Here is a 46,813-nt window from a genome sequence, read left to right as displayed (position 1 = left end):
ACTTTCATCTTGGGGAGAATGAAAGAACTCAATCATTATTACATTGTAAAGATACAATTATTTTTTAATCCACCAAATAAAAAATACATTTTATCCAAAATAATTGCTTTTGATCTTATATTTTTAATTTTATTCTTACAAAATTCCTACAAATTATATTTAGCATCAAATCATCGCCTCAAAGCATGCTTACAAGATCTTATTTTGAAAACATATTTTGCTTTTGATATAATCCTTGGGGAATTTAACTCCCCAACAAGAGATTAAACCTTTTTTATTTACTTTAGTCTAATAGTAAAATGGTTTATAGAATAATTCTAATAACCTAAATCAACCTAGCCTTTGAATACTCAAAATGAACAAGAATTACTAATTGCTTTGCAATCTGATATAAATTCTTCCTTTAGAAAGCTTATCGCCTTGTATCAACAAAGACTGTATTGGCATATCCGAAATATGGTGAAAAACCATGATGATACAGATGATATATTACAAAATGTATATATTAAAGTATATAACAACATAAATAACTTTAAAGGAGATAGTAAATTATATTCATGGTTATATCGTATTGCTACAAATGAATCTATAACTTTTTTGAATAAAAAAGCGAAAAAATATAATATTACGAATGAAGAATTAAGCCAAAAATTGGTTCAAAATTTAGAAGCCGATATATATTATGACGGAAACCTGATACAATTAAAACTGCAAAAGGCTATTGCAACTTTACCTCGCAAACAACAGCAAGTATTTAATATGAAATATTTTCAAGAATTAAAGTATAAAGAAATATCAGAGATACTGCAAACCAGTGAGGGCGCTTTAAAAGCATCGTATCATATAGCAACAAAAAAAATTGAAGAGTTTTTGAAAAACAATTAAACCTTTTTACTCAAAATAAGTCTTAACTAATAGTGGAAAAAGATAATTTACATAAAAAAAGTAGCGGATTTAAAGTACCCGAAGGATATTTTGAAAACTTTGAGAGCCATCTTTTAACAAGATTACCTTTTAAAACGGAAACAAAAAATATTTCGACTACAAAAATAGGTTCTGGATTTAAAATTCCGGAAGAGTATTTTGCAAATCTTGAAAACAAGATATATCAAAAAATCAAAGAAGTTAAACCCAAAAGAAAAATGGTTTTTTTAATTACCAGAAAAAATATTATATACTTATCTGGTGTTGCTGCAATGATCGCAATTGTAATATCCCTGTCTACAATCACAAAATCCAAACTTAACTTTGGTGATATAACAATCACAGATGCTTATACCTACTTTAATGATGAAAATATAGAGCTTGACAATATCGAAATTGCCACATTACTTGAAAACGATGTTAGCTATGCAGATATGTTGGAAAAAGAAATAATAAACAACGATACAATTTTAGATTATTTGTCTACAGAAGATTTGGATGAAGAAATCATATTAATAGAATAAACCAAAAACATGAAAAAAATAATAGTACTTATTTGCCTGACTTTTATTTATAATGGGCTTTTTGCTCAAAATGGATCGAGAGAAAAAATAAAAGCTTTAAAAATTGCATATATAACAGAAAAATTAGACCTGTCAAGTAAAGAAGCCCAAAAATTCTGGCCTGTATATAATGACTATAAAGAAACCATTGAAAACCTAAAAAAGGAAGAGCGTAAATTAATGAAGGTTTTAAACGAAGTCAATGATAACTCTACAGATATAACAAACAAACGTAGCGAAGATTTTATAAATGAATATCTTAAAATAGAAGAGGAAAAATCAAAAACGAGAAAAAAATTGATTCTGGATTTAAAAAATGTTATCCCAAACAAAAAAATACTACAACTTATAAAGGCAGAAGGAGATTTTCATAAACGCATGCTGGATAAAATCAAAGGGCACAGAAAAAGACATTAAATAGAAAAATCATAGACAGATAAATAACGTACTCTTTTTTGAGTACACATAATATATATATAAAACCTTTTCTACTTAAAAACCAATCTGGCTATCCTGTTTTTACCTGCTGCAATTGCTACACTATCATTAATAAATCGTAAGGTATAAAATCCTTCGTTACTAATATTTTGCCATGTATTACCAAAATCATTCGAAATAGAAACCCCTGTAAAACCTATAGCTACCATTTCTTTGCCTCCTCCATTAGGCACATATCTTACACAACTCTTGTACCCTGCTCCAACACCATCAGATACTAATTCCCAGGTTGTTCCCCCATCATTAGTTACAGCTTTATTTTTTATATTACTTTCAGGCATGGTATAATCTCCTCCAAAAACCACCCCTTTTTTGTCATCATAAAAATCTATAGAATAAGCTCCTGTAGTTTCTTTTCCTTGAATAATGGGTGTATCAAAAACCTTCCATGTTTTTCCTCTGTCGGGAGAAAAAAATACTCTGGATTTTACCCCTCCGGAAACGATCCATGTTTTATCGCCTGTAATAGCAATATTACCATTACTAGCTGCAAAAGCTGCTTCTCCGGAAACAGTAGGAGGAAGATCTTTACAAGAAACCTTTTTCCATGTTTCTCCCCTATCTCTGGTTATAATTACAGACAAACAAGAATCTGTGGGATCCCCTATTGCAATACCTTCTTGCGGGTTCCAAAATGCAATGGCGTCATAAAACACCTTTTCATGAGCTTCTGTATATACTATTTTTTCTTTTTTATCTTTAATCCCAATTTTTCTTAATCTTGCAGGAGACCCTATTCCTAAACTAAAAAATGAACTATCCTTAAATACCACTGCCCGCTGTTCTGCAGCCCGGTTATTATCTTTAGCAACAGTATCTTTATCAAAATCAACAACAAACACCTCTTTTGTTGTAAGATCTAAAAAGCCATAACCTTTATTAAAACCAAACCCAATTAGAGTGTCCTTATATATATCTACAGCCCTTATACTAATAGAGTCTTCAAGTAGAATTTCAATTTCAACTTTAGAAAAATTATGGAAAAGAGTTTTATTTTCTGCAACACAAAAAATAAAAATTAAACACAAAAACAACAAAGCAATTATTCTCATCATCAATAATTATACTCAAATATAACAGTATTTCGTTACAAAGGTATACCTTTGCACACCTTAAAAAACAATACAATGCGTTTACACAGAAATCTTGTCTTTGCTGTAATAGATGGATTACATGAAATATTTAATGAAGGAGCTTATGCCGATAAAGTAGTTCAAAAATTACTAAAGCGTGATAAAAGATGGGGTTCCCGGGATCGCAGTTTTGTTGCCGAAACTTTGTATGAAATTGTACGATGGAAACGTTTGTACACCGAAATTGCTGAAGTGAAAGAACCTTTTTCCAGAGAAAATTTATGGAGATTGTTTGCTGTTTGGGCAACATTACGAGGTATTTCTTTGCCAGACTGGAAACAAATTGGTCCTACTCCTACCCGACGAATCAAAGGTCGTTTTGATGAACTAAGCAAGATTAGAAAATTTAAAGAGTCTATCCCCGATTGGATGGATCAATTAGGAGAACAGGAATTAGGTAAACTATGGGACAAAGAAATTAGCGCATTAAATGAACAAGCCCCTGTTATATTACGGGCAAATACTTTAAAAACTACACGAGATAAATTAAGAAGCCTTTTGGAAGATGAAAAAATAGATACAGAGTTTATTAAAGGATATCCGGATGCTCTTCAGCTTACAGAAAGAGCTAATGTGTTTACTACAGAAGCATTTAAAAACGGGCTTTTTGAAGTACAAGACGCTTCATCACAATTGGTAGCAAATTTTTTAGAAATACAACCGGGACAACGCGTTGTTGACACTTGTGCAGGAGCAGGTGGAAAAAGCCTTCATCTGGCAGCATTAATGGAAAACAAAGGGCAGGTTATAGCTATGGATATCTATGACAACAAACTTAAAGAATTAAAAAGAAGAGCTCGTAGAGACGGAGCTCACAATATCGAAACCAGAGTTATCGAAAATACAAAAGACATTAAAAAATTACACGGTAAAGCAGATCGTGTTCTTATCGATGCCCCATGTAGTGGTTTGGGAGTCTTGAGACGAAACCCTGATGCTAAATGGAAATTGCAGCCTGAATTTTTAGATAAAATCAGAAAAACACAAACCGAGATATTAGAAAGTTACTCTAAAATAGTAAAACCAGGAGGAAAATTAGTGTATGCAACCTGCTCTATATTACCATCAGAAAATCAAGATCAGGTAAAGAATTTTCTTTCTAAAGAAACAGGAAAAGAGTTTACTTTTATTAAAGACAAAAAAATACTTTCGCACCAATCGGGATATGATGGGTTTTATATGGCATTATTAGAAAGAAAATCATAACTGAAAAAGGCTTCTTTTATTACTAAATTTCAGAACAACCCTACAAAATATATTTTCAAAAATATGTCTCGTTTTGAAACTAGCCATCAAAAATAAAGCTCTCTATAAGGGATTAAAAATTCAATATTTCCATTTTTTCACTGAAAACAGGGTATATCAAAGTATTTAAACAATTTAGTTTTGAACCCCTTCAATCTTTTAAAATAATACTAGAAAGTGAAAATAATTAATCCTCAAATGATTATATGGCTGATAATCCAGTTACTAATCGTGTTGTTTACTATGTATTCTCAAGAAAAAGAAAGTTTAATAATCTTCTGGATGACTCTTCCTTTTCTAATACTTAACTGTATCGCAATCCTTATCATATTATTAGGAAAACCAAAAACCGGCAGCATCTTATTTTTAATAGGAAGCGTTCTTTTTATACCAATAGGTCTGATTGGAGCAATAGGAGCACGTAAAATACTAAATAAAATAAAAGAAAAAAAATTTTTAGAAACACTTTAATATGGAGCCAACAAAAGACTTCTTTTTAAACAAAAAATTAGCTGACCAATACCTATACGTGGGGATAACAGCCTTAGTATTAGGTTCAATTTTTTTAGTTTTAATTGGCAACGCAACATTACTTGGAATAGGAATCTTATTTACGATAATAGGAGTACTAAATCAAAGTTTAAAAATAGTAAAGCTTTACCCACAATATTTAGAAGTAAAACTAGGGGTAATAGCTTCAAAAAAGTTAATAAAACATGATCAAATCACAGGTTTTTCTGTTGAAAAAAAGACGATGATATTAAATTACAATAATGAAAAAAATAAACCTAAAAAAGTTAAATTTCACACTAAAGCTTTTAAAGAAGAAGATATTATAGAATTAGATCAAGAATTAAAACAAAAAACAGATTTAGAACCTATTCATACCTTCATTCAAACAGATATAGAACAATAGATCATTTGTTTTCTTTTTTACCTAAGCAACTTATCATAAAATATTAATTATTGTTTAAAATTCAGTGAATAACTATATTATTCAACACTAATTTTATGCTAAACTTTAGTTATAAAATAGTAAATTTGCGGCTTAATAAAACAATCCAAATAAACGAAGTATGATCCACTTCTTCGGAAACCGAAACGAGAAAGTATTTGCAGTTCAAACAAACAATGAAATCTCTCCTGAAAACATAAAAAAATTGATCTGGTTATTTGGCAACCAACCTCAACTATCTGTAGCGTCTATCGACGCTTTTTTTGTTGGTCCGCGCGCAGCAATGATTACCCCTTGGAGTACCAACGCTGTAGAAATAACTCAGAACATGGGAATAGAAGGAATTATAAGAATAGAAGAGTTTCTATCCGTTCCTAAAGATCATACCAGTTTTGATCCTATGCTTTCTCAAAAATATAATGGTTTAGATCAAGAAATATATACTATTCATATAAAGCCAGAGCCTATTATAGAAATTGAGGATATAGCCACTTACAACTCTAACGAAGGTCTTGCTCTTAATAATGAAGAAATTGAATATCTGGAAGGAGTTAGCAAAAAGATAGGAAGAAAACTAACCGATTCTGAAGTATTTGGCTTTTCACAGGTAAATTCTGAGCACTGTCGTCATAAAATATTTAATGGCACATTTGTAATTGATGGAGAGGAACAACCTACTTCGCTCTTTAAACTAATCAAAAAAACATCAGAGACAAATCCAAATGATATTGTTTCTGCTTATAAAGATAATGTAGCCTTTATAAAAGGACCAAAAGTTACGCAGTTTGCTCCAAAAACCGCAGACAAGCCTGATTTTTATCAAGAAACCGAATTTAACAGTGTGATTTCCCTTAAGGCAGAAACACATAATTTTCCAACAACAGTAGAGCCTTTTAATGGTGCTGCAACAGGATCTGGTGGAGAAATAAGAGACAGACTTGCCGGAGGAAAAGGGTCTTTGCCCCTTGCTGGTACTGCCGTGTACATGACCTCTTACTCGCGTTTAGAAAATAACCGCCCTTGGGAGCAAGCCATGAAAGAAAGAGATTGGCTGTATCAAACCCCAATGGATATTTTGATAAAAGCATCTAATGGAGCATCTGATTTTGGAAATAAATTTGGACAACCTTTAATCACTGGTTCTGTGCTTACCTTCGAACATGAAGAGTATTTTGACAGGCTCAATATAAAACCCCGAAAACTTGGTTTTGACAAAGTTATCATGCAAGCTGGCGGGATTGGATATGGTAAAGCCGAACAAGCAATTAAAGCAGTACCCGAAAAAGGAGATAAAATTGTAATCCTAGGAGGAGAAAACTATCGAATCGGTATGGGAGGCGCAGCAGTATCCTCTGCAGATACAGGAGAATTTAGCAGTGGTATCGAATTAAATGCCATACAACGCTCTAATCCGGAAATGCAAAAGCGTGCCGCTAATGCCATTCGTGGTATGGTAGAAAGTGAAGAAAACACCATAGTTTCTATACACGACCACGGTGCAGGAGGACATCTTAACTGTCTTTCTGAACTAGTAGAAGAGACAGGAGGAAAAATCGACCTAGATGCATTGCCTGTAGGAGATCCTACCCTGTCTGCTAAAGAAATTATTGGTAACGAGTCTCAAGAACGCATGGGATTGGTTATTGGGAAAAAATCTATCGACACCCTGCAACGTATTGCAGAACGCGAGCGCTCGCCTATGTATCAGGTTGGAGAAGTTACCGGGGACCATAGATTTACTTTTGAATCTAAAACCAAAGGAGATAAACCAATGGATTTAGCTTTAGAAGATATGTTTGGTAGCTCCCCAAAAACTATAATGACCGATAATACGGTAGATCGTAATTATGACAAAATTACATATACCCCAGATAATTTTAGCGATTACTTAAATCAAGTTCTGCAATTAGAAGCTGTTGCTTGTAAAGATTGGTTAACCAACAAAGTAGACCGTTGTGTTGGAGGAAAAGTAGCAAAACAACAATGTGCCGGTCCTCTGCAATTACCACTAAATAATTGTGGTGTAATGGCTTTAGATTATAATAGTAAAGAAGGTGTTGCCACTAGTATAGGGCACTCCCCTATCTCTGGTTTGATTGATCCGGAAGCCGGTAGTAAAAATTCAATTGCTGAAGCTTTAACCAATATCATCTGGGCTCCTCTCAAAGATGGATTATCCTCAGTTTCTTTATCTGCAAACTGGATGTGGCCATGCAAAAATGAAGGAGAAGATGCCAGGTTATATAAAGCTGTAAAAGCCATTTCAGAGTTTGCTATAGATTTAGGAATTAATGTGCCAACCGGTAAAGATTCTTTATCCATGAAGCAAAAATATGCAAACGAAGAAGTTATTTCTCCCGGTACGGTAGTTATTTCTGCAGCTGCTAATTGTAACGATATCACCAAAATTATCGAACCCGTTTTACAAAAAAATGGTGGCGATATCTATTATATCAATTTATCTAAAGATGAATTTAAACTTGGTGGCTCTTCTTTTGGTCAAATTGTAAATGCTATCGGAAACGAAGCTCCTACAATTATTGATAATGAATATTTTGTAACAGTATTCAATACTATCCAAAGACTAATTTCTTTAGGTTTTATTTCAGCTGGGCACGATATCAGTTCAGGTGGGCTAATAACCACATTACTCGAAATGTGTTTTGCCGATAATGACCTAGGTGCTGATTTAGATTTAACCTCGTTAAACGAATCCGATAGTATAAAATTATTATTCTCTGAAAATAGTGGAATTGTATTTCAATCTAATAATGGACAGATTTTCCCGATCCTATATGAAAATGGTATAAACTGTGTAAAAATAGGAACGATAAACTCTGAAGGGGTTTTAAGAATTAAAAACCAAGACACAAAGCTAAATCTAAACATAGCTTCTTTACGTGATACCTGGTATAAAACTTCTTTCTTATTAGATCAAAAGCAAACGGCAAATAATTTAGCAAAAGATCGGTTTGAAAATTATGCAAACCAACCCCTGCACTACTCTTTCCCGTCTCATTTTACAGGAAAGAAACCAGTAATAGACACCACAAAACCAAGACCAAAAGCAGCAATCATACGCGAAAAAGGAAGTAATTCTGAACGCGAAATGGCAAATGCAATGTACTTGGCCGGTTTTGATGTTAAAGACGTGCACATGACCGATTTGATTTCTGGTCGGGAAACATTGGAAGATATTCAGTTTATAGGAGCCGTAGGAGGTTTTTCTAACAGTGATGTTTTGGGATCTGCAAAAGGATGGGCGGGAGCTTTTTTATATAACGAAAAAGCAAATACCGCCTTAAAAAACTTCTTTGACAGAGAAGACACTTTGTCTGTAGGTATCTGCAACGGTTGTCAATTATTCATGGAACTTGAAGTTATCAATCCGGACCATAAAACACATGGCAAACTATTACATAATAGTTCCCGCAAACACGAAAGCAACTTTACTTCGGTACATATTCAGGAAAATAATTCTGTAATGCTATCTACATTAACAGGAAGTACACTTGGAGTTTGGATCTCTCATGGAGAAGGAAAATTTAATCTTCCCCTTTCTGAAGAAAACTACAATATTGTCGCCAAATACGGTTACGAGGATTACCCTGCCAATCCAAATGGATCAGACTATAACACCGCTATGATGACCGATAAAACGGGCAGACATCTGGTTATGATGCCACATATAGAGCGTTCTATTTTTCAATGGAACTGGGCTTACTATCCTCAAGAAAGAAATGATGAAGTATCGCCTTGGATCGAAGCTTTTGTAAATGCCAGAAAATGGTTGGAAAAAAAATAATGTATAGATAACAATAAAGCTCTTTTTTAATAATTGATATGCAAAAGGAGGGCTTTTCAATACTTTTAATTTCTTAATTAAAGATATTATACCGGTACACTTTGAACTTACTCAAAAATGAAAATCAACTATTTTTTGGTCATGCAAAGAAGAAAAGTTGAACACAAGCGGATAAGAAAATTTTATTTCGGTAAACTCAAAGTGTAAATGGTATAACTACAAAATTATGGTTACTATCTGTAAAAATATGATTAAAATCATATTTCTTAAAGTTAAACACTAATATATTTACTAAATAAAAGATAAAAAGATCTTTTTATAATAAATTAAATCACTATAACTATGTTATCTAAAAAACAAGCGAAAAATTTCTTCTTAGGAGGAACATTGGTTACTTTTTTGGCATTTATTGGATTAACCATTTATTCTTTTAGTGAAGACCAAGATCAATCCAACTACACTAATATAACAGAACAGGTAGTACGAGGTAAACATTTATGGGAAACCAATAATTGTATGGGATGCCATACTCTTTTGGGAGAAGGGGGATATTATGCCCCAGAATTAACCAAAGTTTTGGATCGAAGAGGTGAAGGATATGTAAAAGCCGTATTAATGACTCCCGTTCCCTGGGCTCCAAATGGAAGAAAAATGGTTGCTTATGGTTTTTCTAAAGAAGAAGCAGATGATTTAATAGCTTTTTTTGATTGGATAGACGATATCGACCTTAATGGTTTTGATACCATTATATCTCCACTAGCCAAAGAAGAAAACTAATTAACATAAAAAGCACATATAATTATGAAATATAAATCTCAAAAAGTAGCCTATTGGTTTTTTGCCCTATCTATGCTGCTATTAATTTTACAAATTACCTATGGGTTTATTATGGGCTTTGCCCGTATTGGTATGGATGGGTTGCATGACTTTATTCCTTTTAATACAGCCAGAGCTGTACACACCAACTTATTAGTAGTTTGGTTACTATCAGGCTTTATGGGAGCAGCATATTATATTATACCCGAAGAGGCTCAACAAGAACTTGTTAATGTAAAACTTGCCTATATTCAGTTAATTTCGCTTGCATTAGTAGGCGTTACTGCTATTATAGGGTATCATTTTAACTGGTGGGAAGGACGTAAATTTTTAGAAATCCCCAGGCAATTGGATTTTCTGGTAGTTGCCAATGTGCTTCTGTTTTTAGGGCTAATATTAGCTACGCTTTTTAAAGGAAAACGAAGAACAACCACAGCATTAGTACTCTCTATGGGATTGTTGTTTGCAGCATTGTTATACCTTCCGGGAATGTTACCATTTGATAGTCAGGTTACAGACTCATTCTTTCGCTGGTGGGTAGTTCATTTATGGGTAGAAGGTGTATGGGAACTAATTATGGGAGGTATTCTTTCTTTTTTATTAATCAAGCTTACAGGGGTTGACAGAGAAGTTATAGAAAAATGGCTCTATGTAATTGTGGGGTTAACTTTCTTATCTGGTATTTTAGGTACAGGTCATCACTATTATTATATTGGGGTAAATAAAATATGGTTGGTAGTAGGAGGAATATTTTCGGCACTAGAACCTCTTGCTTTTTTGGCAATGGCACTTTTTGCAGTAAACATGTATCGAAAAGGAGAAAAAAAGCACCCTAATACTATTGCCTTATTCTGGACTATAGGATCTGCAATTGTATCTTTTGTAGGAGCTGGATTATTAGGTTTTGCACATACCTTACCACAAACCAATTTATACACTCACGGCACTTTGGTTACTGCAATGCATGGACACCTTGCCTTTTGGGGAGCATACGCAATGATAGTATTTGCTATTATTAGCTATTCCCTTCCTAATTTAACAGGTCGAAAATTATATAACAGTGCAAGAGGCAGAGCTTCATTCTGGATTGCAAATATAGGTATGATTGGTATGACAGTAGCTTTTGGGGTTGCAGGAGTCGCTCAGGTATATTTAGAACGCAAATTTAAAATGGAGTTCATGGTAGTGCAAAAAGAAATTAGTGTTCATTTTGTAGTATTAATTCTTTGTGCAACCCTGTTTACGATAGGGATTGTGTTGTATATAATTGACTTTATAAAACATGGGCGTCCTGATAATGAAGCAATAAAAATCATTGAAGAGTAGCCTGATAGTAAGTTTGGAAATGTTATTTATCGGGCAAGCCCTAAAGGCATTCAGCGCAAACTTTTTTTATATTTCAAGGTAATCCCAGGAGGATTAGCCCCGCAATATGGATTAGATCAGGGTCTAAAAAGTAAGTAATACACATCTGCATTTATCTTTGCTTCAGGATATGTGGTTGATATTATAATTAAAGTGATAGTGATATAGTTAATATTTTGGTTGATTTCAATTGTCATAAACACTAGCTTTTTAGACCTTCTTTAAAAATCAATACCCTTTAAGCAGGCTCGCAAGACATGCTAAAAAAACATCTTGTATTTGCCGCAAGCTGTGAGGGATCAAAAAATAAAATTATGGATGATTTAACAGGTCGTAATTTTTTTCCCAACGGAAAAAAAATAGAAATACCTAATACAACTATCAAAAAAATTGCAAATGCTCCTTTTTATAAACCAATAGCAAAAGAAGTAGAGGTTTTTGAACATGCTTATAAAAATAAATTACCAATCCTGTTAAAAGGGCCTACAGGAACCGGAAAAACCAGATTTATCGAATATATAGCATATCAATTAGAAAAAAAGCTAATTACTATTTCTTGTCATGAAGAAACTTCATCTACAGATTTGATAGGGCGCTATATTATCAAAGGAGCAGAAACAATATGGATAGATGGCCCTTTGACAAAAGCTGTAAAAGAAGGTGCTATAATTTATCTGGATGAAATTGCTGAAGCCCGACCAGACGTAATTGTAGCAATTCATGCATTAACAGATCACAGAAGAGAGTTATTTGTAGACAAATTGGGGAAAACCATAAAAGCACATCAGGATTTTATGTTGGTTGCATCCTTTAATCCGGGATATCAAAAAGGCTTTAAAGAACTTAAACCATCTACCAGACAACGATTTATTGCAATATCATTTCAATATCCTTCTCCCGGGATCGAATCAGAAATCATAAAAAATGAAACAGGTATAGAAGAAGCTGTAGCAAAAAAACTGGTTAATATTGCTAATAAAATAAGAAATCTTACCGAATTAGGATTAACAGAAACGGTTTCTACACGTTTATTGGTTGATGCCGCAAAATTGATACACTCTGGATTGCCCAAACGTCTTTCTGTAAAAGTAGCCGTAGTAGAACCACTTACAGACGATCCTGAAATAACAAATGCTCTAGCCGATTTATGTGATTTAATGATATAAACCACCACCTATGTTTGAACCAGATGAATATCTATACAGTAAAATAGTTCACTTTTTTAAAAAACGAAAAAAAAAGGCTCAGGAAAAAAAACAATATATTGTTAAATTAGAAAACATAAAGCCCCGGTTAACAATTCTGGCCCGTGCAATCACAGGAGAAACCATAGAAATTTTTGAAGCAGAACGAGAAGGAGGATATAAAAACAATAATTATTTCTTGCCTGCTTATTTTTCAGGGTTTATGACTACCGAGGAAAATGTTTTGTTTTACCTCTTCAGAACTGTTTATTTATCTGTTCAGAAAAACCTAGGATTCAATTTTGTCCCTACCGACAAATATACATTAGAAGATGCCCAAAATAAATCCAGGGAAACATCGGTTCAAGTCTTAAAAGAAGCTCAAAAACAATTTCCATTTGTAGATAATATATATCATAAATTAAAAACGTATTTTGAAATAATCCCCCACAAAGAAAAACAAGTTGACTATACTTTTATATATGGAAAATGGATGTGCAATGAGATTCCGTCAGAGCCAAAACAGGTATTAAAGAATTTTTCGCAAAAAGCACAAGAAGCAATTCAAAATGAAATACAAACCATACTGAAAGCTAATGCAGTAGAAGAGATTGTAAATATAGAAATAGATAAAAAGGCTCAGGAAGATTATGTGCTTACCCATAATTTTGAAAAAGTAGAAACCGCAGAGGAGTACGAAAGCGGGTGGCGTGATTTTGATGGAGATGATGATTTAGAAGAGCACGCCAATGCACTAGATGAATTAACCATGAAACATACCGTTAGGGCAGATGACCCTACACACTCTATATATCAGGCTAATTTTATCGAAAATACTACCATTTCTGAAAGTATAGAAACCGATACCAAAGGGTATCACATAAGTTATGATGAATGGGATTTTTCTAAACGAATATACAAACCTGATTTTTGTAAAGTATATCCAAAAAATCAAACAGAAACGGATGTAGCATATTACAAAAAAACAATACATAATAATGCTTCAACATTAACAGGATTACGTAAAATGTTGGTCTCGGTAAACAATAAATACCAACAGCAACGAAGACAAGTTCAGGGAGAAGAATTTGATTTGGATATGATTACCGATTTATTTACCGATATATATTCTGGGCACACACCCTCAGACAAAATTTACTTATCCAAACGAAAAAAGGAAAAAGACATTTCTATTTTGATTTTGCTGGATATTAGTTTATCCAGTGATGGATATGCTGCCGGAAACAAAGTAATTGATGTAGAAAAGCAAGTATCTATAATTTTTGGGGAAATTCTGGAAGAGTTTACCGTTGATTTTTCTATACAATGTTTTTATTCCAAAACCAGAAACTATTCCACCTATATAACTCTAAAAGGATTTGATGAAGATTGGAGCAAAGCCAAATACAAAATAGGGGCCGTATCTCCTTGTGGTTACACACGCATTGGTGCTGCTCTTAGACATTCTGGGGTATTACTGGATCAACGAAACACAAAAAACAAGTGGGTAATTCTTATTTCTGATGGAAAACCTAATGATTTTGACAAATATGAAGGCAAATATGGGATCAATGATGTAAAGCAAGCACTTCGGGAATTAAACCAAAGACAGATAAACTCGTATGCATTGGCTATTGAAGCACAAGCAAAATATTACTTACCACAAATGTTTGGACAAAATCATTATCAAATCCTGACTACTCCTGCAGAGCTTTTGCAATCACTGGCAAAACTGTATGAAAAAATAAAACATCAAAATTAACCGGTTGCATCTGGCGGTTCCTTCTTATACCATTTTTGTGGTAATAATTTTAACAGGACAGGCTTTTGTAGCTTGTTCACAAGCATCCAGAATAGTATTATCTGCCGATTTTATAGTAAAAAAACCCTTTTTTTCGGTAGCATGTAGTAAAACAGACTTCCCGTCTTTTTTGGACATCTGAAATTGCTCTGGAGCTAATTCTACACAATAATTACATCCTATACATTTGTTGCGTTGTAACGTTACGACCACCATTTATTATTGATTCTTTACTATTTTATACAGCTTATCTGATAACCTAATCCTAAAATCCAAAGGAATGGTACACAAATCTCCTTTTTGCGCTTTTTTTAATGGCTCATCATTTACAAGCATTTCTGTAAGTTTAAATTCTTTAGAACCAGTAGTAGGACCTGTAATTAGTATTGTATCTCCAACAGATAAATCGTACGCTTCAATTTTAAATTCACCAATTTTATTTTTAGGAAAATAATGCTGCCCTTTCCCTATATATACTTTTTTTTGAGTGGCTTTAGAACCATCAACATCGCTCCATTCCCCTAGTTTTTGACCTAAATAATATCCACTCCAGAAACCCCGATTGTACACTTTTTTTAACTGATCCATCCAATCAAGAACCTTTTCTTTGGTATATGCCCCTTCATAATAAGCATCAATAGCATCTCTATAAGTTTTAATTACGGTGGCTACATATTCAGGAGCTCTGCCCCTGCCTTCAATTTTCAATACTTTAACACCAGTATCAATTACCTGATCTAAAAAATCCAGCGTACATAAGTCTTTTGGAGACATCAAATATTCATTGTCTACTTCTATTTCAAAACCAGAATCCTGATCGATCACAGTATATTTTTTTCTGCAATTTTGTTTACAAGCCCCCCGGTTGGCAGATGAGTTATGAGAGTGGAGACTTAAGTAACATTTTCCGGATACTGCCATACACAATGCACCATGACCAAAAATCTCGATTTCTACCAGATTACCAGATGGTCCTTTGATTTGATCTTTTTCAATTTGTTCTGTTATCCTTTTTACCTGTCGCAAACTAAGTTCCCGACTCATTACCATGGTATCTGCAAACATGGCATAAAAACGAACCGTTTCTATGTTGGTAATATTGATCTGTGTAGAAATATGAATTTCTATGCCTATCTGCCGGGCATACGCTATAACTGCTTGATCCATAGCTATAACTGCTGTTATATTGGCTTTTTTTGCTGCATTCAGCAATGTTTTTATGATAGATAAATCATGATCGTAGATAATTGTATTAAGAGTAAGATAGGTGCGGATATTTTTTTTTACACATCTTTTTGTTATTTCGGTTAAATCATCAATAGTAAAATTAATACTTGCGCGAGCACGCATGTTTAGTTGTTCTACCCCAAAATATATAGAATCTGCTCCATTATCTATTGCCGCCTGCAGAGATTCAAAATTACCTGCAGGAGCCATTAATTCTATTTTTCCTGATGTTGTCATAATATTAAACTTGAAATATTTGGTGCTTAAAAACCTGTTTTTTATAAAAAAAATCTATTCTGATAGCTATATTTTTTCAATTTTGATGCGCACGTCTACGGCCGTAATAGTACTTTTTGTTCCTATTAAAGGATTGATATCCATTTCTGTAATTTCTGGAGCTGCTTCTACCAAGGCAGACAAACGCTGTATAATTTCTATAAACTGAAGCTCGTTAACCCCATCTTTTCCCCGGCTTCCTTGTAGCAATTTATATCCTCGTAAAGAGCTAATCATTTTTTGAGCTTCGGCAGCAGATATGGGACTTAATCCGGCAGCTACATCGTTCAGTATTTCAATAAAAATACCACCTAAGCCACATAAAATAGTATGATTAAACCCAGGTTCTTTTTTTACCCCTACAAATAGTTCTAAACCTGATAGCATGGGTTGCACCATAACAGCTATAGCATCATTGATGCTCATTAATATATCAAAATTTTTGGAAACCTCTTCTACAGTATTGACATTAAGGATAACCCCTTGTATATCAGATTTATGCAAAGGACCTACAACTTTCATTACCAAAGGAAAAGGAATCTGTGATATTTTAGAAAGGAGATCTTCTTTAGAATTTTCAATGATTTCTACAGATCCGGAAATTCCCGAAGCATTTATAATCAGAGTAGCATCTTCAGGAGTTAAATATCCATTATTAGCTTTATCAATAATGGTTCGTATTTTTTTATTATCTATTTTGGGTAGTTTTACATCGTTTATTGAGGGAGAGGATGTTTTGTATACCTCAGCCAAAGCTTTTCCCAAAACAACCTCATCCGGAAAATTAATATTTCCTTTAGACAAAAACGTTTTTATTTCTTTTTGGGCATTAATCACAGAAGGAAGTACAGGAAATATAGGTTTAGAACAAATATCAAGTTTTACACTTAGTACGTTATATACATTTTCTACATCAAACAAGCCAGGGCTTCCAAAAACGACCACCATAGCATCTATAAAATCAAACTTATGCTCGCAATAATCAATGATAATTCCTAATTGTTCTGCAGTTCCTGTAGCAAGAAAATCAATAGGATTACTCACCGATGAACCGGGGTGCAAGTAAGTTTCTAATTTTTTAGCATCTTCCCCTTCGATAGCGGGGATTTGTAAACCTCCATTAGAAAGTACATCTGCAAGCATAACAGCAGAGCCTCCTGCATGTGTAATAATTGCAATATTTTTTCCTTTAAGCTTTTTATATTTAAAAATAGAAGCCACGCTTAGTAATTCTTCTCTGCTACTGCAATACACGATTCCTGCTTTTTTAAAGAGCGCCCTGACCGTCATATCCGAACTGGCAATAGCGCCTGTATGAGACAAGGCTGCCCTGCTTCCCTCAGTAGTACTTCCTGCCTTGATTGCTGCAATTTTTACCCCTTTATTAATTAATGACGAAGCGTGTTTAAGTAATTTTTTCGGGTTTTTAATCGTCTCCAGATACAACAATTTTATAGAAGAATCTTTATCAGGGTTATAATGGATATCCATATATTCTAACACATCCTCTACCCCTGTTTGCGCTCCGTTACCAACCGAGTATACATTGGCAAACTGAACTCCCAGTAACATTCCCGCTTCCATAATAAATACGGCAGTTGCTCCGGATCCTGAAATTAAATCACATCCTTTAGAGTTGTATTCTGGAATTGGTGTTGTAAAAACACCTTTATAATTTTTATGAAGCACTCCTATACAATTAGGGCCAATCAAACAACCATTTACACTATTGATAATCTCTACTATTTCTTTTTCAATACGAGCTCCCGTTTCATCGGTTTCTCCAAAACCAGCAGAAATAATAATAAAAGCTTTAGTGTTTTTTTGATTTGCCAAAACTTTAATTGTTTCCAGGCAATATTTTGCAGGGATAGCCAGTATTGCCAAATCTGTATCTGGAATATCATTAACATTGGCATACGAAGCAATTCCTTGTACTTGTTGTTCTTTTGGGTTAACAATTCTTAGTTCTCCTTTATAATTGCCATCTATACAGTTTTTTACAATTTTTCCTCCTGGTTTTCTAATTGTATTCGATCCTCCTATAATAACGATGCTTTTGGGATCTGTTAATTGCTCGTTTATCATCCTGCTATATTTATAAAACGGGTAAAAGTAGGATAGCGCCACAATTTATTTAATGATATAAATCATACTTGCTCAAGAAGATTATTTATTGTAGTGGCAACAAAAGAAATTGTACCGGGAATCTGGTCGTATATCCAAAGGGGGCAATACTTTTTAACACACTTATAAAAACAGAACCGGCAACTATCTACTAACTCCTATAAAAAGAAACAGAAGCTACTTTTTGAAAAAAAACCAATACAAGTACTATAAATTAAGCGTATCAAAATCTTTTAAAGAAATAACGGTACCTTTTCTTTTGATTTCTTCTACAAGATGGTCTATAGTTTTATCTCTAAAATCTCGTAATAATTTTTGTTTAAAAGGAGAGACTGTGGCATGAACAGGGCAAGGATTTTTATCATCACATTTTGACAATCCCAAAAAACATTGATCGAATTTATCTGTTCCATCTATACTTTTTATAATATCCCAAACCGATTTTTTTCTGTTTTTTTTATCCAAAAAAAAGCCGCCATTTGGTCCTTTGGTAGAAGACACAAGTTTGGCCGTAGCAAGTTGCCGTAATAATTTGGCCAAAAAAGGTTGAGGGGTTTCTAGTTCCTCTGCAATTTTTTTCGCTCCTATTTTTTTGGTTTCATCACTGTGTATTGCCAAATAAAGTAGAGATCGTATTGCATACTTGCAAGCGTTAGACAGCATAAATATCGTTTATAAGCACCAAATATAATAAAAAGATATTTTTATCCTTAATTAGAACAATATTCTATGGGAAAACCTTATTGCCCAGCAGTTTTAATTATCTATATTATGACTTAAGTCATATTTATTAACACTTGATCCTTATATGTTTGTAATTCAAGAAAAACAATAAGAAAGTGAATTTAAAGGAAAAAATAAAAAAAATAAAAGCCGAAAAAAATGCAGTGATACTGGCCCATTATTATCAAAGACCAGAAATACAAGAAATGGCTGATTATGTAGGAGATAGCTTAGGATTGTCCCAAAAAGCAGCAGAAACAGATGCAGATATCATTGTTTTTGCAGGCGTGCATTTTATGGCAGAAACTGCAAAAATATTAAACCCAAAAAAAATAGTAGTACTTCCGGATTTAAACGCAGGATGCTCACTTGCAGATTCTTGCCCGCCTTATTTATTTAAAAACTTTATAGAAAAACATCCGGATCATATCGTAATCACCTATGTAAATTGCAGTGCAGAGATCAAAGCTATGACAGATATTGTTTGTACCTCATCCAATGCGCTAAAAATTGTAGAATCCATACCAAAAGACAGGCCTATAATTTTTGCGCCAGATAAAAATTTAGGGAAATATATTATGAAACAAACTGGCAGAGAAATGCTATTATGGGATGGTAGCTGTATAGTTCATGAAGCATTTTGTATAGATAAACTTGTAGAACTGCATAAAAAATACCCTGATGCAATAATTATTGCCCACCCTGAATCTGAAGAGCATATTTTGAAAACAGCGTCATATATTGGTTCTACTTCCGGAATGATAAATTATGTAAAAAAATATCCTCAAAAAAAATTTATAGTAGCTACAGAAGCAGGGATTTTACATAAAATGCAACAAGAAGTCCCGCATACGGTGCTAATTCCTGCTCCTGCCGAAGAAGATAATACCTGCGCATGCAGCGAATGCAGCTACATGAAAATAAATACACTACAAAAACTATATGATTGCTTATATAAGGAAAGCCCGCAAATAGATATTGACCCTGCGATTAGAGAAAAAGCATTAATTCCTATTCAGCGCATGTTAGAACTTTCTAAATGATTATCCATGACAGATACAAATTATTTGATTATAGGTTCTGGTATAGCAGGATTAACATTTGCTGTAAAAATAGCAGAGCATTTTACAGACAAAACCATTACTATAGTCACCAAAGCAAATGAAGATGAATCTAATACCAAATATGCCCAGGGAGGGGTCGCAGTAGTATTAGATGTTAAAGAAGATTCTTTTCAAAAGCATATAGATGATACCTTATTGGCTGGTGATGGCTTATGTAATAGCAAAGTAGTAGAGTTGGTTATCAAGGAAGGTCCCCTGCGTTTAAAAGAATTGATAGATTGGGGGGCTAATTTTGATAGTAACGATCAAGGTAATTTGGATTTGGGTAAAGAAGGGGGGCACTCCGAATATCGAGTGGTGCACCATAAAGATATAACAGGATATGAAGTAGAAAGAGCCTTATTATATCGTGTTCATCAATTACCAAATGTAACGATTTTGACACATCATTTTGCAATAGACTTAATCACAGAACACCATTTAAAAGTCTCTAACCCTCATAACCTTTCTTGTTACGGAGCATACGTATTGGATCAAAAATCGGGAAAAATAAAAACTATAAAAGCAGATAGTACTCTACTCGCTTCTGGAGGTATAGGTCGTGTGTACGGGCATACTACAAATCCGGTGATTGCTACCGGCGATGGGATAGCAATGGCATATCGGGCCAAGGCCTTGATAAAAGATATGGAGTTTATTCAATTTCATCCTACTGCTCTATACGATACCAAAGAAGAATCCTCTTTTTTGATATCTGAAGCAGTAAGAGGTTTTGGAGCATATTTACGCAATAAACGAGGACGTAGATTTATGCTGGACTATGATGACAGAGCAGAACTAGCTTCAAGAGATATTGTATCGCAAAGCATATATAATGAGCTTAAAAAATCAGGAGACACCCATGTTTTTTTGGATTGTACCCATTTGGATATAGAAAATTTCAAATCTCATTTCCCCAATATCTATAAAAAATGTTTGACATATCATATCGATATAGAAAAAGACTGGATTCCTGTAGTTCCTGCTTCTCATTACTTATGTGGCGGTATTGTAGTGGATCCCAAAGGAAGGACATCCATCACAAATTTATACGCCTGTGGAGAATGTTCCAGAACAGGATTACACGGGGCCAACAGATTAGCATCAAACTCTTTGTTAGAAGCCTTGGTGTATGCACATAATATATACAAATACCACGTAAAACATCCTCCACAATCAACTAAAATAACTATTCCGCAATGGAATGATGAAGGAACAGTTATTTCTGAAAAACACATTTTAATACAAAACAATATCAAACAATTGCAAGCTTTGATGCGGGATTATGCAGGTATAGTAAGAAGCAATAATCGGCTAATAAAAGCAATAGATCATTTGAACCTTATTTATAATGAAGTAAATCAACTATATAGAAAATCAAAGGTTAATACTGATTTATGTGAATTAAGAAATATGATTAATGTAGCACATTTAATTATTCATCAATCGTTGGAGCGAAAAGAAAACCGGGGGGGATATTACAATATAGATAATGAGATCACTACGACTTCAATAAATACAGAACACTAAAAGCGCAATAAAAATGGATAAACTAATAAAAGATAGTATTAATAAAGGAATTACATATCATAAATATAACAAGCTGATAGAGAAGCTTGTTATTAAAGAACAAACAACCGGAAAGGAACAGACAGATGTCCGAATAAACTTTACCAGGCTGAATGCCAGCAGAATGAAAAGATTAGATAAAACTATTGTACTTACAGAAACAGAAATTAATGCTTTCAAAAAAACATCTGAAAAACAAACATGGCTGATTCTTATAGAAAGTTGGTGTGCAGATGGGGCACAAACAATTCCTGTTCTTAATAAAATAGCAGAGGCAGTACCTAGTATCGATTTAAAAATAGTACTTAGAGATGAGAATATCGAGCTCATGAATCAATTTTTAACCAATGGAACTCAATCTATACCGAAACTCATTATTACAAATCCGCACAATCAAGTCTTACATGTCTGGGGACCTCGGTCAAAAGCTGCAACAGAATTGGTAACAGCATACAAAAAAGAACATGGCGAAATAGATGATATAGCTAAAAAAAATCTTCAAATCTGGTACAATAAAGATAAAGGGAAATCAATAATAAAAGATTTATTAGAGCTACACTAACTGCCTATATAACCAATGCGAAAGTAGTAGGCTTTTCATATTTATTATTTTTTCACACAAACCATGGCAAGTCTTTAAGTGAAAAAACCTGAAAATGTAAAAGCTGGAAGTATAAAGTATACAGCAAGCCTAAAGGACTCCTCTATGAGTGATATCTATATCAAATCTGCACACACCTTTATTTTTCTTGCAGAATTAACAACATCAAAGCAAGCCCGAGAGGTATGCTCCCAAAAACATATTCCAAATTTAACACAAATAACTTATAATCAATACATTAACAAAAAATTAAAATTATAATTAATATTATTTTTTATAAAGAATGACAAATATCATATATCAATAGGCGTCAAATATGCATTTTTGTATAAAAGATAAAAAGGTCTTTTAATATTTAATAAAAATCATTACTACAATGGATACTAAATTTAAAAAGCTAAGTATACCGGCATTAGGTCTACTACTACTCTTAGGAATTTCTTCTTGTTTCAAAGAAAAGGGTGAAACAAAAAACTATTACAGTCCAGAAACTATTCCTGTTGATAGTGAAATGATTGCCGAATTAACATCTCCCCCAAATGTTCCTAAACCTACTGGAAAAAGGAAAGCAAAAAAGCTTATTGTAAACATGGAAATATTGGAAAAAGAAGGAGAAATGACCGATGGAGTAAAATATATATACTGGACCTTTGGCGGATCGGTTCCCGGAAGTTTTATACGAACCAAAATTGGTGATGAAGTAGAATTTCATTTAAAAAACCACCCTGATAACAAACTACCTCATAATATAGACCTGCATGCAGTTACAGGACCAGGAGGAGGTGCTACATCTTCTTTTATATCTCCCGGGCATGAGGCAAAATTTTCATTTAAAGTGATTAATCCCGGACTGTATGTATATCACTGTGCCACTGCGCCTGTGGGAATGCATATAGCAAACGGTATGTATGGGCTGATCCTGGTAGAACCAGAAGAAGGTTTGCCCGATGTAGACAAAGAGTACTACGTTATGCAAGGTGATTTTTATACCAAAGGAGAAAACGGTGATAGAGGATTACAGCCTTTTGATATGAAAAAAGCAGTAGATGAAGATGCGGATTACGTAGTTTTTAATGGTAAAGTAGGATCATTAACCGGGGATAATGCAATCACAGCCAATGTAGGAGAAACGGTACGTCTGTATGTTGGAAATGGAGGTCCCAACTTAGTATCCTCTTTTCATGTAATCGGCGAAATATTTGACACAGTACACGTTGAAGGAGGTGATTTTATTAATAAAAATGTACAAACTACCTTAATTCCCGCAGGTGGTGCTGCCATAGTAGAATTTAAAGTAGATGTCCCCGGAACTTTTATTCTGGTAGATCACTCTATTTTTAGAGCATTCAACAAAGGGGCTCTCGGGATGCTTAAAGTACAAGGAGAAGAAAATAAAACCATCTACTCAGGAAAACAAGAAGAAGGTATTTATCAACCAGAAGGAGGAGGAATCCAGGAAATGCCATCAGAAAAAGGTGTGGCAGATGCGAAAACCACTACTACTTTTAAAGAAAAAATGGAGTATGGTAAAGACAGGTATATGCAAACCTGCTTTGCTTGCCATCAAGCCGAAGGGCAAGGAATACCTAATGCCTTCCCCCCGTTGGCAAAATCTGATTACCTAAATGCTGATATAAACCGTGCCATCGATATTGTATTGCATGGAAAAACAGGTGAAATCACAGTAAACGGAGAAAAATATAATAGTGTAATGACCAAGCAAGATTTAACAGACGAAGAAGTAGCTAATGTTCTTACATATATATATAATAGTTGGGGAAATTCTAAAAAAGAAGTTACTCCGGAAATGGTAGCCAGCAGAAGAAATATTCACTAAACCAAAAAGAAACAAATGAACCCTTTATTAAAAACAATATCCCTTCTTATTCTTTGCTTTGCATTAACACATAATGTAGTTGCACAAAACCAGGATATGGTTATTGTTAAAGGGGGAGTATATATTCCTTTGTACGGGATAGATTCAACCGCAATAAAAATAGATTCCTTTTTAATGGATATCTATCCCGTATCTAATTCCATGTTTTCAATATTTCTACAAAAATATCCTGAATGGAAGCGAAATACAGTAAAAAGGTTATTTGCAGATAAAAACTATTTGATGTTATGGGAAACAAATGACAATCCGGGAAACCTGCTACTCCCCAATGCCCCGGTAACCAACGTTTCCTGGTTTGCTGCAAAAAAATATTGTGAATGTCTGGGCAAAAGACTACCAACCGTAGATGAATGGGAATATGCAGCTATGGCTGATGAACATACCGCAGATGCCAGAAAAAAAGAAACTTATAATCAATATATACTGGATTGGTATGAATCCCCAAAATCTTTTAATAATGTAATAGGATCAACATTCAAAAACTATTGGGGTATATACGATTTGCACGGATTGGTCTGGGAATGGACCATGGATTTTAATTCTGTGCTTATCTCGGGAGAATCTCGTAAAGATGTAGATAAAGACAGTAACCTGTTTTGTGGCAGTGCCGCAGTAGGTGCATCTGATTTGATGAACTATGCCGCATTTATGAGATATGCATTCAGAGGAAGTGTAAAAGCCCGGTATGCAATAAAAAATTTAGGGTTCAGATGCGCCAAAGATTTATAAACCGTGCACAAACAACGCTGTTAAATTACATAAAAATGAAAAATAAAATTGCACTACTATTAGTAGTAATACTGTCCTGTTCTTGTATGCAAGAAAAAAAGCAAGAAGAACCTATTGCCATAAAAACAGAAAAAAAGAATCAACCTATTTCTGAGCTATCGATCTATAACCTCCCATCGGTTTGGACAACACAACATAATAACGAAATCGAGCTTAAAGAGTTAAAAGGAAACGTTTTGGTAATGGTAATGATCTATACATCTTGCAAAGCTGCCTGCCCCAGGTTGGTTGCCGATATGAGAAGTATCGAAGCCCAAATACCCGAAACCAAAAAGAAAAATGTAAAACTAATCCTGGTAAGTATTGATCCGGAAACAGATACCCCAAAACGTTTAAAAAAATTCTCTGTAGAAAATGATATGGATTCAGATTCGTGGATATTTCTTAGAGGATCCAAAGAAGATACCCAAGAATTTGCAGCAGTATTAGCTGTAAACTATAAAAAAATATCCCCAATGGATTTTTCTCACTCTAATATCATAAGTGTTTTTGATCAAAAAGGAGAGTTGGTACACCAACAAGAAGGTTTGGGAGTAAATAACAAAGAAACAGTTGCAAAAATTATAGAACTAGCACATTAATGTATAAAAGAAGAAAAAAATGACTATCTCAGAACATAAAACAGTAGCAGAAATTGTAACCGAAAACATCAAAACCGCGCATATTTTTAAAAAATATGGTATTGATTTTTGTTGTGGTGGAGGTGTATCTGTCAAAAATGCTTGTATAGATAAAAATGTTGACTATAAGATTTTAGAAAAAGAATTATCCTCGGTTAATCTGGATATTAAAAATGCATACGATTATAATAGTTGGGATCTAAATTTTCTGATTCACCATATTGTTAACATTCATCATAAATATGTTGAAGAAAACATCCCATTATTGTTGCAATACACTAACAGGGTGGCAAAAGTTCATGGAGCTCATTATAGTGAAGTAGTAGCTATAGAAGCATTATTTGCTGAAGTTGCTCAGGAACTATCTTCCCACATGAAAAAAGAAGAAAATGTTCTTTTTCCGTATATAACAGAATTGATCAATGCCGAAAAGAACGACACTGCCCTACCACTATCTCATTTTGGAACTATCAAAAACCCTATACAGATGATGGAGTATGAACATGAAAATGCCGGAGATATTTTTAAAAAAATAGCACAATTAAGTAATAATTATACTCCGCCAGAAGGAGCTTGTAATACCTTTAAAGCATTATATTCAAAACTAGATGAATTTGAACAGGATTTGCACCATCATATACACTTAGAAAATAATATTCTTCATCCTAAAGCAATAAAATTAGAACAGAAAATGAAATCTTGATCCAAATACCATTCAACACAGGTCGAACTGAGATCAATAAACAAAAAAAGTTTTTAATTCAATATAAAGAGCTATCCTATTGCAAAAAGGTGGCTCTTTTTACCTTCTATAACAAAAAAAATAAAAAGAAATCTTCTTAACCATATAAAACAAAGAGGTCTGTACCAAAATATTCGCTTTATTTGTATTGGTTTCTATTTTACAGATGGTATATCTTAAAAAACATATCCATATTGCATTAGGATACTTCCTTATCATTGCCTTGTTAGGATTAATATTAAGGCTATTTACTGTTATGGTAATTCCTGCAAATTACAAATATATTGTACATGCACATTCTCATATCGCCTTATTGGGATGGGCATATACTGCATTAACCACATTGATTTACAAAATTTACCTGGCAAAAAAAGAAATTTCAAGAACTTATAAAATTATATTCTGTAGCACACAAGTAACCATAATCGGTATGCTTGTTACATTCCCTTTTACAGGATATGCCCTGTTTTCAATTATCTTTTCTACCTTATTCTTACTCACCTCCTATTGGTTTGTTTGGTTCTTTATTACCCATACTACCAAAAAACAAAAAAGTACCCTTTCGTACATCTATATTCGTACTTCTCTCTATTACATGGTATTATCCAGTATTGGTCCGTGGGCTTTGGGAGCTATTATGAATACTTTGGGAAATACTTCTATCTGGTATAAAATCGCTATCTATTTTTATCTTCATTTTCAATATAACGGTTGGTATACCATAGCTCTGTTTGGTGTGTTTTTTTATATACTCGAACAAAACAACCTTCTCATTTCCAAAATAAAATCAAAAAAATTATACTTCGCTCTACAAACAGGAATCTTATTTTCTTTCTTTTTATCTGTTTTATGGGCAGAACCTCATCCTGTTTTTTATATACTTGGGGGAGCCGGCGCTATATTTCAAATCATAGCATATTACATTGTAGTAAAAATTGGTTTAGAATATCAATTCATATTATATAAACATCTTACCTGTATAGAAAAAACACTTCTTAAAATAGTATTGGTTCTTTTGGGGTTTAAAATTGCATTGCAGGCAATCTCTGCCATTCCTTATTTTTCTAAACTGGCCTATAGCATCCCGGATTTTGTGATAGGGTACCTTCATCTAACTTTTCTTGGAGTCGTAAGCTTGTGTATTTTTGCTTTTCTTGGCCATCTACAGCTACTTAGGCTATCCAAAGTTTCAGTACTACTATTTCTTATAGGTTTTTTTGGGTCAGAACTCCTTATTATATACAAGGGATTAGCCACTTGGTTACAATTTTCTTTATTTCCATACTACTTCATATCCCTGGCAGTTATATCTAGTTTTATGATAATCGCTATACTTCATCTGCTACTCTGTCAAACAAAACCAAAGCACTTATTAATTCGTACAAAAACAGCAAAAAAATAATAAAAGACTATTTTATCCTTAATTATGATTTTAATCATATTTTAAAAAAAGAATAGCTTATACATTTGCTCTTTAATCTAATATACCCTTGCCTGTACAAATTTTAATAACAAGGGTATCTATAGCTAATTTTATACAATAAACAGATGAACAAATTTGGTAAAATCATTGTCTTGTTAAACATCCTTGTATTACTAAGCTGCGGAGGCAAACAAGAAAAAAAAGAACAAATAACGATAGGAAAAAAGAGCGCTACAGAGCAATCCGAATCTGAAAAACCCAAGGTTGTGACCACAACTCCTGCTTCAACAAAAATAGATCTGGAAAGCAAAGGGATTGGTCCGGTCACATCTGTAGAACTGCCTGCAGAGATAGATCAAACAATGGCTCTAAAAGGGCAGGATATATTTAAAAAAATGTGCATGGCCTGCCATAAACCTACACAAAAATTTATTGGCCCTGCTCCTGCCGGAATATTAAACCGAAGATCTCCTGAGTGGGTTATGAATATGATCCTGAACCCGACAGAAATGGTAGAAAAGGATCCATTGGCAAAAGAATTATTGATGGAGTTTAACGGTTCGCCAATGGCAAACCAAGGTTTAACACAAGAAGATGCCAGAGCTGTGTTGGAGTATTTTAGAACACTATAACACCATAATCATGAAGCCTGTATTATTTATATACGCATTAATAACTTTTGCCTTTATTGGATGTAAAGATAAAAACCTGCAAAAAGAAACTTTGACAGCACCAAAAGAAGTTAAAGAATTACAGAACACACAGGGTCAAGCGTTTATAAAAGATGATGAAGCTATCCCCAATGTATTAAACATTGCTATTGGCTCTAAGGATCATACTATATTGGTTGCTGCGGTGCAAGCCGCAGAGTTAGAAAACGCTTTGGTAAACGCCGGACCCTTAATGGTTTTTGCCCCTACCGATGATGCCTTTAATGCTTTGCCAAAGGGTACCCTTGAAACTTTGCTTAAACCAGAAAACAAAGCACAATTGGCACATATCCTCAAAAATCATGTTACCCCCGGTAATTACACCAAAGATTTTTTAAAAAAATTTAAAAAATTAGGACAAGCCAATAATACTTATATACCTGTAGATGTAAAAGGAGAAGATGTCTACATAGGAGGAGCTAAAATCCTGGCTAGTATAAAGGCAGGAAATGGTATTGTACATCTGGTAGATAAAGTTATTCTTCCAACTAACTAAATTTGAAAAAAGTCATGAAAAAATCATATAATCTATTTTTCCTTTTAATGGCTACCACCCTTATGGTAACCAATTGCACCAAGACCGGTTCTACATCAGAAAGAAGTGGGGCCCTTAATTCTTCGGCAGCAGAAAAAGTATATGTAGCACCTGGAGAACACGATGAGTTTTATGCTTTTATCTCTGGTGGTTTTAGTGGTCAGTTATCGGTATATGGGCTTCCTTCGGGGAGATTGTTTAAAATAATCCCGGTATTCTCACAAGACGCAGAAAAAGCATGGGGATATAATGAAGAGACCAAGCCTATGCTTAATACCTCCTATGGTTTTATTCCATGGGATGACTCTCATCACCCTGATATTTCGCAAACAGCAGGTGAAATCGATGGCAGATACGTATTTATTAATGCTAATAATACCCCACGTATTGCAAAAATAGATCTTACTACTTTTGAAACTACAGAGATTATCGAAATCCCTAATAGTGCAGGTAATCATAGCTCGTCATTTGTAACAGAAAACTCAGAATATGTCGTGGCCGGAACCCGATTTTCTGTACCTGTGCCTCAAAAAGATATACCTATCAAAGAATATAAAGGCAACTTTAAGGGCGCTTTATCATTTATAAGTATAGCACCTACAGACGGGGCAATGAATCTGGAGTTTCAAATTTTAATGCCTGGTTTTAATTACGACTTATCACACCCCGGTCGTGGTAAATCCCACGGATGGTTCTTTTTTACTACCTATAATACAGAAGAAGCCAATACATTGCTAGAGGTAAATGCTTCGCAAAACGACAAAGATTTTATTGCTGCTGTAAACTGGAAAAAAGCAGAAGAATATATCAAAGCGGGAAAATTTAAAACCGTCCCTGCAAATTATGCGCATAATGTATATGATGAGCATACCCATACCGCCACCTCTACTATGAAAAAAGAGGTTAAGATATTAGATCCGGCAGAATGCCCCGGATTAGTATATCTGCTGCCAACGCCAAAATCCCCCCACGGGTGTGATGTAGACCCCAGTGGAGAATATATTGTGGGCAACGGTAAATTATCTGCTAATCTTACTGTGCATTCGTTTACAAAAATGATGTCTGCTATCGAAAACAATAAAATAGACGGAGAAGCGTATGGTATCCCGATTCTTAAATTTGAAGATGTACTGGCAGGAGTCGTAGAACAGCCCGGGTTAGGCCCTTTACACACAGAGTTTGACGGAAAAGGAAATGCATATACTACCTTCTTTATTTCTTCTGAAGTTGTAAAATGGAAATTAGAAACCTGGGAAGTAATAGATAGAAAACCTACCTACTACTCTGTTGGACATTTAATGATCCCGGGAGGAAACTCTGCAAAACCATTTGGCAAGTATGTATTAGCAATGAACAAGATTACCAAGGATAGATATTTACCAACAGGGCCAGAGGTTACCCAATCTGCACAATTGTATGACATTACCGGAGAAAAAATGGAGTTATTATTAGATTTTCCTACCGTAGGAGAACCCCATTATGCAGCCGGATGCCCCGCAGATCTTATAAAACCAAAATCAAAAAAAATCTTTAAGCTCGAAGAAAACAAGCATAAATATGCTGCCAAATCTGATGAGGACACCAAAGTGGTACGAGAAGGAAATGAAGTTCATGTATATATGACTATGATAAGAAGCCACTTTTCTCCGGATAATATCGAAGGTATTAAAGTTGGTGACAAAGTATATTTTCATATCACCAATTTAGAGCAAGATTATGATGTCCCTCACGGTGTTAGTATGATTGGGGCAAATACCTCTGAGCTGTTGATTATGCCCGGACAGACAGAAACTTTTGTCTGGTATCCGGAGCAAGTAGGAGTCTGGCCTTTCTATTGTACAGATTTTTGTTCTGCACTACATCAAGAAATGCAAGGATATGTAAGAGTATCTCCAAAGGATTCAGATATTGCGTTGAGCTGGTCTTTGGGAGAAGATTAAACCCAATAATTAACACTATAAAGCGGGTGATATTAATATACCATCCGCTTTTAAAACCTTATTGGCATGCAAAAATCAAAATTAATTATGATTCTGGGAGCGCTATTAATAATAGCATTATTTATGTTTCCTTTATGGAACATCACTCTGGAAGCCCCCCAATACCCTACTCCATTAGGAATGGATATCTATATCAATGATTTTAGTGATACACATCCGCATGATATCAAAAACATCAACCTGATGAATCATTATGTAGGTATGCAGTATATTCCTGAAACTATCCCGGAGTTTAAAATTTTTCCCTGGGTTATTGGTATCATGGCTGCATTGGGAGTTTGTATTGGCCTTTTTGCAAATTACAAATGGTACTTAGGATGGTTTGCCCTCATGTCTGTTCTTGCCGCAGCTGGTATTTATGATTTTTATCTATGGGAACATGATTACGGGCATAACTTAGATCCCAAAGCTATTCTTAAGTTTACCAATCCCGATGGTACGGTTATGGGATTTCAACCCCCATTATTTGGTTCTAAAGATATCCTTAATTTCAAAGCACATTCCTACCCCCAAACAGGTTCTTATTTTTTGGCCCTTGGTATGGCACTCACCTTTATAGCTTATATATTAGGAAAAAAAGAAAGCAGAAAACATATATTCATTTCAAAAAATAAAATGAAATCTATATTTACCCTATTTGGCCTTGCACTGGTATTTATTTCTTGTAACACAGGACCAACAGCTATTGATTACGGGATCGATGGTTGTCATTATTGTGAAATGACCATTGTTGATAAATTACATGCCGCAGAAATAGTCACCAAAAAAGGGAAAGTATATAAATTTGATGCTACCGAGTGCATGATTAACAATCTAAAAGATATAGATACCACCACAATCGACATTTACCTCTCTACCGATTATAACGACCCAAAAACATTAACCGATGCTACCAAAGCAACTTTTTTAATCAGTAAAGAAATTCCAAGTCCTATGGGTGCCTATCTTTCTGCTTTTAAACATAAAGAAGATGCCCTAATCAAACAAAAAGAAAAAGGTGGTAAACTATATACCTGGCATGAACTATTAGCAAAAATCAATTATTCTGGTCAAAGCAAACCTTAAAAGGCTTTGCAAAAAATTTTTCTTTTATTTCGAGATAACCCCCTTAATATAGCATTAAACCCTTCAATGCGGGTTAAACAAATAAAACTAATACAATTATGGGATTAAAATGGATCATATTTATACATATTATCTCTGCTACTATATGGACAGGCGGGCACTTGATACTATCCCTGGCATATCTGCCAAAAGCAATAAAGCACAATGATTTTGGTATTATCGAATCGTTTGAGTCTAAGTATGAATCTATTGGTATACCCTCTCTTGTTATATTGGTGATCACCGGCATATATATCACAACGGTATATGCGCCTGGCTTGTTGGATTTTGATTTTAGCGATCATTATACCAAACATATAACCATAAAACTGGGGCTGCTGCTATGTACGATCGCTTTGGCTATTCATGCCCGATTCTTTTTGATCCCAAAAAGGAAACTCAAACCACTTGCCTTTCATATTATTGCCGTAACAATAATCTCTGTACTCTTTGTCTTTACAGGATTCAGTGCACGTAGCGGAGGGCTTTTATAAATAACAAACTACCAGATGTACAAAAGGTGTAAAAAGTTTTTTTTTACTATAATCATTATAGGAATACATGTTACTGCTACGTATGGTAATATCTTAACCGTATGCAAAACCTGTACCCATAAATCTATAATCCAAACCGTAAAAGCATCTATTGCTCATGATACTATTATAATACAAAAGGGTATATACAAAGAATATAATATACTTATTGACAAACCCTTAACTATTATAGGAAATAATTACCCTACTATAGACGGGGAACGGCAGGGAGAAATTATTACTATTGTATCTGACCATGTTACCATAGATGGATTATTTATCATTAATGTAGGTACCAGCTATACCGAAGACTATGCAGCTATAAGAGTAAAAAAAAGCAAAAATTTTGTGATCCAAAATGTGGTACTCGAAAAATTGTTCTTTGGTATTTATCTTGAAAAAGCAAGAAATGGTAAAATCTACCATAACAAAATTATTGGTGATGCCATAGAAGAGTACAACTCTGGCAATGGAATCCAGTTATGGTACAGTAAAAATATCACAATAGAACATAATTTTGTACAAAGAGTGCGGGATGGGATTTACCTCGAATTTTCTGACGATTGCAGCATTATAAACAACGTTAGTTCTCATAATATACGATACGGACTTCATTTTATGTTTTCTAATAACGATATATACAAAGACAATACCTTCGAAAAAAATGGTGCTGGTGTAGCTGTTATGTTTTCTAAAAAGATAAAAATGTACCATAATATTTTTAAAGAAAACTGGGGTTCTGCATCTTATGGAATGTTGCTAAAAGAAATAAACGATGCAGAGATTGCAGAAAACACTTTCGAGCAAAATACTATTGGCATTAATATCGAAGGGTCTAACCGCATACAATACAACAAAAACAACTTTATCAATAACGGGTGGGCCATAAAAGTTCGTGGTGCTTGCTATACCAATACTTTTGTGCAAAATAATTTTTTAAACAACTCTTTTGATATTTCTTATAACAGTAAGCTAAACGACAATATATTTGATCGTAATTATTGGAGCAAATATACCGGCTATGATTTAAACAAAGACGGTATCGGGGATGTCCCTTATCGTCCGGTAAAATTATTTTCGTATATCGTAAACCGTACTCCCGAAACCATTATCTTATTGCGTAGCCTGTTTATCGATCTTATCGATTTTTCTGAAAAAGTATCCCCTGTATTTACACCCGACAAATTATTGGATCATCACCCTTTAATACATAAAATAGAATGGTAACTATAGAGAACCTGCACAAAACGTTTCAAAAAAACAAAGTATTAACCGGGGTGGATCTTACTATAAACAACGGTGGTATCTTTGCTATACTTGGTCCTAACGGATCTGGAAAAACCACCTTGATAAAAAGTATACTTGGCATGGTAGTCCCTACACAGGGATCCATTTGGATTATGGGCGAAAACATTAAAAATAACTGGCAATACCGAAAAAAAATCGACTACCTGCCCCAGATTGCCAATTTTCCCAATAACCTTAAAGTAAAAGAGCTTTTTAAAATGATCAAGGATATAAGAGGTTATACCAATGCCGATCAGGAGCTCATAGAACTTTTTAAACTAGCTCCTTTTTTAAACAAAAAACTAGGCAATCTTTCTGGCGGCACCAAACAAAAGGTAAATATTGTGCTCACTTTTATGTTTAACAGCCCCATCCTTATCCTTGACGAACCTACAGCCGGACTGGACCCCATTTCATTGATCCGATTAAAAGAACTGATCAGAAAAGAAAAAACCAACGGAAAAACCATTTTGATTACCTCACATATTATGAGTTTTGTGGAAGAGATTTCTGATGAAATTGTATTCCTGTTAGAAGGAAAAATATATTTCAGAGGGAACATAGCAAAGCTAAAAGCTCAAACCAAACAATCTGATTTTGAATATGCCATTGCATCTATATTAAAAAACAGTTATGCTTAAAATATTAAAATATAGTTTTTATGATTTAATGCGCAGCCGCTGGAGTTATGTCTATTTTTTATTCTATCTGCTATTGGGCACCGTATTGCTTTTTCTTAATAATGATCTGTCTAAAGCCATTATTACACTTATGAATGTAATCATTGTTCTCGTACCCCTTATAGGAACCATTTTTGGGGTCATGTACTATTATAATTCTAAAGAATTTACCGAACTATTACTGGCACAACCCCTAAAAAGGAACTCCATATTTTTGGGGCAATACCTTGGAGTATCCCTATCGCTTACCATGAGTCTGGTTCTGGGTATTGGGATTCCGTTTATTGTATATGGGATTTTTAAATCTGATAGTATCTGGAATTTTTCTGTGCTGCTTACCACAGGAGCGTTCCTTACCTTTATTTTTACCGCTATAGCTTTTAACATATCTCTTTCTAACGAGAACAAAATTAAAGGATTTGGGTATGCCGTATTATTATGGCTTTTTTTGGCAATTATCTATGATGGTATTTTCTTGATGTCCTTAATATTTTTTGAAGATTATCCGCTAGACAAATTATCCCTATTTGGCACAATGTTAAACCCTATAGACCTGTCCCGAACCCTGATTTTATTAAAACTGGATATCTCGGCATTATTAGGATATACAGGAGCAGTTTTTAAAAAATTCTTTGGTACTGGTTTAGGGTTAGTCGTTTCATTGCTTATGTTGTTGGTTTGGATTATGATCCCAATACTCAGGATTATAATAAAATCCAAAAAGAAAGACTTTTAACCCGTAGCTCAAACCCTAATTAAAAGCTCCCAAAGGCACGTTTTATCCACTACAAACCTTTCTGAAAGAGGTTGGGATCCCATACCACCATGGTAGTACCTCTTTATCCAGATACTACCAACCCCTAATGTGTAGAACTAAAAAAACCGTTCATTATCTATTGAAAATGAACGGTTTGTACTGGTCGGGATGACAGGATTTGAACCTGCGACCACACGGCCCCCAGCCGTGTACGCTAACCGGACTGCGCCACATCCCGAAAAAATAAGAGTGCAAATATAATAATCTTATGATTAAATCGAAGAATTATTATTCTGTTCTAGAATTTTTATCATTTTAAATGACTTTAATAAATGAAAAAGTCCTGGCAAAATTACGGATCCCCCAATTATAAGAGATATCCCCAATGCTTTAATAACGCTATCTGGTGCTATATTTTCTATCAAACTCACACTACTGTTGGTTGTTATTATAATGTCTGGAAAATGAGCAACCAAAGCTGCTAATAAAATTAAAAAAACTTGTGCACCTGCCAAAGACCTGCTCCATACTGTATTTCCATTTTTGATCATTCTTCTTAAAGGGTACAATAATACTCCCGAAAGCGCAACAGCTATAATTGCAAAAGGATTTTTTATAAAATCCTCTACAAACACGTTTCCAGAGATGTATCCATACCCAAAAGTTATTATTCCGGTAAGCACTACAGTTATAGTAGCAATAATAGATTTTCTTACATAAATCCTTACATTTTCCCCCACAGATTCTCCTATTAATAAAACAGAGGATAAAAATGCACAGAGGGCAGCAAAAAATAACCCCACCAATATACTAAACAAGTTACACCAAGGCATTATAAAGGCTTGGTAAAAAGTTAAGGTACTTATATCCTCTGTAATATTAATTTTACCACTAATCAATGCCCCAAATACAATTCCTAAAAATATGGGGGTAATTAAACTGGATACCATAAACATACCATCATACAGTTTTTGAGAATTATCTATAACAGCGTCGTAATGTCTAAAAACAAAAGCTACCCCTCTTAATGTTACCCCTAGCAAAACAATAGTTAAAGGAATATGTAAATGCACTACCATAATATTATAATACACAGGAAATGCTATCCATAAGATTACTATTAAAATGATGATCCAAATATGGTTCGCTTCCCATACTGGTCCCATTACACGATAGATTGTTTTTTTTGTGATTTTTTGATTTTCTTCTGAAGAAAAAAGTTCTACAATACCGGCCCCATAATCAGCTCCTCCCAAAAGCACATAAAGATACAGAGAGAATATCAAAAAAAATAATACCACATACAACATATTCTAAGAATTTGAATTATTTAAAACTTTTATCTGTCTAATCATCAACCATGTAACCGCTACAGACAAAGACAGGTATACTATTATATACATATAAAAGCTGAACACGATACCCGGCATTGGTGTTACTGCATCTTTCGTTTTCATTATTTTATGAATAATCCAGGGTTGCCTCCCAACCTCTGTAACTATCCATCCTGCTTCTAAAGCTATAAACCCCAAAGGAGCCAATAGCACAAACAACAACCAGTACTTTTTATTGTTAAACCACTTTTTCTTTTTTAATGAAATAAAATAAAATAATCCTGCAAAAAGCAATAACGTACCTATGCCTACCATAATTTGAAATGCATAGTGTACTATTGGAACATTTGGACGTTCCTCTTCAGGAAAATCATTTAGTCCTTTTACTTCGGCATCAAAATCTGCAAAAGCCAGAAAAGATAACATCCCCGGAATAGCTATTTTATAATTTACTTCTTGTGTTTCTGCATTTACAATTCCGCCAATATAAAGAGGCACTTTTTTTTCTGTATTATAATGTGCTTCCATTGCAGCTAATTTTACGGGTTGCCTTTTTGCTATATCCTTGGCAGATATATCCCCGCTAATTGGTTGTAAAATAGCCGCTATTGCCCCAAATGTTATTGCTATTTTAAACGCTTTTTTATGCAATTCTACTTTTCTTTGTTTATACACCTGGTAAGCATGAATACCTGCTACTGCAAAGCTTGTAGCTGTAAAAGCTGCTAATGTCATGTGCAAAGCCTGTGTAAACCATGCGGGATTAAGCATTGCTTTAACGGGGTCTATATTCAAAAATTTTCCGTCTATATAATCAAAACCTACAGGAGCGTTCATCCATCCATTTGCTGCCACGACCAAAATCCCTGATGCTACACCAGAAACCCCGATTATAACCCCTGTGATCCAATGAAATTTTTCTGGCAGCTTATTCCATCCATATAAATAAAACCCCAGGGCTATTGCTTCTACAAAAAAGGCTGCCCCTTCTAATGAAAATGGCATTCCTATTATAGGACCTGCATGTTTCATAAACTCTGGCCATAACAATCCCAGTTCAAAAGACAATGCAGTACCAGAAACCGCTCCGGTTACAAAAAAAATAGCAACTCCTTTTTGCCATGATTTTGTTAAAGTTAAATATATCTTATCCCGGGTTTTTAACCACTTATAATGAGATACTACCATAAAAAAAGGCATGACCATACCAATGCAGGCAAAAACAATATGAAATATTAGTGTAAATGCCATTTGGAGTCTTGCCGCATCAAGATTTTCCATAGATAAGATTTAAAGAAGAAGTTGGATTCAAATATTGAGCTATAAAGATACGTTGTCAAGCTGGTTTTACGAAGAAATAATGATTTTTTTGGATGTATTTATAAAAAATAATAATAAATAAAAAGGAGAGTGCCTTTTTGTTTGTTTTTATTGTGACCAATCTATATAATGAGTAATAATGTCATGCAAAAAAAATCTATCTTTCCAGAGTATAATAGCTGGCAAAAAAATAAAGAAAAAATTATAGTTTTTATTATTACCTAAATGAAATCATTTGTATATATTTGCACTCTCAAAATGATAATCATATTCGGGGTGTAGCGTAGCCCGGTTATCGCGCCGCGTTTGGGACGCGGAGGTCGCAGGTTCGAATCCTGCCACCCCGACAAAAATGAATACCAATAGAAACTAAAACCTTGTAAATTGTATGATTTACAGGGTTTTATGGTTTTTAGACTATCATAAGGATTGAATTAATATAGTTTAATTCGGTTCACAGTTTCAAAACACAAAAAGTGGGAACCGAATAGATGATTAAAACACTGTAATTAAAATAGTTGATTTGACTTTCGTCTTGAACAAATGTTTAACTAAAAGACGACAACTATGCAATCACAAACCACCTTTACCCTGTCATTTTGGGTTAATGCTACACGTGTTAAAAACAACCAAGTTTCAGTTTTTACCAGAGTAACTGTAAACGGTAAGCGCGCAAATATCAGTTTACAAAGAAAAGTAGTTCTTTCTGAATAGGATTCTAATAAAGGAAGAGCCTAGAGGAAACAAACAAGGATCTAGATTGCTCAACAGATATTTAGACCAGGTTAAAAATAGAATTTATGAAGCTCACGATGACCTTAAAGAAAAAGCTTTTATATGTGTTCAATCTATTAAGGCAAGGTTTCTGGGAGAAGATAATGAAGAATATTCTTTACTTACATTAATTGATTACCACAACATCCACAAATGAGTGAATCTTTAAGCTATGGTACATTAAAGAACTATTTCACTACTAAAAAATATATTAAGCCATTTTTAACTAAAATAAAATTCAAGGCTACTTACATTAAAAATGAACGTAAGTTTTTAAGTGAAGGTGAATTACAAATTATTATCGAAAAAAAAATTGATATAGAAAGACTGGATCTCGTTAAAGATTTGTTTATTTTCAGTTGCTATACAGGTTTATCATATATTGATGTAATGAACCTCAACGAAGATAATATCACTTTCAGTATTAATGGTGCAAATGGGTAATCACTATTAGACAAAAAATGCATAACAAAGTAAAAATTCTGTTACTTCCAATTGCTGAAGAATTAATTCAGAAATACAAAGGGCATATTAAAACCAGAGAAACAAAAAACTTATTCCCTAATATTTCAAATCAGAAGTTAAACTCATATTTAAAAGAAATAGCAGATTTATACGGTATAAAAAAGAACCTTACTTTTCATATTGCCAGACATAAAAAAAACGAAAAATCGTATAACATTTAGTCCGTTAAGACAGGCATTCAAAATACAGGTCTTAGGTTACTGTAAAAGCTACTTGTTTAGCCAAGCTTTAAACTCTGCTGCTTTATTCTTACTAATAATAATATCAGCATCAGTTTTTGGTAAAACGTCTATTTTTAACTGACTATTTCCATATCTTATAATTTTATCAATAGCATTAATTGATAGAATATATTGTCTATTTGCCCTAAAAAATAATGTTTTATTTAAACTATTATACAGTTCATCAAGACTACTATTACTTGTTGATTTTTTTCCATCTAAACTAACTACATAAGTAATTGTATTTTCTGTATAGATATATGCTATTTGTTCAATTAAAAGAGGTAATAATTCATTTTTAGAATAGGTCAATATTCTATGCTTATCAGAACTCTCATTTTCAGTTGAGTTAACCGATTCTTCAGATTTAATTTTGGTTTTATAATTTACTAAATCAAGATTTAATTTAGAAAGACTTAATACTTCGTCCGAAAGTTCTTCATTCTTTAATTCTAATCTATTTTCATAGCTGCTTCCTATTAGTCTTACAGTGAAGAATGAAAGAACAACAATTAAGGTTCCGGTTATAGCATAGACTATGATAAATTTGTTTTTTAACTCACTAATTAGTTCTTTAATTTTATGAGTGTTAGCGTGCGCAGCTACAATCCAATCAGTATTCTTAACCGGGTATACATATATAATTTCTGATTCTCTATTTTCTTCATTAAAAGTTCTAATTCCCCCACCTTCTTTTTTGTTTTTTAGATAATAATAAAAATCTTTTGACGTAGCATCATCATTAATTGTTGAAATAAAAGATTCTTCAGGAGCTGCATATTTTCCTATTCTTTCAAGGTTTGGGTGGCAAATCTCTTTTCCAGACCAATCAAACATACAAATAAAACCAGTTTCTTTGTCTGTGTTTTCTATACTCTTTTGAATATTATCAATGACGTCTTTTTCAGGAATACCACTATTTAATTGAGATGAAATCATATAAGAAAACTCTTTGGCTTCTCTTTTACTAGATTCCATTTGTATTTCTAAAAGTTGCTCAGTATTTACATCTATAAGATAGTTCATACTGTAATAACCAACTAAGTAAACAATAAAAAGTAAAGATGTAAAAGTGAATAAATAAAGCTTGTCTTTTCTCATTTTAGAAAATCAAATTGTAATAATTTGTAATAATTCCTTCTCTACAAATTTAGTTATTCATAATAAACCAAATGTTCTCAAAAATTATTATTTCAATAATTTTTCAGCTCTTTTTTTTCCTTTTCAACCTCTTATTTTTCCCTCTTATAAAGATTTATAGTGTATAGGCTCTGTGTAATTGCTTGATTTGCTGAAAATTTCAAAACAATTAACATTTAAAAAACAATGAAAAATTTAATTACAAAAAGTGCCTTTTTTTTTATGTCATTGATGGTTTTACTACAAGGATGTAGTAGTGATGATGACAATACATATGTTGATCCGGAACCTAGTGGACCAAAAGTTCAGTTGTCAACGGATGCTCAATTAGGCAGCATTCTAACAGATTCAGATGGTAATACCCTTTACTTCTTTTCTAAAGATACTAAAGACACATCTGTTTGTTTAGGTGGGTGTGTAGATATCTGGCCAATATTTTATTCTGATAACCTAACGGTAGGTTCAGGTTTAAATGCTGCAGATTTTGCTACCATTACACGTACAGATGGTCAATTACAAACAACTTACAAAGGATGGCCATTATATTATTTTTCAAGTGATAACACTGCAGGGGATACCAACGGAGAAGATGTAAACAATGTTTGGTACGTAGCTAAGCCAGACTACTCACTTATGTATGCTAAAGCACAATTAGTTGGTCACGATGGTAATAACTATACAAGTAATTACACCATAGGTGATGGAGAAACAAGTTATATTGTTGATATCGAAGGCAGAACATTATACACCTTCAGGAACGATACAAACAATACCAATAATTTCACCAACCCAGACTTTTCAAATAATGGTGTTTGGCCAATTGCTGAAATTACATTAGACCAAATACCAAGTATTTTAAACAATGGTGACTTTGGAACAATCGATGTTTATGGCAGAACTCAATTAACCTACAAAGGATGGCCACTATACTACTTTGGTCAAGATTTAGAAAGAGGGGACAATAAAGGAGTTAGTTTTCCAGCACCAGGTGTTTGGCCAATTGCTAATGTAAATACAACTACGGCATCAAATTAGATTAATAGCAGTTTCATTTTGAGTGACAACAATAAAAAACATTTAATACACAATGCAATTTATAAATATGAAGAAATTATTGATAGGAATAATATTGATTATTACAATTATAATAATTGGATATCAATTTAGAGAAGTAGTTCCTAACCCTGAAGTGACTTCTGATTTTACAGAAGCTTCAACTGAAGTAAGGGAAATTATAAGGACTTCATGTTATGATTGTCACTCAAATGAAACTAAAATATCTTTTTACAATAAGATTCCTTTTATAGCTGAAATGGTAAGGAAGGATGTAACAGAAGGAAGGGCTAAACTAAATTTTTCTGAATGGGATAAATATTCAGAAAAAGAAAAAAAGACTATTCTTTATAACATTTTAACTAAGGTTAAAAAGAATATAATGCCACCTAAAAGCTATTCATTTATACATCCTGAAGCAGAAATTAATAAAAAAGAATTAGCTGCTCTGGAAACATACATTAAAGGTCTAGATAAAGATTTAGAAATAAAGGATTCTGGAGCAAACGAATTAGATTTCGAAAGCGATTATAATAAATGGGTAGATAATCAAGGAAAAAAGAAAATAGTCAAAAATGCACCAAACGGTATTGAATTCCCTAATGATTATAGAAGTTGGCAAGTCGTAAGTAGCTCTTTTCGAAAAGATCATAATTCTTTACGTGTGATTTTAGGTAATGATATTGCAATAAATGCAATTAAAGAAAACAAGATAAACCCATGGCCAGATGGTGCCATTTTAGGTAAAGTTGTTTGGAACCAAAGATCAGATGAAAATTGGGAAGCTGCTGTTGTACCATCAACTTTCATTCATGCAGAATTTATGTTTAGAGATTCGAATAAATATAAAGATACCAAAGGCTGGGGTTGGGCTAGATGGGTTGATCAGGAGTTGAAACCTTTTGGTAAAGATTCAAACTTCTCTCAAAGCTGCATCGAATGTCATGTTCCGGTAAAAGACAGGGATTATGTATTTACCACACCTTCCATTTTTCCTTAATAAAAAAATGTTTGATTAGTAGTTTGTTAATTGTTAACAGGAAGATATTAACGATTATATCTTCCTGTTATATTAATCCAAGAAAAATGAAAAATAATTTTTTTTTAAAAAGTTTAATGTTAATAATATCATGTGTTATTGTCTCTTCTTGTGAAAATTATGTTGAAGAAGACTTTCAAGAATTAGTTCAAGACTGTGACCCAAACACATCATTTATTAACCAAGTCAAACCAATAATAAACAACAATTGTGTAAGCTGTCATAACGGTAATCAATTTCCTGATTTAAGAACATACAATGGTGTTAGCACTAATTCAGAAATAGTGAAAGAACAAATTGTCAATAGAACAATGCCAATCGGTGGTTCTTTAACAAATGAGGAAATTGATTTAATAACATGTTGGATTGAAAATGGTTCGCTAAATAATTAATCATATGAAACCTTCATTACGGCGCAAATTAATTATAAAGGAACCCGTCACAAAAGGGGATGAATAAGTAAACAAAAAAATCCGTCTTTTTGTATTGTCAAACCAAAAAAGACGGATCATGAAAAAAGACACAGTTGCTTTTGAGCAAGTTGTATCCCGTGGATGTGGGATGGATGTCCACAAAGAGATTGTAGTAGTAACCATCCAAGGCAAAGGTATAAAAACGATGACAAAAAGTTTCCATACCTATACAAGTTCTTTGGTAAAATTGAGGGATTGGTTGGTCAAACATAAAGTTACCCACATAGCCATGGAAAGCACAGGGGTTTATTGGAAGCCTGTTTATAATGTTTTGGGCGATGATTTTGAGGTTCTGCTGGTCAATGCCAGGCATGTAAAGAATGTTCCTGGTCATAAGACAGATAAAAAGGACAGTAGGTGGCTTTGCAAACTTCTATTGAGTGGTTTGTTAAAGGGCAGTTACATTCCAGACCGTCAGATCAGGGAGCTACGGGATTTGACCCGTTACAGGGTCAAGTTGGTCCAAATGGTGGGTGCAGAGAAGAATCGTTTTCAAAGAATATTGGAAGATGCCAACATCAAGTTGTCCGTTGTGTTGAGCGATACCTTTTGCAAAACAGGGGTAAAAATGCTAGGGGTTATTGTCAACCAAAAGGAATATGACCCCAAGCAATTGTTAAGCATGGTTCATGGGCGTGTTAAGGCAAATCGCAAAGATATACAAGAGGCACTTAAGGGATATGTTACCGACCACCATAGATTGATGCTACAGCTGATTTGGGGCAATATGCAACGATTGGAAACCACCTTGCAAGAAGTAGATGCTGCCATAGAAGATGCTATCGAACCAATGGGTATTGAATTAGATCTGTTACAACAAATCCCGGGAGTTGGTAGAAATGGGGCCATTGGCATTATCGCAGAAATTGGTGTGGACATGGAGCAGTTCCCGGATCAAAAACATCTGGCCTCTTGGGCAGGGATGTGCCCTGGCAGCAATCAAAGTGCAGGGAAAAACAAGAGTGGCAGGATCACTTATGGTAACAAATACCTCCGTTCTACTTTAGTAGAATTAGGTTGGGCAGCATCCAGGACAAAAGACACTTATTATGGTCAAAAGTTTAAAAGTATGGTCGGTAGACGTGGCAAAAAGAAAACCATTATAGCCCTAGGACATAAGATCCTGATTGCCTGCTATCATATCATCAAAGACAAAGTAGACTATAAAGAATTAGGCCCAGGCTATCTCAACAATTTTAGAAGGGACAAATTGGTGGCCTACTATAAAAAACAATTAGAAAACCTTGGGGAGCAAACGATCCAAGTAGTATAAAAAATAAATACAAGGTCGATTTTTACTGTTGGGAAAACCACGAGGATGAAACTGACCTTATCAGTTAAGCACAAAAGAGTATTGCCTAGAGCATGTGTGTGAAAATTTTACCTAGAAGGTGTCCTTAACTGATAATTATATAAAAAACTAAAAAACAAATGTTTAACTTAAATTTATTCGTGTGAAACTAACTAAACGAAAAAAAATAGGATTTACACTTCTATTCATTGGGGTGTTGATTATATCCTTAGCGCTTAGTCAGTATTATAAGCCACATGTAAATGTTTATAATACTAATCCAGATATTATTACAAATGCTACTGATTTATTGTATGAATTTGAGAATGATGAAGAGGTGGCTAATAAAAAGTTTTTAGATAAGATTATTCAAGTAAATGGACAGATATTAAAAGTAGAGGCTTCAGAGAATAACGACATCATATTAACTCTCAAAAATCAAAAAGATGGTTTAGGAACTGTTATTTGTAATCTATCAACAAAAGAAAACAAGAAGTTAATAAATCTTAAAGAAGGTCAAATTGTTAGTGTCAAAGGTATCTGTACAGGGTACTTAATGGATGTTATTTTGGTCAGATGTAACGTTGTAAATAATTAAATAAAATGAAATATATTTTATCAGTATTAGTATGTTTTTTACTAATAACCAATTTAAAAGCACAAGATAGGCACCTAACAAAGCAAGGTACAATATCATTCTTTTCTCATTCACCTGCAGAAGACATTGAAGCTGTTAACAATCAAGTATTAAGTATTGTTGACTTAGAAACAGGTGATGTCGCTATTTCAGTATTAATGAAATCTTTTATGTTCGAAAAATCCTTAATGCAAGAACATTTTAATGAGAATTATGTAGAATCAGATAAGTTTCCTAAAGCAAAATTTAAAGGTAAAATTCTTGATTTTGAAAATTTAGAAAACAAAAACAAAGTATCAATTCAAGGAGATTTAACTATACATGGTATAACTAAAGAAGTTAAGGTTGATGCAAATGTTGAGATTGATAAAGATAGTCTTGTCTTAAATGGAGTATTTACTGTTTTAGTAGCTGATTATGAAATCAAAATTCCTTCCGTAGTTAAAAACAACATAGCCAAAACCATTGAAATTACATTCACCCTGAACCATAAAAAATATAATTAATTATGAAAAATATTTTAATAATAGTTTTATTGTTTTCATTTAATGGTCTTTTTTCTCAGGACCTAATGGATGTACTTGATAATGAAACACCAAAACATAAAGAGTTTGTATCATCTACATTTAAGGGAACAAGAATACTAAATGGACACTCGATAGAAAACAGAAAAAAAGGAACATTAGAGTTTTTAATTTCCCATAGATTTGGTAGAGTTAATCAAGGAATTGATGAATTATTTGGATTAGATCAATCTAATATTCGATTCGCATTTGAATATGGACTATCCGATAGATTAATGTTGGGTTTAGGTAGGAGTTCATTTAAAAAAACCTATGATGGGTTTTTTAAATATCAATTAGTTAGGCAAACAAGAGGAGATAACACTTTTCCTTTAAGTATCTCTTTATTTGGTAGTGCTATTTATAAAACACTAAAAGATTACGATCCAGAAAACAAACCAGATTTTAATACAAAACTCGCATACACATCACAGGTATTAATTGCAAGTAAGATAAACAATTCTTTATCTCTACAAATTACACCGACTTATATACATAATAACTCGGTCAGATCTGGTCAAGACCCACATGATATTTTTGCTGTTGGATTTGGGAATCGTGTTAAGCTTAGTAATAGAGTGACTTTAAATGCTGAATATTTTTATACAGTTAATCCATTAAAATCAATAAACACAAAAAATACATTGGCTATTGGTGTAGATATAGAAACAGGAGGCCATGTATTTCAACTCATTTTGTCTAATTCAATTACAATGATTGAAAGAGACTTTATTACTGAAACTACAAATGATTTTTTTGAGGGAGGAATTCATTTTGGTTTCAATATTTCAAGAGCATTTCAAACAGGGGGAAAAAAGAGAAAGAAAGATTTTTAGATTAATTAATTGAAATGCGATTAAATACTGGGTGAATTTGAGAGGCGACTAAAAATCTTTTGAATATCACCCAGTTGTTTTTAAAACAATAAAAAATGTTTAAAAAATTATTTAAGGTAAACGGACAAGAAGATATTGATGATTTTATGTTGATGGTTGATACAACTTATCACAAGTACTCAGATATAACTAGGAAAGAATTTTTTGCAAAAAACGGCAAAAAAATATTTAAAACTAATAATTCTGATAAGTTCGAATTTGAGATTATAAATCAATCACTAAACAAAATCAAAAACTTATACTTTACAGATTTGTTTAAAGTAGATACTCAAATTTTGGATACAGATTTTGATTTGTCTGTAATTAAAATAAAGCATAATTTTTTCAATCAAAAAGGAGAATTGTGCACAATTTTAAATTGTAATATTCATTGGTATGTTAAAGTCATGTCATATTGAAAATTTGACACCTTTTGTATTTGTTTTAGGGTTTGGAAAAGAAAATTATAAGAATTGGTAAAGAGTTTGAAATAGAAATTACAATTAATAAAGCAGAAGAGGAAATAAACCACTATGGATTGGAAATCCATAGTTTTAAACAAAAGAATGAAATTCT

49 protein-coding genes and 2 tRNA genes are annotated in these 46,813 nt (G+C 33.5%); 42 read left to right on the top strand and 9 right to left on the bottom strand.

The features are described from left to right. The 4 genes from ACZIYX_RS17440 to ACZIYX_RS17425 form a co-directional block, all read left to right on the top strand. Positions 1–267, top strand: a 267-nt coding sequence (locus ACZIYX_RS17440; protein ID WP_462683535.1) for a hypothetical protein, incomplete at its 5' end; no start/stop codon positions are given. A gap of 75 nt (positions 268–342) precedes the next feature. Beyond that, positions 343–885, top strand: a complete 543-nt coding sequence (locus ACZIYX_RS17435) for an RNA polymerase sigma factor (protein WP_462683534.1) — start codon at positions 343–345, stop codon at positions 883–885. A gap of 32 nt (positions 886–917) precedes the next feature. After that, positions 918–1,448 carry a hypothetical protein gene (locus tag ACZIYX_RS17430; protein ID WP_462683533.1) on the top strand — a complete coding sequence of 177 codons (531 nt, stop codon included), beginning with the start codon at positions 918–920 and terminating at the stop codon, positions 1,446–1,448. 9 nt (positions 1,449–1,457) lie between these two features. Beyond that, complete coding sequence (locus ACZIYX_RS17425) at positions 1,458–1,904, top strand: sensor of ECF-type sigma factor (protein ID WP_462683532.1); 447 nt, start codon at positions 1,458–1,460, stop codon at positions 1,902–1,904. A 71-nt stretch (positions 1,905–1,975) separates the two neighbouring features. On the opposite strand, the gene ACZIYX_RS17420 is transcribed toward ACZIYX_RS17425, so the two are convergent. Next, positions 1,976–3,040 (bottom strand): WD40/YVTN/BNR-like repeat-containing protein, encoded by a 1,065-nt coding sequence (locus tag ACZIYX_RS17420; RefSeq protein ID WP_462683531.1) that lies wholly within the window; start codon positions 3,038–3,040, stop codon positions 1,976–1,978. A gap of 72 nt (positions 3,041–3,112) precedes the next feature. On the opposite strand from ACZIYX_RS17420, the gene ACZIYX_RS17415 reads away from it, so the two are divergent. The 8 genes from ACZIYX_RS17415 to ACZIYX_RS17380 all read left to right on the top strand — a co-directional run bounded on the left by ACZIYX_RS17415 (position 3,113) and on the right by ACZIYX_RS17380 (position 14,250). Continuing rightward, a complete protein-coding gene (locus ACZIYX_RS17415; protein ID WP_462683530.1) occupies positions 3,113–4,324 on the top strand; it encodes an RsmB/NOP family class I SAM-dependent RNA methyltransferase in 1,212 nt (403 codons plus the stop codon). Between the two features lie 237 nt (positions 4,325–4,561). Next, entirely contained in the window at positions 4,562–4,834 is a 273-nt protein-coding gene (locus tag ACZIYX_RS17410) for a hypothetical protein (protein WP_462683529.1), read from the top strand. A gap of 1 nt (position 4,835) precedes the next feature. Continuing rightward, positions 4,836–5,279, top strand: coding sequence for a hypothetical protein (locus ACZIYX_RS17405; protein WP_462683528.1), 444 nt, complete (start codon positions 4,836–4,838; stop codon positions 5,277–5,279). 160 nt (positions 5,280–5,439) lie between these two features. Then, entirely contained in the window at positions 5,440–9,123 is a 3,684-nt protein-coding gene (gene purL / locus ACZIYX_RS17400; RefSeq protein WP_462683527.1) for a phosphoribosylformylglycinamidine synthase, read from the top strand. 342 nt (positions 9,124–9,465) lie between these two features. Beyond that, entirely contained in the window at positions 9,466–9,900 is a 435-nt protein-coding gene (locus ACZIYX_RS17395) for a c-type cytochrome (protein WP_462683526.1), read from the top strand. Positions 9,901–9,924: 24 nt separating this feature from the next. Further along, entirely contained in the window at positions 9,925–11,265 is a 1,341-nt protein-coding gene (locus tag ACZIYX_RS17390) for a cbb3-type cytochrome c oxidase subunit I (RefSeq protein ID WP_462683525.1), read from the top strand. A 353-nt stretch (positions 11,266–11,618) separates the two neighbouring features. Next, on the top strand, positions 11,619–12,470 hold the full coding sequence (locus ACZIYX_RS17385; protein WP_462683524.1) for an AAA family ATPase: 852 nt from the start codon (positions 11,619–11,621) through the stop codon (positions 12,468–12,470). Between the two features lie 10 nt (positions 12,471–12,480). Next, positions 12,481–14,250 carry a nitric oxide reductase activation protein NorD gene (locus tag ACZIYX_RS17380; protein WP_462683523.1) on the top strand — a complete coding sequence of 590 codons (1,770 nt, stop codon included), beginning with the start codon at positions 12,481–12,483 and terminating at the stop codon, positions 14,248–14,250. A 24-nt stretch (positions 14,251–14,274) separates the two neighbouring features. On the opposite strand, the gene ACZIYX_RS17375 is transcribed toward ACZIYX_RS17380, so the two are convergent. The 4 genes from ACZIYX_RS17375 to ACZIYX_RS17360 form a co-directional block, all read right to left on the bottom strand. Continuing rightward, the gene (locus ACZIYX_RS17375; RefSeq protein WP_462683522.1) at positions 14,275–14,505 is read right to left on the bottom strand and encodes a ferredoxin; all 231 of its coding nucleotides are present in this window, start codon (positions 14,503–14,505) and stop codon (positions 14,275–14,277) included. Between the two features lie 3 nt (positions 14,506–14,508). Next, positions 14,509–15,753 carry a peptidase U32 family protein gene (locus ACZIYX_RS17370; protein WP_462683521.1) on the bottom strand — a complete coding sequence of 415 codons (1,245 nt, stop codon included), beginning with the start codon at positions 15,751–15,753 and terminating at the stop codon, positions 14,509–14,511. Between the two features lie 66 nt (positions 15,754–15,819). Then, positions 15,820–17,880: an acetate--CoA ligase family protein gene (locus ACZIYX_RS17365; protein ID WP_462683520.1), complete on the bottom strand. Its 2,061-nt coding sequence runs from the start codon at positions 17,878–17,880 to the stop codon at positions 15,820–15,822. Positions 17,881–18,126: 246 nt separating this feature from the next. Beyond that, positions 18,127–18,582 carry an RrF2 family transcriptional regulator gene (locus ACZIYX_RS17360; protein WP_462683519.1) on the bottom strand — a complete coding sequence of 152 codons (456 nt, stop codon included), beginning with the start codon at positions 18,580–18,582 and terminating at the stop codon, positions 18,127–18,129. Between the two features lie 176 nt (positions 18,583–18,758). Between ACZIYX_RS17360 and nadA the strand changes: the two genes are divergently transcribed. The 17 genes from nadA (at position 18,759) to ACZIYX_RS17275 (ending at position 34,971) form a co-directional block, all read left to right on the top strand. Beyond that, positions 18,759–19,685: a quinolinate synthase NadA gene (gene nadA / locus ACZIYX_RS17355; RefSeq protein WP_462683518.1), complete on the top strand. Its 927-nt coding sequence runs from the start codon at positions 18,759–18,761 to the stop codon at positions 19,683–19,685. A gap of 6 nt (positions 19,686–19,691) precedes the next feature. Next, positions 19,692–21,275 (top strand): L-aspartate oxidase, encoded by a 1,584-nt coding sequence (nadB, locus tag ACZIYX_RS17350; RefSeq protein ID WP_462683517.1) that lies wholly within the window; start codon positions 19,692–19,694, stop codon positions 21,273–21,275. Between the two features lie 13 nt (positions 21,276–21,288). Further along, the gene (locus tag ACZIYX_RS17345) at positions 21,289–21,876 is read left to right on the top strand and encodes a thioredoxin family protein (protein ID WP_462683516.1); all 588 of its coding nucleotides are present in this window, start codon (positions 21,289–21,291) and stop codon (positions 21,874–21,876) included. 78 nt (positions 21,877–21,954) lie between these two features. Then, positions 21,955–22,176 carry a hypothetical protein gene (locus ACZIYX_RS17340; protein ID WP_462683515.1) on the top strand — a complete coding sequence of 74 codons (222 nt, stop codon included), beginning with the start codon at positions 21,955–21,957 and terminating at the stop codon, positions 22,174–22,176. A gap of 115 nt (positions 22,177–22,291) precedes the next feature. Beyond that, positions 22,292–23,752 carry a copper-containing nitrite reductase gene (gene nirK / locus ACZIYX_RS17335; RefSeq protein ID WP_462683514.1) on the top strand — a complete coding sequence of 487 codons (1,461 nt, stop codon included), beginning with the start codon at positions 22,292–22,294 and terminating at the stop codon, positions 23,750–23,752. Positions 23,753–23,767: 15 nt separating this feature from the next. Next, positions 23,768–24,541, top strand: a complete 774-nt coding sequence (locus ACZIYX_RS17330; protein WP_462683513.1) for a formylglycine-generating enzyme family protein — start codon at positions 23,768–23,770, stop codon at positions 24,539–24,541. Between the two features lie 35 nt (positions 24,542–24,576). Beyond that, a complete protein-coding gene (locus ACZIYX_RS17325) occupies positions 24,577–25,182 on the top strand; it encodes an SCO family protein (RefSeq protein ID WP_462683512.1) in 606 nt (201 codons plus the stop codon). A 19-nt stretch (positions 25,183–25,201) separates the two neighbouring features. Further along, positions 25,202–25,924, top strand: coding sequence for an iron-sulfur cluster repair di-iron protein (gene ric, locus ACZIYX_RS17320; RefSeq protein ID WP_462683511.1), 723 nt, complete (start codon positions 25,202–25,204; stop codon positions 25,922–25,924). 205 nt (positions 25,925–26,129) lie between these two features. Then, the gene (locus ACZIYX_RS17315; RefSeq protein WP_462683510.1) at positions 26,130–27,365 is read left to right on the top strand and encodes a hypothetical protein; all 1,236 of its coding nucleotides are present in this window, start codon (positions 26,130–26,132) and stop codon (positions 27,363–27,365) included. A gap of 146 nt (positions 27,366–27,511) precedes the next feature. Next, on the top strand, positions 27,512–28,018 hold the full coding sequence (locus ACZIYX_RS17310) for a c-type cytochrome (protein ID WP_462683509.1): 507 nt from the start codon (positions 27,512–27,514) through the stop codon (positions 28,016–28,018). 10 nt (positions 28,019–28,028) lie between these two features. Then, a complete protein-coding gene (locus tag ACZIYX_RS17305; RefSeq protein ID WP_462683508.1) occupies positions 28,029–28,592 on the top strand; it encodes a fasciclin domain-containing protein in 564 nt (187 codons plus the stop codon). A 14-nt stretch (positions 28,593–28,606) separates the two neighbouring features. Continuing rightward, a complete protein-coding gene (gene nosZ, locus ACZIYX_RS17300; protein WP_462683507.1) occupies positions 28,607–30,571 on the top strand; it encodes a Sec-dependent nitrous-oxide reductase in 1,965 nt (654 codons plus the stop codon). Between the two features lie 66 nt (positions 30,572–30,637). After that, the gene (locus tag ACZIYX_RS17295) at positions 30,638–31,696 is read left to right on the top strand and encodes a nitrous oxide reductase accessory protein NosL (RefSeq protein ID WP_462683506.1); all 1,059 of its coding nucleotides are present in this window, start codon (positions 30,638–30,640) and stop codon (positions 31,694–31,696) included. A 98-nt stretch (positions 31,697–31,794) separates the two neighbouring features. Continuing rightward, complete coding sequence (locus ACZIYX_RS17290) at positions 31,795–32,229, top strand: CopD family protein (RefSeq protein WP_462683505.1); 435 nt, start codon at positions 31,795–31,797, stop codon at positions 32,227–32,229. 15 nt (positions 32,230–32,244) lie between these two features. Beyond that, positions 32,245–33,495, top strand: a complete 1,251-nt coding sequence (locus ACZIYX_RS17285; RefSeq protein ID WP_462683504.1) for a nitrous oxide reductase family maturation protein NosD — start codon at positions 32,245–32,247, stop codon at positions 33,493–33,495. Next, the gene (locus tag ACZIYX_RS17280; RefSeq protein WP_462683503.1) at positions 33,489–34,196 is read left to right on the top strand and encodes an ABC transporter ATP-binding protein; all 708 of its coding nucleotides are present in this window, start codon (positions 33,489–33,491) and stop codon (positions 34,194–34,196) included. The genes ACZIYX_RS17285 and ACZIYX_RS17280 overlap by 7 nt, the downstream gene beginning before the upstream one ends. Then, positions 34,189–34,971 carry an ABC transporter permease gene (locus ACZIYX_RS17275; RefSeq protein ID WP_462683502.1) on the top strand — a complete coding sequence of 261 codons (783 nt, stop codon included), beginning with the start codon at positions 34,189–34,191 and terminating at the stop codon, positions 34,969–34,971. The genes ACZIYX_RS17280 and ACZIYX_RS17275 overlap by 8 nt, the downstream gene beginning before the upstream one ends. A 181-nt stretch (positions 34,972–35,152) precedes the next feature. On the opposite strand, the gene ACZIYX_RS17270 is transcribed toward ACZIYX_RS17275, so the two are convergent. The 3 genes from ACZIYX_RS17270 to ACZIYX_RS17260 form a co-directional block, all read right to left on the bottom strand. After that, positions 35,153–35,230: transfer RNA gene (locus tag ACZIYX_RS17270), tRNA-Pro, on the bottom strand. Between the two features lie 34 nt (positions 35,231–35,264). Then, positions 35,265–36,302, bottom strand: a complete 1,038-nt coding sequence (locus tag ACZIYX_RS17265) for a cytochrome d ubiquinol oxidase subunit II (protein ID WP_462683501.1) — start codon at positions 36,300–36,302, stop codon at positions 35,265–35,267. A 3-nt stretch (positions 36,303–36,305) separates the two neighbouring features. Then, positions 36,306–37,607, bottom strand: coding sequence for a cytochrome ubiquinol oxidase subunit I (locus tag ACZIYX_RS17260; RefSeq protein ID WP_462683500.1), 1,302 nt, complete (start codon positions 37,605–37,607; stop codon positions 36,306–36,308). A 311-nt stretch (positions 37,608–37,918) separates the two neighbouring features. Here ACZIYX_RS17260 and ACZIYX_RS17255 point away from each other — a divergent pair. The 5 genes from ACZIYX_RS17255 to ACZIYX_RS17235 all read left to right on the top strand — a co-directional run bounded on the left by ACZIYX_RS17255 (position 37,919) and on the right by ACZIYX_RS17235 (position 39,106). Further along, a tRNA-Pro gene (locus ACZIYX_RS17255) sits at positions 37,919–37,993 on the top strand. A 220-nt stretch (positions 37,994–38,213) separates the two neighbouring features. After that, entirely contained in the window at positions 38,214–38,360 is a 147-nt protein-coding gene (locus tag ACZIYX_RS17250) for a hypothetical protein (RefSeq protein WP_462683499.1), read from the top strand. A 46-nt stretch (positions 38,361–38,406) separates the two neighbouring features. Beyond that, positions 38,407–38,577: a hypothetical protein gene (locus tag ACZIYX_RS17245; protein ID WP_462683498.1), complete on the top strand. Its 171-nt coding sequence runs from the start codon at positions 38,407–38,409 to the stop codon at positions 38,575–38,577. Then, entirely contained in the window at positions 38,574–38,864 is a 291-nt protein-coding gene (locus ACZIYX_RS17240) for a hypothetical protein (RefSeq protein WP_462683497.1), read from the top strand. Before ACZIYX_RS17245 ends, ACZIYX_RS17240 begins: the two co-directional genes overlap by 4 nt. Before the next feature lie 17 nt (positions 38,865–38,881). Further along, on the top strand, positions 38,882–39,106 hold the full coding sequence (locus tag ACZIYX_RS17235; RefSeq protein WP_462683496.1) for a site-specific integrase: 225 nt from the start codon (positions 38,882–38,884) through the stop codon (positions 39,104–39,106). 48 nt (positions 39,107–39,154) lie between these two features. Here ACZIYX_RS17235 and ACZIYX_RS17230 read toward each other — a convergent pair whose 3' ends face one another. After that, positions 39,155–40,267, bottom strand: coding sequence for a LytTR family transcriptional regulator DNA-binding domain-containing protein (locus ACZIYX_RS17230; protein ID WP_462683495.1), 1,113 nt, complete (start codon positions 40,265–40,267; stop codon positions 39,155–39,157). Between the two features lie 225 nt (positions 40,268–40,492). Here ACZIYX_RS17230 and ACZIYX_RS17225 point away from each other — a divergent pair, with 225 nt between their 5' ends. The 8 genes from ACZIYX_RS17225 (at position 40,493) to ACZIYX_RS17190 (ending at position 46,656) form a co-directional block, all read left to right on the top strand. Beyond that, positions 40,493–41,341, top strand: a complete 849-nt coding sequence (locus tag ACZIYX_RS17225; RefSeq protein WP_462683494.1) for a hypothetical protein — start codon at positions 40,493–40,495, stop codon at positions 41,339–41,341. A gap of 67 nt (positions 41,342–41,408) precedes the next feature. Then, the gene (locus ACZIYX_RS17220; RefSeq protein ID WP_462683493.1) at positions 41,409–42,359 is read left to right on the top strand and encodes a cytochrome P460 family protein; all 951 of its coding nucleotides are present in this window, start codon (positions 41,409–41,411) and stop codon (positions 42,357–42,359) included. An 86-nt stretch (positions 42,360–42,445) separates the two neighbouring features. Further along, positions 42,446–42,790, top strand: coding sequence for a c-type cytochrome (locus ACZIYX_RS17215; RefSeq protein WP_462683492.1), 345 nt, complete (start codon positions 42,446–42,448; stop codon positions 42,788–42,790). A 118-nt stretch (positions 42,791–42,908) separates the two neighbouring features. Further along, positions 42,909–44,144, top strand: coding sequence for an IS110 family RNA-guided transposase (locus ACZIYX_RS17210; protein WP_462683491.1), 1,236 nt, complete (start codon positions 42,909–42,911; stop codon positions 44,142–44,144). A 181-nt stretch (positions 44,145–44,325) separates the two neighbouring features. Beyond that, the gene (locus ACZIYX_RS17205) at positions 44,326–44,760 is read left to right on the top strand and encodes an OB-fold protein (RefSeq protein ID WP_462683490.1); all 435 of its coding nucleotides are present in this window, start codon (positions 44,326–44,328) and stop codon (positions 44,758–44,760) included. 5 nt (positions 44,761–44,765) lie between these two features. Continuing rightward, entirely contained in the window at positions 44,766–45,305 is a 540-nt protein-coding gene (locus ACZIYX_RS17200) for a YceI family protein (RefSeq protein WP_462683489.1), read from the top strand. A 2-nt stretch (positions 45,306–45,307) separates the two neighbouring features. Further along, positions 45,308–46,198, top strand: a complete 891-nt coding sequence (locus tag ACZIYX_RS17195; protein WP_462683488.1) for a DUF5777 family beta-barrel protein — start codon at positions 45,308–45,310, stop codon at positions 46,196–46,198. 95 nt (positions 46,199–46,293) lie between these two features. Next, on the top strand, positions 46,294–46,656 hold the full coding sequence (locus tag ACZIYX_RS17190; protein ID WP_462683487.1) for a hypothetical protein: 363 nt from the start codon (positions 46,294–46,296) through the stop codon (positions 46,654–46,656). Positions 46,657–46,813 lie beyond the last annotated feature (157 nt).

The sequence above is a fragment of the Aquimarina sp. genome (assembly GCF_977115655.1).
The sequence above is the reverse complement of the archived record's forward strand: the minus strand, read 5'-3'. Positions and strand labels throughout refer to the sequence as shown.

Coding starts and splice junctions, on each gene's coding strand:
- ACZIYX_RS17390 (WP_462683525.1), top strand. CDS start 9,925: ATGAAATATAAATCTCAAAAAGTAGCCTATTGGTTTTTTGCCCTATCT.
- ACZIYX_RS17195 (WP_462683488.1), top strand. CDS start 45,308: ATGAAAAATATTTTAATAATAGTTTTATTGTTTTCATTTAATGGTCTT.
- ACZIYX_RS17240 (WP_462683497.1), top strand. CDS start 38,574: ATGAGTGAATCTTTAAGCTATGGTACATTAAAGAACTATTTCACTACT.
- nosZ (WP_462683507.1), top strand. CDS start 28,607: ATGAAAAAATCATATAATCTATTTTTCCTTTTAATGGCTACCACCCTT.
- purL (WP_462683527.1), top strand. CDS start 5,440: ATGATCCACTTCTTCGGAAACCGAAACGAGAAAGTATTTGCAGTTCAA.
- ACZIYX_RS17215 (WP_462683492.1), top strand. CDS start 42,446: ATGAAAAATAATTTTTTTTTAAAAAGTTTAATGTTAATAATATCATGT.
- ACZIYX_RS17290 (WP_462683505.1), top strand. CDS start 31,795: ATGGGATTAAAATGGATCATATTTATACATATTATCTCTGCTACTATA.
- ACZIYX_RS17415 (WP_462683530.1), top strand. CDS start 3,113: ATGCGTTTACACAGAAATCTTGTCTTTGCTGTAATAGATGGATTACAT.
- ACZIYX_RS17275 (WP_462683502.1), top strand. CDS start 34,189: ATGCTTAAAATATTAAAATATAGTTTTTATGATTTAATGCGCAGCCGC.
- ACZIYX_RS17295 (WP_462683506.1), top strand. CDS start 30,638: ATGCAAAAATCAAAATTAATTATGATTCTGGGAGCGCTATTAATAATA.
- ACZIYX_RS17190 (WP_462683487.1), top strand. CDS start 46,294: ATGTTTAAAAAATTATTTAAGGTAAACGGACAAGAAGATATTGATGAT.
- ACZIYX_RS17235 (WP_462683496.1), top strand. CDS start 38,882: ATGCATAACAAAGTAAAAATTCTGTTACTTCCAATTGCTGAAGAATTA.
- ACZIYX_RS17345 (WP_462683516.1), top strand. CDS start 21,289: ATGGATAAACTAATAAAAGATAGTATTAATAAAGGAATTACATATCAT.
- ACZIYX_RS17370 (WP_462683521.1), bottom strand. CDS start 15,753: ATGACAACATCAGGAAAAATAGAATTAATGGCTCCTGCAGGTAATTTT.
- ACZIYX_RS17385 (WP_462683524.1), top strand. CDS start 11,619: ATGGATGATTTAACAGGTCGTAATTTTTTTCCCAACGGAAAAAAAATA.
- ACZIYX_RS17325 (WP_462683512.1), top strand. CDS start 24,577: ATGAAAAATAAAATTGCACTACTATTAGTAGTAATACTGTCCTGTTCT.
- ACZIYX_RS17225 (WP_462683494.1), top strand. CDS start 40,493: ATGAAAAATTTAATTACAAAAAGTGCCTTTTTTTTTATGTCATTGATG.
- ACZIYX_RS17280 (WP_462683503.1), top strand. CDS start 33,489: ATGGTAACTATAGAGAACCTGCACAAAACGTTTCAAAAAAACAAAGTA.
- ACZIYX_RS17360 (WP_462683519.1), bottom strand. CDS start 18,582: ATGCTGTCTAACGCTTGCAAGTATGCAATACGATCTCTACTTTATTTG.
- ACZIYX_RS17310 (WP_462683509.1), top strand. CDS start 27,512: ATGAACAAATTTGGTAAAATCATTGTCTTGTTAAACATCCTTGTATTA.
- ACZIYX_RS17250 (WP_462683499.1), top strand. CDS start 38,214: ATGCAATCACAAACCACCTTTACCCTGTCATTTTGGGTTAATGCTACA.
- ACZIYX_RS17410 (WP_462683529.1), top strand. CDS start 4,562: ATGATTATATGGCTGATAATCCAGTTACTAATCGTGTTGTTTACTATG.
- nadB (WP_462683517.1), top strand. CDS start 19,692: ATGACAGATACAAATTATTTGATTATAGGTTCTGGTATAGCAGGATTA.
- ACZIYX_RS17230 (WP_462683495.1), bottom strand. CDS start 40,267: ATGAGAAAAGACAAGCTTTATTTATTCACTTTTACATCTTTACTTTTT.
- ACZIYX_RS17285 (WP_462683504.1), top strand. CDS start 32,245: ATGTACAAAAGGTGTAAAAAGTTTTTTTTTACTATAATCATTATAGGA.
- ACZIYX_RS17365 (WP_462683520.1), bottom strand. CDS start 17,880: ATGATAAACGAGCAATTAACAGATCCCAAAAGCATCGTTATTATAGGA.
- ric (WP_462683511.1), top strand. CDS start 25,202: ATGACTATCTCAGAACATAAAACAGTAGCAGAAATTGTAACCGAAAAC.
- ACZIYX_RS17260 (WP_462683500.1), bottom strand. CDS start 37,607: ATGGAAAATCTTGATGCGGCAAGACTCCAAATGGCATTTACACTAATA.
- ACZIYX_RS17375 (WP_462683522.1), bottom strand. CDS start 14,505: ATGGTGGTCGTAACGTTACAACGCAACAAATGTATAGGATGTAATTAT.
- ACZIYX_RS17405 (WP_462683528.1), top strand. CDS start 4,836: ATGGAGCCAACAAAAGACTTCTTTTTAAACAAAAAATTAGCTGACCAA.
- ACZIYX_RS17315 (WP_462683510.1), top strand. CDS start 26,130: ATGGTATATCTTAAAAAACATATCCATATTGCATTAGGATACTTCCTT.
- ACZIYX_RS17220 (WP_462683493.1), top strand. CDS start 41,409: ATGAAGAAATTATTGATAGGAATAATATTGATTATTACAATTATAATA.
- ACZIYX_RS17395 (WP_462683526.1), top strand. CDS start 9,466: ATGTTATCTAAAAAACAAGCGAAAAATTTCTTCTTAGGAGGAACATTG.
- nirK (WP_462683514.1), top strand. CDS start 22,292: ATGGATACTAAATTTAAAAAGCTAAGTATACCGGCATTAGGTCTACTA.
- ACZIYX_RS17210 (WP_462683491.1), top strand. CDS start 42,909: ATGAAAAAAGACACAGTTGCTTTTGAGCAAGTTGTATCCCGTGGATGT.
- ACZIYX_RS17330 (WP_462683513.1), top strand. CDS start 23,768: ATGAACCCTTTATTAAAAACAATATCCCTTCTTATTCTTTGCTTTGCA.
- ACZIYX_RS17200 (WP_462683489.1), top strand. CDS start 44,766: ATGAAATATATTTTATCAGTATTAGTATGTTTTTTACTAATAACCAAT.
- ACZIYX_RS17425 (WP_462683532.1), top strand. CDS start 1,458: ATGAAAAAAATAATAGTACTTATTTGCCTGACTTTTATTTATAATGGG.
- ACZIYX_RS17420 (WP_462683531.1), bottom strand. CDS start 3,040: ATGATGAGAATAATTGCTTTGTTGTTTTTGTGTTTAATTTTTATTTTT.
- ACZIYX_RS17380 (WP_462683523.1), top strand. CDS start 12,481: ATGTTTGAACCAGATGAATATCTATACAGTAAAATAGTTCACTTTTTT.
- ACZIYX_RS17265 (WP_462683501.1), bottom strand. CDS start 36,302: ATGTTGTATGTGGTATTATTTTTTTTGATATTCTCTCTGTATCTTTAT.
- ACZIYX_RS17305 (WP_462683508.1), top strand. CDS start 28,029: ATGAAGCCTGTATTATTTATATACGCATTAATAACTTTTGCCTTTATT.